We start from the raw sequence: 57,671 nt of genomic DNA, 5'->3' as shown, positions 1-57,671 counted from the left end.
CTTTTCCTGGGTAAAGCGAACAGTCGGCAAGGCAGCCAAATCTTCCATGACCAACTCCTTCTTCTGAGTCAGAGGATGATCTTCCCGCAGGTAAATATGGGTCTGAAAAGGAATCAGCTCAATTACTTCCAAGCCTAGCTTTTCCACCCGCTGCATAATGCCCTTGGTATTCTGATTATTAAGGTAGATAATGCCGATTTCACTGTGGCCTTGCGCTACTTCATCCAGAATCTGCACAGTTGTTGACTCAAAAATCCGGAAGTTCTTGTACTCAGGGTAGGTCTGAGAAAATTGAGTAATCAAAGGCGGCAAAAAATCATAGTGCTGACTGGCAATTGAGAACTCATCACGCTCCTCCTCGGGATTGGCATATTGATTTTGAAAGACATCAAAACCCTTGACCAAGTCTTGAGCCTTTTCATAAAACTCCATTCCTCGGCGAGTCAGAAAAGTCCCGCTGCTGGTCCGTCGAAAAATCTTGAAACCCAGCTCTTTTTCCAGATCACGGACAGAGATAGACAGACTAGGCTGGCTGACATACATTTTTTCCGCAGCTTCTCGAAAAGTCCCACTATTAGCAATGGCGACCACATAACGCAATTGTTGAATATTCATAACATTTTCCTTCTTTACATATCGTCTCATTATACCATAAACAAAGGCAGAACAAAAGAAACCAGCTGTAAGAAGCCAGTTTCTCTTTTTAAGTTAATGAGCAATCTGAGACAAATTTGCTATTTTTCTTTTAGATAAACAACCTCTGTCATCTCTTTGAAGCCTAGCTTTTTATAGAGTTTCGAAGCTCGGGTGTTCTGCTTTTCTACTACAATCTGAAACTCCTGTCCATTGCGCTCATTTAAATCCTGCATACTTGCAAGCAAGAGATAGCTTCCTAGCCCCTGACCTTGAAAATCTTGATTAACCGCCAAACCGAATAAATAATTAGTCCCAAAATCCGTATCAACCGACACAGAAGCTACAACTCTACCATCTTTCTTCAAGATATAAAGCAGACTGGAACCACTGCTAACGGCTTCTCTGGCGTATTTCAAGGCAACATCTAGCGGTGTCTCAAAGACTTGGGACTGAAAGGCTGCAATCTCTTCAGCCAAGTCCAAACTCCCCTGCAAAACCTCAATCCCTTCTCTTTCTTCTAGAGGAAAAGCTTGAGCAGGCTGTGCCAGCCAGATTTCCGCTTCATCCTCTTGGTAATCAAATCTCCTAGCAAAGTCAGGTTGATCGTTCAAAAAAGCCAGCTCCGCTACATACTCAATCTCGGTCAAATCATACTGATCAGCTACCTTGGCAAAATCAGCTAGGAGTTGATTAGCCACACCCTGACGGCGATACGCCGGCAGAACATAGAGAGAAACCTCTGCTTGGCCAGGTTCATCCGCGTAGACAGATAAAAAGCCGACGGTTCGGCCATCCATCTCAGCCAAAAAGAAGGCTGGCATTTCAGGATCTGCATTATAATTATTATCCAGATAGGGCAGTCTATAGCCTCCATCTACCTTATTACACTCTTGAACTAATTCAAATAATACCTGCTTTTCTTTCTCAGGTAATGCACTATAAATTCTTACTTTCATCTCTTTCACTTCCTTCCAGTATTTCTTTCTATTTTACTACAAAAACCTTAGTCAAGTCATTCAAAAAGAGGCTGGAAAAATCCAGCCCCAATGTCGCTAAGTTAACCGTTTTTTATTTTTCAACGTGGTCAGCAAGTTCTTCCTGGGCTTTTTTATTTGCCGCAGTAGCTTCTTCTTTCCATTTTTTCTTAGCAGCTTCATATTCTTTGGTCGTTACAACATCCTTCTGAAGCTGAGTCAGCTTGAAGTTGTAAGCTGAACCTTTGACACCAACTGGTGAGTAGGCCTTTGTAAATGGCACTGATTTAGTAACAGACGGTGTTGCTCCTTGTGAAACAGTCGGAATAATCAAGCCGCTATCTAGCAACCAAGCTTCCGCTTCTGCATACTTTTCATAACGCAGCTGCACATCGTTGGTTTCAGCATTGGCTTCTTCCAGCATCTTAGTATATGTATCCAAGCCAAGCTCTTTAATCTTATCATTGTCTTGACCTGGTTCAAAACCAAAGTTTTGCAAGCTTCCGCCGTTCTTGATATTGAGAGTATCTAAGTAGGTAGATGGGTCTTGGTAGTCACCGGTCCAACCACCAGTAGACATATCATAGTCTTTTTGAGCAGCAGAGTTAGCAAAATAGGTGATGTTATTAAGATCGTCTGTGCTCATCTTTTGCAGATCAATGACGACATTTTCTGCTCCAAGAGCCGATTCGATAGACTGCTTGGTTGAGCTAGCCCATTGAACTCCAATAGTGCTAGACTGATCCACAGGCATATCTAAGTGAATTGGGAATTCAACTCCCTTAGCCTGCAAGGCCTGCTTCGCTTCTGCAAATTTCGCCTTAGCTTTTTCAGGATTGTAGTAAGGATCTTGAGCGTCAGAGAGGTCAATTCCTTGCCATTGGCTGCCATAGTTGACTAATTTTTCCCCAACAACGGTTCCAAAGTCCTTGTCGCCAATTTGGACAAAAGTAGGCGGCACTAAGGTATTTCTCAAGACCTTAGTCGCTCCGTCTTCACCATTTCCTTGCGCACCATAAGATGTACGGTCAAAGGCAAAGTTGATAGCCTGACGGAAGTCTTTGTTCATGATTGCTTCGTTAGTAGCAGATTTTTGAGCGTCTGTTGTTTTAGAAGTATGATTGTAAGACTGACGGTTATAGTTGAAATTATAGTAATAAGAAGTAGAATCCTGCGGGCTGTACACGATATTGTCAGCATATTTCTTCTTGACTGAAGCAAAGCCAGAGCTATTCGGATAGAGACGAGCAGTACTGTAGACGCCATCGCTAAAGTTACGAATCAGCGCTTCCTGATCATTTCCATCGTAATAAGTCAGCTTGATGCTATCCAGAGTCACATTGTCTTTGTCATAGTAGTTTTGGTTCTTGACAAATTCCATCACAGACTTGGAAGTCAGAGACTTGAGCAAGTAAGGACCATTATAGAGGATGCTAGATGGCTTGACAGAGCCAAAATTGCTTCCTTCTGCTTTCAGAAACTCTTCATTGACTGGGAAAAGAATCGTACTGGTCGTTTTAGAGTTCCAGTAAGGCTCCGGACGGGCCAAAGTGTATTGCAGGGTATGGTCATCAATAGCTTTGACACCAACATTGTCAAAATTCTTATCTTCACCCTTGATATAAGCATCCAAGCCCTTCACAGAGTCCTGAACTAGATAAATAGCTTCAGAATTTTCATCCGCTGCATACTTCAAGCCAGTCACAAAGTCCTGAGCTTTTACTTCTGCATATTCTTCACCATCGGATGTGTACCATTTAGCATCATCACGCAGCTTATAAGTATAGGTCAGACCGTCCTTAGAAACTGTCCATGACTTCGCGATAGAGGGAACCAGATTTCCGTACTCGTCATTTTCAAAAAGTCCATCGACCAGGTTGGAAATGACATCATTTGTCGTTGCACGGTTTGTAGCAAGATAGTTCAAGCTGTCAGGGTCTGAACTATAAACGTAAGTATAATTATTTGTGCTAGATGAAGACTGGCTACAAGCCGTTAGCAATAGCCCGGCACTCAGTGCAACTCCAGTCGCAATCAGCCACTTTGATGCTTTCATGGATAGAACCTCCTTTGATGTTACATTTTATAACATGAACTATTATACCAAAAAACGTATAAAAAGTAAATAGTAAACCGATGACAGTTGAGTAAAATATTCAAGCCTACGTATTTTTAGAAAACTCGCAAAGCTCTCTGCTGCAGCATTCCTACAAAATTCCAAGTAAAAAAGAAGAATCCGCTTTTACTGCAAACTTGCTTTGGATTCTTCCTTTTTGTTATTTTATCAAGAATGATTAGAACTGTGAGCTCTTCAACACTGCTCGCTCATTCTTTTATTGATTATAGTCTGCGAGAAGACAAGTCATATAGATAGACAGCTCCAAACAAGAACAAAGCACCCAGCAAGACTAAGAACAAACTGCTGCTGTCTCCTGTTTTGGGAAGCTGGCTTACCTGTGCAGCCTGCTGACTTAGTTGCTGACGAGAACTTACAGGTTCAACAGAACGCAAACTCAACTGAGGAGGAGTTTGTTGGCCTGGAATCGTGTTCTGCCCAGCTGCAGCAATCTGAACAAGCTCCTTGTAATAACCTTCTCCCATGCTGAATTCTCTATCTTGACTGTCAATCAAGGTCAGAGAAAGTACCGGACTGAACTGACCCTCTACTAAACCTTTCAAGCTGATCTCAACCGGATTGGAATCATTGGCTTTTTTAGAAATCAGAACAGTATCGCCAGAGATGGTATAGTCAGGACTTGGCAGGATGTTGAAATGCTGACTATCAATCTTAAGGGCAAGACGGTAGTCATTTTTCTCTAGACCGTTTAATTCACTCAGGGTAACCGTAGCTGTAAAAGGCTGATCTAGCTGAGCAGATGCAGGGATATTGACTTTGATATCCTTAACCGGATCTGTATAAAAGAGACCATGCCCGATAGGATAGGCTACCTCTGTCTCGGACATGATACCATCCTTGATACTCGGCACATTTACTGGTAACTTCCCAACATGATTTTGACCATTGAAAATGACTTCCACACCAGCTGGGATATTAGGGCCGAAGGCATTGTCCGGCTTCAAAGACTCAGTTGGATCCATACCCTTGTTTCCATAAACTGCTACAATAGCCTTGGCATTAGGATAATTCGCTACATCATAAGGTTTAGAAATGCTCATGATAGCTGCTTGTTTTCCAGTTTCATTTGCATAGCCCACAACTTCTGTCGGAACTCTTGTCAGCCAGAAATCGCTGGCTAGTTGAGATTGACGCCCAATTTCAGAAATCAAGACTAGGTGAGTTGCTTGGTCAATCTTCCCTTTCAAATCTTCTAACTTGGTTGTTTTGCTGTAGTTTAGCGCTTCATATGTGACACCTGCTGGAATCACTCCGTCCGCTATCAGACGCTTGACACCCAGCTCTAGTCCAGGCACTTCATCGTCATAAGCAGCTAACAGCAAAATCCTGTCACCAGATTTGACCTTAAAAGGCAGAACAGTATCATCGTTTTTAACTACGGTCACTGCACTAGCAGCGATTTTTCGTTCAGTATCTCTGTTTAACTCTGAGCCAACAGTTACTTCAGCCTTAGCTTGGGTACGTTCAGATGGGTCAAAGTCTAAAATACCTCGTTTTTCTTTTAGATTCAAGATGCGAGTCACTGACTCATCCAATCTGCTGACTGGAATATCGCCTCTCTGAACTGCCTGTTCAATATCGTTGATAATCTTATCGATTTTAGCTAAATCACTCTTGCTGCGTAAGACGGTTGGCATCAGCACCACATCTACACCTGATTTGATAGCCATGATAGCCGCTTCAGATTCTCCGAAGTTTTTGGCAATTGCATCCATGCCCATAGCATCAGATACCACCACTCCCTTGTAGCCAAATTTCTTGCGAACAATGCCGGTAATAATGTCATCAGACAAGGTAGCAGGGATATAGATGGTTTCCCCAGTTTGTTTAGATATAACCGTGTCTTTTTCAATCTGAGGATACTGAATATGGGCTGTCATCAGCATATCAGCGTTTTTGTCAATGGCAGCCTTGAAAGGAAGCAACTCCAGTGCTTCTAACTCTGCATAGGACTTATCTACCAGAGGCAGACCAGTATGAGAATCTACCGCCGTATCACCATGCCCAGGGAAATGCTTAGCCGCTACTGCAACATTGTATTTCTGAATCCCCTCCATCATAGCCGTTCCCAAACGGGCAACCACCTTAGGATCAGAAGAGAAGGACCGCAAACCAATAACGGGATTCTGCGGATTATTATTTGTATCAAATACTGGGGCAAAGTTGACATTCAAACCTAGAGCCGATAGTTCCCGTCCGATGATTTGACCTGCTTGATTGGCTAATTCTGGATCTCGCGTCGCGCCAACTGCCATGTTGCCAGGAAGAGCAGTCCCACTGCCCAAGCGATAGACAATACCACCTTCTTGGTCAATAGCGAGCAAGAGCGGCAACTTGCCATTATTAGCTTGGTTACTGATAGCAGCTTGCTGCAGGGCCTGCGTCAAGGCTAAGGTTTGAGCAGTTCCTTTCACATTCTCAGCAAAAAGAATAACTCCGCCAAAGTCGTATTTATCAACCGCTTCTGCCACTTCTTTATTAAGCTCCGTCATATCGGACTGGGCGGCTTGACCCTCTTGCTGCCATTTTCTGAAGTCTGGCATCAGCATCTGGGTAATCTTCTGACGAAGCGTCATATCCGCCACAAGCTCCCGCACTCTCTTAGAAGCAGACGGTGCATCAGTCGCCGCTTGACCTTGCGCCTGATTGGCATCTGAGGAAACTTCTGCAGACTGAGCGGTCGCTGGTTTGGCAGAATCTTCTGCCAAATTACCAGTATTGGCTTCTTGGGTTGAAGCAACCGTCTCAGTACCTGCAACTTCCGAAGCATCAGAGACTGGCAAGGCTTTTGCGGCAATTTGACTATCCTGACTTGTCGTGCCACTAGCCCCTGCAACACTATCAGAAGAGTCCGTTACAACTGCTGCACTTGCTTGTTCAGACTGGTTAGCAGATTCTGGCGGCTGATTAACCGAATCTGCTTTTATGGCTCCCAATGGCCAAAAAACTAGTAATGATAAGGCAAGCGCCAATAGCAATTTATACCTTTTCATCATAGGCATTCTCCTTTCATCCCTATAATAATAGCACAAAAAACGATGTTTGTAAACGTTTACATATTATCTAATGATTGTTTGTTTTTATCACCAATTAGTAATACAATCTCTATAAAAATGAAATAGTATTACAATATTATAGAAATGTTACAGAGGTATAATTTTATAGAAATAACATAACCTAACTGTTAAAAACAAGATTCTTTTATCTTGTGCTAACAGTTGCATAGAAAGGATTTGCTATGAGACAAGAAAAGAAGACTAAAGTAATGCTCAACCGCCGCTACTGGCTGGGGCTTTCCCTGGCTTCTGCTGCGACTTTAGCCGCTGCTTTGATTTCCACTGGAACAGTTCGAGCGGAGAACAAGTCAATCCCTGACTGGGTTTCTAGACGTGAAGTTGGTATTTACGATCCTAGTGTACCAGATATTGAGGACGACCCTACTATCTTTGATGATCCAGGACCTATCAAGGTTCCGGAAGCTCCTAAGCGTGACCTTCCTAGCTCTATTGATGAAGAAACTGGTGAAAGGATTAGAAATAGAATCGTTCTTTACAAGGGTAAATACTATGCACTTGATCCTATTAGATCTATATACGAAGTTCGGGATGATCCAGGAGAACAAATTCCGACGAATCTAAAAAACTCTTTCTATACTAGCCCAACAGGTAAGGTCTATTATTTTGACGAAAAAGGACGAAGGGTCATCAATCTTTACAGTGTAGACGGCAAGCAATACTTCTTTGATTCTTACGGAGAAATGGTTAAAAACAGATTTGTTAGTTACTCTGAATACACTTATTACTTTGGAGAAGATGGAACACCTTATAAAAACGGACTTTATAAGATTGGCAAGTACTATTATTACTTTGGTGAGTACGGTGAACTTTATAGGCAATCTATTGTCAACTACAACGGAAAGACCTATTATGCAAATTGGTATGGCGTTGTTAATATAAAAGATGAAGAAGTTACACCATAACGAAAAATACCAGAAATGAGGACGTATGTCTTCGTTTCTGGTATTTATTTTATTCAAAATCACTCAAATAGAAAATTCATTTTTTATAAGCAGATGGTTATTGTTCTTTTGATTTTCTTACACTAATACCTAGTCCCAATCCAGCCAGAAGCAAACCAAGCCCCACAACACTATAGACTGCCTTTTCGCTACTTCCTGTTTTAGGAAGAGACTGTTCTGATTTAGCCAAAAGTGTTGGTGCCTGAACATGGTAGACGGTAGATGTAGGCATTGTAGTACGACGCTCAAGATAGAATTGATAACTATCTTTTATGATCTTATAGTAACGAGCTTCATTGACACTTTCAACAATCCATGAAGTGGTTCCCTTTGTCAGAGCATCAGCTAAGTTATTTTCGATATCAAGCACTCTGCCTTCTGTTGCAAAATTTTTGTAAATTCCCTCAATCGCTTTTACCGTCGCTACAGTTCTTTCTATACCAGCAGCTTTTAGAGCCGCAAGTGTATCAGCAACTGTCGGAATTGAAGGATCTTCTTTCATTTCAGCATCTGTCAATAAAACGACGAATTTCTTATTTTTAGATGACTTAGACCAATCATAGGTTGAAATAATCTGGTTCAGGGCAGGAGTTGGTGTTTCTGGAGTATCTCCTCCACTCGCTATACGAATTGCAGCCAACGCTTTTTCGAGCTCAGCCGGATCAGTTGTAAAATAAGATGACCCAAAACGTGTTAGAACCGTATCTTCATCTTTGCTGCCAGAATTACGGCCGTAGACTTCATCACTAAATGTTGCCAAGCCAAAACGTGCTGTAATCCCCTCTTTAGTAATATTTCGCACAAATTCATTAATATTTGCACGAACAATATCAATTGTGCCACCCATGGATCCTGAACGGTCGACAACAAAGACAATATCAGCTGAACCTGCTTTTGTCACAGTTGGTGGCGTTGAGGTGTAGGCGATGGTTGTAGTCTTATCTACTCGCTCATACTGCGTATAGGGATTCCCATTTTCATCTGTGCCAGATAAAGTATTTTCAGTACGTCTAGTTATTGGCTCTGGCGCCTTATCAACCTTTTCCGGAGCCACTTCTGTCTTTGTAACATCAACGGTTGCCGTTTCTACACGGACTGTTTGATTGCCTTCTTGACTTTCTTTGACATCAACAGGTGAAACATTTTTTGAGACATCGATCAAATCTCATGGTTTCGCTGTAGATTCTTCAACAACAGGTTTCGTCGTATCAGCAGCAATTTCAGCACCAGCAGCTTCAATCGGAGAGCTTACTGCTTCAGTTTTTGCTATACCGCTTGAAGGTGGTGTCCCAACCTGGTCTGCAAAAACATGCGAAGCTTGTGAAAAGGCAAATAGAAGAGTTGCTGATGCTAATCCAACTTTCAATTTGTACAATGAAAAGCCTGGAAGTTTAAATGATTCTTTTTCCATAATTTCTCCTTATCTTTTTAGATTTAGAAACATGATTGCATCTATTTTATATAGAATAACATAAAAAAATAGGAACTGCAAGCGATTTCAGATATTTATTAGTCTAAAAATTAAAATTTTAGAATATTATCAGAGTTTGTATGCTAAAATTGATGAGCATCATCATGAATCATTAAACAAATGCTTTATCATGCTGTCTCTAATAAGAAATCCCCATGCTCAATACCCGAGCATGGGGATTTCTTATTAATTATTTAGCGATTGGGTAAACAGAAACTTGTTTCTTATCGCGTCCTTTGCGTTCAAAGCGTACTACGCCTTCAACCTTTGCAAACAAAGTATCGTCTCCACCGCGTCCAACGTTGACACCTGCATGGATGTGAGTGCCGCGTTGACGGTAAAGAATAGAACCACCAGTTACGGTTTGACCGTCAGCTGCTTTAGCTCCCAGACGTTTCGCTTGTGAATCACGTCCGTTAGATGTGGAACCTCCACCTTTTTTGTGGGCGAATAGTTGCAAGTTAGCAAGATTCATTTTCAACATAATGTTTTTCCTCCGTGTTAGTTTTCTGTGATAACTCTGGTTTGGACGAACTCAGATGAGTTCTCCGATAAGTTTGCCATTCCTAGGAAAAATGATTCAAAGAAAAGCTGAGTCATTTCTCTTTGGTGCGACGGTATATCCTGAGGAATTTCAACCTTCAGATAACCGCCTTCTATTTCGTTTAATTCTAAGTTTGGTTCGTAGCCTGCGAATTTCTCAACTGAATTGACAAAATTAATGGCGAGCGTCGAAACGGACGCACACACGACATCAAAGCCGTATTCACCACTCGCGGCGTGACCTGTGATTTCTGCACGCCTCAGTTCGCCATCTTCGGCTCTTTCAAAGACTGCTTGTATCATTTAATCTCCTTAAAATTAAGCGTTGATAGCGTTGATGACAACTTTTGTATATGGTTGACGGTGACCTTGTTTACGATGGCTGCCTTTTTTAGGTTTGTACTTGAAAGTAACAACCTTCTTTTGCTTGCCTTGTTTTTCAACAGTTCCGACAACAGAAGCTCCAGCAACAAGCGGAGTTCCTACAACAGTGTTTTCACCACCAACAAGAACAACTTCGTCAAAAGTAACGTCTTGACCAGCTTCAGCGTTCAACTTTTCAACGTAGATTGCTTGACCAACTTCAACTTTAACTTGTTTTCCGCCAGTTTTAATGATTGCGTATGTGCTCATTATGCACCTCCTATGATTTTTTGGGGTTTCCCCGGATTTTGTGAAGACTCGCCTAGCATCGTGGGACGAACCACTTAAGAGAAGAGCTCTAAGTATAACAAAGAATAAACTAGGAATTGAGCCGAAGGCATAACTTGTGTTAGGCAAGGCGATAATGACGAAGTTTAAATTTGTTATACGACGAGCAACGATGTTCGTGCGGTTGCACAGGAATGTGCATAGTCAACTCTATAAGTATAGCACTTCTACCGCTCTTTAGCAAGCTTTTTCATCTCATGAAAACGGATTTTCAAGGATTATCTTTAGATTTTGTCTGCTAATGAACAAAGACAATCTCAGTTATCCGCTAACCTCCTTGTTAAATAATGATTAGATAAAAAATTTCTAAATATAACGCCGCACCCTATCTTGATAGTCTTGGTAAGACTTTCCGAATTTTTCAAGACACCAGCGCTCCTCGGAGAGGATAATCCAGTGGGCCGAAGTCTGAAAAATGAATAAAACCAGAAAGAAAATCATTGACTTAGTCAAAAAAGCTATTCCTAAAAAACAAACAAAGTAAGCTACATACATGGGATTACGGGAATAGCGATAAAGACCCTTTGTATTCATGCCGTTTGCATCTGGTCTAGCGAAATCTCTCATACTGATAGCACACAAAGCCAAACCAAGCAGGTAGATAGTCATACCAACATAAAAGAAAACAGACCAATCAAACTTAATTTCAAGCAAAAAAGGAGTTATGAACACGGCTAGATTGCTCAATTGATAAATTATATAAGCTATCTTTTCCTTTCCTTGGACTGGTGCAAAATAAGCTGCGCGTGACAAAGCATTTTTGCCAAAATGACTTAATAAAGGAAAACGAATCAGCAGAAAAGGAATTAAGAGAAAAACAGCAAGCATAAACGTCACCTTCTCTAGCTTTTACAAGAGCTCCTCAATCAGCTCATCAACTTCGTCGGTCTCAGCTTCTGGTGTGATTTCTGTAATCATAATGCCTGCAACAGCGCGCTCAACCAAGCCTTCAACATCTAGGTAAGTTTCGTACTTCTCAGCATTCTTGATTTTTGGATTGGTTTTAGGTCGATCTGGTGCAAAAATAGTACAACAATCTTCAAATGGCTGGATAGAGATTTGGAAAGTATCAATTTTTTCTGCAATCTCAATAATTTCTAGCTTGTCCATCGTCACAACAGGACGGATAACCGGTGTATTGGTCACTGCGTTGATAGCCTGCATACTCTCGATCGTTTGACTTGCCACCTGACCTAGACTTTCTCCGTTGATAATGACTTGACCGCCTCGATCCTCTCGAATCCGGTCTGTAATGCGCATCATAAAGCGACGTGTCAGTGTCATGAGGTAGGCTTCTGGAGCCTTGGCCTTGATTTCCTCTTGAATTTCTGTAAAAGGCACTTCGATAAACTGGATATTGCCGCCAAACTTGGTCAGTTTTCGAGTCAAATCCTGAGCTTTTTTCAACGCACCTGGACTGGTGTAAGGCGGACTGGCAAAGTGAACCGCCTCTATATCTACACCTCGCTTGAGAGCCAGATAGCCAGCCACCGGTGAGTCAATCCCACCTGACAACATAAGCATTCCTTTTCCTGAAGTCCCGACTGGCAGGCCTCCAGCACCACGAATCGTCTCGTAAGAGATATAGGCCGCTTCTTCACGGATCTCGACACGAAGCTCAATATCAGGCGCTTTCATCTTGACCTGAACGTTTGGAATAGCCTCAAAAACAGCATCACCAAGTGTCTGGTTAAGCTCGCGGCTATCCAATTCAAAGCTGTGGTCACTGCGCTTGCTGGAAATCTTAAAGGTCATGCCCTCTTGATAGACTTCCTTCATGATGGTTTGGACAGCTTCGATTAGGGCTGGTACAGATTTTTCGATTTTATAAGATGGCGAGAAATTCTGAATCCCGAAGATCTGCTTGAGTGACTCAGCGACTGGCTGATAGTCTGTACCGTGCAGATAAACATGGGTCCGGTCACGGTCAGCCTTGACATGGACCTGCGGATAGACTGACAAGACAGCCTGAATATTGCGTTTAAGTTTGTTGATAAAGCGCATGCGGTTCTTCCCTTTGGTTGAGAGCTCGCCGTAGCGCACCATAATTTCTGAATATTGCATTGTTTACCTTACTTTTCTGGTTTTTTCGTAAATAATTTTAAAAGTCGTCAAAAACTGCTCCATCTGGCTCATATCGTTGTCAAGATCCAAACTGATGCGAACAGCAGTTTGAGCGAGAGACTTTTCGACGCCCATAGCGATTAGCGTTCCCGCCGGCTTTCCAGCCTTGGAAGAGCAAGCACTGGTAGTCGAGATATAGATCTCGTAGTCTTCAAACGCATGGACGACAACTTCACCCCGCACTCCCTTAATACCAAAGGTCAGTATATGAGGCGCAAAGTCTTCCAGCCCTGAGAAAATCATCACATCTGGATACTTCTGCAGTTCTTCAAGAAGAATCTTCTTCATTTGAGTCGTCCGCTGGGCAAATGATTCTTGCTTTTCCATGGACAAACGCAGTGCCTTGGCCGTCGCTGCAATGCCAGCTAAATTCTCCGTCGTTGAGCGCTTATCCGACTCCTGGCCGCCACCAGTCAAGAGGGGACTGATTTTCTTGCCAGACTTGATATAGACAAAGCCTACCCCCCGAAGACCGTGAAATTTATGACTGGAAAATGTCGCAAAATCCACACGCTCTGTCAGATAAGCCCCTGTTGGAATTTTCGTAATAGCCTGTACAGCGTCCACATGAAAGGAAATGGTCGGCTTATCTGCTAGCAGTTCGGATATTTTCTGAATGGGCTGAATACTGCCGATTTCATTATTGACAGCCATGATGGAGACCAGAGTAGTGTCTGGTCGAATCATCTCCGCTAGCTTGTCTACATCAACAAAACCTGCCTTGTCCACTGGCGCAAAATCTATTTCAAAGCCTTGACTCTGCAACCAGAGGGCTGATTCTTTAACCGCTGGATGTTCAATGTTGGATACGATGATATGTTTGCCAAAAGGAACTTTTTCAAAAGCAACTCCCTTAAGCACCCAATTGTCCCCTTCTGTCCCTCCAGACGTAAAAAAAATCTCCGAAGAAGACTTGCCTAAAAGCTCTGCTATTTGCCGGCGAGAAGCTTCTAAAAGACGGGTTGCCTGACTGCCTAAACTGTGCAGACTGGATGGATTTCCCCAGATTTTAGAAGCTACTTCTGTGTAAGCAGCCAAAGCCTCAGGATAAGGCTTGGTCGTCGCTGAATTATCTAAATAAATCATGTTCTTTCCTCTAAATTTCAATACTCCTATTGTAACATGAAAGAGAAACTGGAACAAGAAAGAAAAAGCCCTAAATTCTGTTAGAACTTAGGGCTAAACATCACCGGTCATAAAACTCATGCAGCAAGCCAAAGAGTTCCTGTTGTTGAGCTAACAAACTCTGACCAATGGTAGTAGATTTGATGAGGGTTCGTTCCTCTACATTTTCAATCACCTTTTTCAGGGAGGTTTGAGCAAAGGGTGATTCCACAACCTTTTGAGCGTTTTGGAAAGGCTGATGCGTCACTAGCTGGAAGCCATAGGAATTATTGAGCAGTGAATAGCCAGCCGTTCCAGTCTTCTTCTGATAGGCCTTGCAGAGGCCACCATCAATGACAAAGAGCAGACCGCCCCCACGGATAGGTGACTCTCCCTTGCCTGTCTTAACCGGAGTATGACCATTGACCATTCTAGACTCTTGAGAAAAGAGGCCAAATTCTTCCAAAATCAGCTGGCAGACTTTCTCAGAATTACGATAAGAAAAATAAGAATTTTCCACTTCCTTGTGGGTCTCCTTATCTTCAATGAAATAGCGCTCCAAGGTAGTCATCTTTTCTTTGCCAAACAGAGGAGAAAGCTTACCTTTCCAGCAATACCAAATCAAATCAGTCGACAAATCATCGCCCACTTCCTTGTCCTTGGCCGCCTGCCGAATATGATACTCAAAGAAATCCAGCAATTCCTTGCCCGCATAATGGGCTTGATTGAGAATGAAAGGCTGGAATTCTCCTGACGGCTCCAGAGGAATGCAGCCGTGAAAAAGCAAGTGCTGGTTGTAAATCTTATACATAGAGCCCTTGTTCATCAGAAGGCTCATATGCTCAGCCATCTTAAGCGAACTTTGGAATGAGGCCAGCATACTCTCTACTGCTTGATTTTCTTCAGGTGTCAAGGCTGACGGATTTTCAGGATTGATAGTTTGGAAGCAGGTATTAACCAGGGCATGCTTGGTATCGTCAATCGTAACACTTTCTTCCCAATAATCAATCTTGTCCAGCATCACATGGTCCTGCATCTGGAATTCAGGCCGTCGTTTGATGAGTTGATTTTCCAGCTTGAACTGGATAATCGCTAAAGCTTGGTGAACCTTTTCCAGCTGCAGAATTTCCTCATCTGAAAACTCCTGCTCTCTACCGCCTAGAATAGGCCTAAACTTAGGATTAGACTGGTAAGTCTTGTCCGCAAAAAGTGTCAAGGAGCGCAGGTTTAAACCATAATCTTTCTCGATATCCCAGAGATAGCCATAGCGAGCTGCGATACGCAGCACATTGAGCAAGCAGGCCTTGGAGCCAAAAAAGGCTCCCATCCAGATAATGTCGTGATTGCCCCACTGAATATCGAGCGAGTGAAAATGCTGCAGTTCATCCATGACCTGAGCACTGCCAGCTCCTCTGTCAAAAATATCTCCAACCACATGAAGATGGTCAATCAGCAACTGCCGAATACTTCGGGCCAAGCCTAGAATAAAAGGCACAGCTTCCCGCAATTCAATCACATAAGTCAGGATATTCTCAAAATAGGACTTTTTATCAGCCAAAGCCCTGTCACTATAGAGCAACTCCTCGATAATATAGGCATACTGGGGCGGCAAAGCCTTTCTGACCTTGGAACGACTGTATTTTGCACCTGCAAAAGCCAGCAAATTCAATAGCTGAGGAATGGTTTCCTGATACCAGTCTTGGCCTTTAGTTTCTTCCCCCAGCACTAGCTCAGGATAGGAAACCAGCGCTGACAGCCGATCCTTATGAGCTTCTGACAAGCTATCCCCAAAACAATCATTAATCTTCTCATTGAGGATACCTGCACAGCTTCTCAAAATATAGTCAAAAGCAGCAAACTCCCCGTGAATGTCACTGATATACAGCTCCGTTCCTTTGGGTAAGTTCAAAATTGCCTCTAGGTTGGTCAGCTCTGTAATGACCTTCTGCCGACTGTCAAATTCTTTCAGTAAAATACGCTTATATTGCTCCATCTTCAGCCCTCACTCTATAACCGCTTTTTGCAATCTTCTCTCTTATCTCAATTTCTTCAAATGGTCTTCAATCAAGAAAGCCGTCTCCTCAATTGATTTATCCGTGATATTGATGACATGAGCCCGATACTTTTTAAAGACTTCTTTTGAGTAGTCTAGTTCTTCGTATATCTTTTCCAGATCTGTATAGCTGGTTGACTGGGTCAATCCCAGAGAATTCAAGCGATTACTGCGTATCTTAGACAGTTTTTCCGGCTCACATAAAAGGCCGATAATCCGCTCCGGATCAACCTTATCCAATACCTGAGGCAGAGGGACTTCTGGAATCAAAGGCAAGTTGGAAACCTTGTAGCCTTTATTAGCCAGATAAATACTGAGGGGTGTTTTAGAAGTACGTGAGACGCCCAGGAGGACCAAGTCTGAATCTAAAAATCCTTGCGGCGCCTTGCCGTCGTCGTATTTGACAGCAAACTCAATAGCGGAAATTTTATTAAAATACTCAGTGTCCAGCCGGTGCAGAGTACCCGGCACCTCTATAGGACTGGTGCCTGTCTTTTCTCTGATAATCTCAAAAAATGGATGCATCAAATCCAGATAAGCAAGGCCATTGGCCTGACTGAACTCCCTAGCAGCTGCTGCCAAGCTGCCATCAACCAGTGTACTGATGACAAGGGCATCATCCTTGATGGCATCACGCAGAATTTCCAGCAATTCTTCTTCCTTGTTGATAAATGGGAAACGATAGCTGTTATTAAAAATAATATCTGGGTACTGGGCTGTCACTGCAGACAACAGCTTCTGCGAAGTCCCCCCCAAAGAATCCGAAATGCTGTAAACAATAATTTCTTTCTTCATGTTCATTCCTCTTATCTATTAACCTCAGCACTTCTGGCCTCTTGAATAATATAATCCAGCAGGGCTGACTTGGTCACAGTTCCTAAAATTTTACGCTCATTATCCTTATCCACTACCGGCAGTGAATCAATCGCAAAATCCTGCAAAACTGCTGCCGCTTCCAAAATATTCATATCCTTGTAGCAAGTTTTGATATGGGGCATTCGGGTCATGCAGACCGCTACAGGCGTGCTGTCAATGTTAGTATTGAGCGAAGCCCGCAGCAAGTCCTTACGCGACAAAATCCCCAAGAGCAGCTTATGCTCATCAATGACATAGAGAACATCCGAATCATACATAAATAGGGTAATAATGGCATCTTGAATAAAGGAATCATGCGATACCAAAACAGGAGATGTCATAATCTCTGCCACTTCCTTTCGAAAGGTATCGAAAAAGAAAAGCGTCTCTAAATCTGAGCCCGAATATGTGTAACCAACTTTAGGCGTAGCCTTCAAAATACCAACCAAGGTCAGAAAAGACAGATCCGAGCGCAGGGTCGCCCGAGAAATATCGAGTAATTCAGAGATTTTCTCACCGCTGAGTGGCTGGTGTTCTTTTACAATTTCTACAATTTTCTTTTGCCGTTCACTTAATTTCAAATAGGTCTGACTCCTTCGTTCTTTATAATAGATGATTAGCCTGAATTCGCTTAAAATTTAGGAATTATAACTCATATTTTATTTTTAAACGTTTAAATAATCATCATTTTGTAACACATTATAACAAAAAAAGAAAAATTGTCAATAAAATAGGATGATTTTTTCTGTTGACAAATATATGTGATGTATATTACAATGTATTTGTCCTACAATATGACACATATTTCATAATTTTGGAGGTAAATATGGCGAAATGGATTTACTCCTTCGAGGAAGGATGTGCAGATGACAAGGCCCTGCTTGGCGGAAAAGGTGCCAACCTAGCTGAAATGACCAATTTGGGACTGCCTGTCCCTCCAGGTTTTACTATTACTACAGAAAGCTGTATCGAATATTTAGAAAGCCCTTATTTCTTTGAATCTTCTTTAAAAGAAGATGTTTTGAAAGCGGTTACTAATTTAGAAGAGAAAACAGGTAAATATTTCAGCGGCAACGACTCTGCCTTGCTCTTAGTGTCTGTTCGGAGCGGAGCCAAATTTTCCATGCCGGGCATGATGGACACTATTCTCAATCTAGGTCTGAACGATTTAAGAACCCAGACTCTGGCTGAGCAGACCAATGCTGACTTTGCCTACAACTGCTACCGCCGTCTGCTGCAAATGTTTGCTGATGTGGTTTATGGAATTTCCAAGGATGAGTTCGATGACCTATTGGGCTATTTTGAAAAGAATGCTGGAAAACAAGCCAAGGATTTCACATTGGAAGAACATCAAGCATTAATCGACCAGTACAAGCAGCTTTATCGTGAGCATCATCAAACATTCCCCCAAAGCTCTAAAGAACAACTCTATGCTGCTATCAAGGCTGTCTTCAAGTCTTGGAATAATCCCCGAGCTGAGGTTTACCGCAACTTGAATGATATTCCTCATGATTTGGGAACAGCGGTGAATGTCCAAGCCATGGTTTTCGGAAATAGCGACCAAGCCAGTGGTACAGGAGTTGTCTTCACGAGAAACCCTGCCAGCGGTGAGCATCAGTTATTTGGCGAATTTTTGCTCAATGCACAAGGAGAGGATGTCGTAGCCGGCATTCGAACCCCTGAGCCTATTGCTGCACTTGAGACAGCTCTCCCTAAGGCCTATGCAGCCTTCCAAGATTATGCTAAGATTCTCGAAAACCACTACAAGGACATGCAAGATATTGAATTTACCATCGAAAAGGGTAAACTCTATATTCTCCAAACTAGAAACGGTAAACGGACTGCCAAGGCATCTTTGAAAATCGCCTTAGATTTGGTAGACGAGGGCATTATCAGCAAAAAAGAAGCTCTCCAGCGTGTATCTCCTGCTACGATTAGCCAGCTCATCCATCCTGTATTTGAAGAAAAAGCTCTGCAAGATGCTCCTTTCTTGGCTCAAGGACTGCCTGCCAGCCCTGGTGCTGCAACTGGCGAGATTGTCTTTACAGCTGAGCGTGCCAAAGACTACCACTCCTTGGGTAAAAAGGTCATTTTAGTACGGCAGGAAACTTCCCCTGAAGACATTGAAGGTATGGTCGTCAGCCAGGCTATCGTGACCAGTCAGGGAGGTATGACCTCTCACGCAGCTGTCGTAGCCCGAGGAATGGGAACCTGCTGTGTGGCTGGCTGTGGAGAGCTGAACATCAGCGAGGAAAGCAAAACTGTTTCCTGCGGGAATCTTGTCTTGACCGAAGGTGACGTCATTTCAGTTGATGGCAGCTCGGGACGCATTTATAGCGGTGAGATTCCGACCGTCCTAGTCGAAAATGACCAAGAACTTCATCGCTTGCTTTCATGGGCAGACGAGTTCGCACAACTCAAAGTCCGTGCCAACGCAGAGACCATTCAAGATCTAAAAACAGCTATTAAGTTTGGGGCAAAAGGCATAGGTCTTGCTCGTACCGAACACATGTTCTTTGGTCAGGAACGAATTCTGGAAATGCGACGCCTGATTCTGGCTGACAATGAATTGGAAACTAGGTCCGCCCTCAAAAAACTGCTGGAGTTCCAAGAAAAAGACTTTTATCAAATGTTCCAAACAGTTCAGGACAAACCTATGATTATCCGTCTTTTGGATCCACCGATGCATGAATTTCTACCTAAAGATTCACAGGAAATCAATGCTTTGGCTGACAAACTGCACAAGTCGCCAGAGAAGCTGACTCGCCGCATTGAACAACTGCAAGAAAGCAATCCTATGCTGGGCCACCGCGGCTGCCGTCTGGGGATTACGCAACCAGAGATTTACAAGATGCAGGTCGAAGCCGTCTTCAATAGTGCTATCAAGCTGAGTCAAGAAGGATTGACTGTCAAGCCAGAAATCATGATTCCGCTGATTGCTGACAAGGCTGAGTTGGACTCTGTCAAAGCCTTTCTCATCCAACATATCAACAAGCTCTTTAGACATCAAGGTCTAGAGCCTTTCCCTTATGAAATCGGCACTATGATTGAACTTCCGCGTGCCTGTCTGGTTGCAGACCAGCTGGCTCAGGAAGCAGACTTCTTTAGCTTTGGTACTAACGACCTGACCCAGATGACCTACGGCTTCTCACGGGACGATATTGGAAAATTCATCGGCCATTATAAGGAGAAAGAAATCCTTCCTTTTGATCCTTTCCAAACTGTCGACCAAGCGGGTGTTGGTGAATTGATTCGGATAGCCATCAGTAAGGGCCGTCAAGTCAAGCCTGACCTTCCTATCGGCATCTGTGGTGAGGTCGGTGGCGATCCGGCTTCCATCCCCTTCTTCCAAGAAATTGGTGTCACCTACGTTTCCTGCTCTCCTTATCGGGTTCCAGCAGCTAGGCTTGCTGTTGCTCAAGCTGCACTCAAAGATGAAAAGTCGTGATTACTTTGCTATTCTAGCCCAAGAAGCTGCTCAATCCAAATTTGGGCAGCTTCTTTTCTTAAGAGCAATCTTCTGTGTGCGTTTTCATAAATAAAAATTTGATTTTTTTAAGACATTTTCAGATAAAAAACGTATAATGAGAGATAAGAAATCATTGAAATTTTAAAAGGAGATTCTTGAAAGCATGGAAAACTATTCTCGTAGTAATAAAAATAAGACAAAATCATCTAAAAAACCTACTAAACAGCATATTAAAACCGGCCTTTCAGCCTTCCAAAAGACTATTGCAACGGTTGCCAGTATCTTGTCTATCATCATTGCCAGCATCACGATCATGAATCTGACTGGCCAAAAGGATGAAAAATCAAAAACTGATACCAGTAGCTCTACTGCAACGACTACTATTATCAAGGAAATCGAAAAAGAAACAAGCAGCCCTGCTTCAACAACTGCAACTGATACAGCTGCTTCCAGCAGTGATGCAACAGCAGTTGAGACTAGTGCGTCTAGCTCTACGGCTGATACAGCAGCAGGCGACACTACTGCCTCTAGCTCTGCTGCAGATACAGCAACCAACACTCAGACTGAAGCTTCAAACTAAGCAAGCAGCAAACGCCCAGCTCATTGAGCCAGGCGTTTTTTTTGTATTCATCAAGCAACCTTACTTGACTATCACTTCCGATACATCTTGACTTGAAGATAGAGGTCATTGTAGGTTCCCAACCATTTAGGACCCAACTGCTCATAAACTTCCAGATGTTTCATCGTTTCCTCAGTCGGATAAAAAGCCTCATCTTCCTGAGTTTCCTTAGGCAACATGGCCTTGGCAGGAAGATTTGGTGTCGCATAACCAACATAAAGGGCATTTTTATAAGCATTTTCCGGTCTCAGCATAAAGTTAATAAACTGATAGGCTGCTTTTTTATTTTTGACCGTTTTAGGAATGACAATATTGTCAAACCAAAGGTTGCTGGCTTCTGTAGGCACGACATAGCGTAGGTCTTCATTAGCCTCCAGCATCTGACGAGCCTCGCCAGAAAAGGTCACACCGATAGCTGCATTGTTCTGAATCATGTATCCCTTCATCTCATCAGCTACAATAGCCTTGATATTTGGCGTCAGAGTATAGAGCTTGTCGACAGCTTCCTGCAGCTGATTAGCATCTTTGGAGTTGAGACTATGACCGTCTGAGTTCAGACCAATTCCCATGACTTCACGAGCTCCATCAATTATCATGATGGAGTTTTTGTATTCAGGACGCCAGAGGTCATTCCAATGCTCCGGAGCTTTATCAACCATTTTTTCATTGTAGACAATACCCAGCGTTCCCCAAAAATAAGGAATCGAGTACTGATTTCCTGGATCGAAAGGCTGGTCTAAAAAGTCAGATCCGATATTTTCCAAACCTTTAATCTGGCTATGATCTAGCTTCTCCACCAAGCCTTCCTTCATCATCTTGGCAATCATATATTCACTAGGAATGGCAATGTCGTAGGTTGTGCCGCCCTGCTTCACTTTTGTATACATAGCTTCATTGGAGTCAAAGGTATCGTACTGGATTTGGACACCAGTTTCTTTAGTAAACTCAGTCAGCAGCTCAGGATCGATATAGTCACCCCAGTTGTAAATGACCAGCTTATCGCTTTCCTTACTCTGCGTCCGACTTTCAATCTGGTAGCTGACACCCCACAAGACTAAGATAATCAGCAGAATTCCCGCTAAAAATGAATAGAGTTTTCTCATACAGTCTCCTCCTTCTCACGGGTGATAAAGTAATACCCAATTACCAAAGCAATGCTGAAGAGAAAGACCAAGGCTGACAGGGCATTGATTTCCAGAGAAATTCCCTGACGAGCGCGGGAGTATATCTCAACAGACAGAGTTGAGAAGCCATTGCCTGTAACGAAGAAGGTCACTGCAAAGTCATCTAGTGAATAGGTAAAGGCCATGAAGTAGCCAGCGATGATGGCTGGAGTCAGATAAGGCAGCATGATTTCTTTTAGCATTTGCAATTGGCTGGCGCCTAAGTCATAAGCAGCCTTAATCATATCATCATTCATTTCCTTCAGACGCGGAAGAATCATCAACACCACAATCGGAATGGAAAAGGCCACATGACTAGCCAGCACAGAAAGGAAGCCCAGCTGGAATTTAGCAGTAGTAAAGAGAATCAGAAAACTGGCTCCAATCATGACATCCGGAGCTACCATGAGGATATTGTTGATAGACAGAAAGGCATCCTGATATTTCTTGCGGGCTTGATAAATATAGATGGCTCCAAAAGTCCCAATCAGAGTCGCAATCAATGAAGACAGGAAAGCCAGAAAGAAGGTCTGAACCAAAATCAGAATCAGACGTGAATCCTCAAAGAGATTCTGGAAATGGCTGAGACTGAATCCTGTAAAACGATTCATGTCTTCCCCAGCATTAAAGGCATAAGCAATCAGATAGAAAATTGGAATGTAGAGCACCAAAAAGACAAAGGCCAAATAGAGATTCGCAATTTTTTTCATCGCCCTCTCCTTTCCTTGGTTGCCCACATGGTAAAGAGCATAGCAACAATCAGCACCACTCCGATAGTAGAGCCCATGCCCCAGTTTTGAGTAGTCAGGAAGTGCTGCTCAATAGCAGTTCCCAGAGTAATCACTCGATTACCGCCGATTAAGCGGGTCAGCATGAAGAGACTGAGACTAGGGATAAAGACTGACTGCACCCCACTTCTGACACCATTCAAGGACAAAGGGAAAACAACCCGACGGAAAGTCTCCCAGCGATTAGCTCCCAAGTCATAGCTGGCATTGATAAGATTTGGATCCAAATCATCCAGAACATTGAAAATGGGCAGAATCATAAAAGGCAGCTCGATGTAGCTGGCTACAAAGATAAATGAAAAGTCCGTAAAGAGAATCTGCTGCGGTCCTACTCCGATAAAAGTCAAAAATTGGTTAATTGAGCCATTCTGACCAAAAATACCGATGAAAGCATAAGCTTTGAGCAGAAGATTGATCCAGGTCGGCAGGACAATCAGCATGAGCCAGAGCTGCTTGTGCTTGAGCTGAGTCAAAAAGAATGCGGTCGGATAGGAAATCAGCAGGGTTACGACAGTAATAATTCCTGCATAAAGAACCGAATTCAGACTCATCTTGAGATAGGTCCAGTTCTGCGATGTGAAGTAGGTCTGGTAATTTTCCAGCGTAAACTGGCCCTCAATGTTGAAGAAGGACTTCCAGATAATCATGACAACAGGTGCCAAGACAAAGAGGAAAATCCAGAGCAGGTAGGGCAAGAGAAAAAGATTAGAGGTTGTTTTCTTCATCGCGTTCCTCCTCAATAGCATTGATCAGCCCCGCTTCCTGCTCTTCTACTTCTACATATTCTTCGATACGGGCATCGAATTCTTCTTCAGTTTCATTGAGACGCATGATATGGATATCTTCAGGCTCGAAATGTAGACCAATTTCTTCACCAACAATGGCCTTGCGAGTCGAGTGAATCATCCATTCATTGCCCAGTTCATCATAAGCGATAATCTCATAGTGAACGCCACGGAAAAGCTGGGTATCAACTTTAACCTGCAGCTTGCCTTCTTCTGGCAGAGTAATCCGCAAGTCCTCCGGCCGAATCACCACTTCAACAGATTCATTTGGGCGCATCCCACCATCCACTGCTTCAAAGCGCTTGCCGTTAAACTCAACCAGATAGTCCTCAATCATCTTACCTGGCAGAATATTGGACTCGCCAATGAAGGTTGCAACAAAGTGGTTGATGGGCTCGTCATAAATATCAACAGGCGTCCCCGACTGAACAATCTCGCCGTCATTCATAACGAAAATCCAGTCGCTCATAGCCAGAGCTTCCTCTTGGTCGTGCGTGACAAAGACAAAGGTAATGCCGAGACGCTGCTGCAATTCCCGCAACTCATACTGCATATCTGTACGCAGCTTCAAATCCAGAGCAGACAGCGGCTCATCCAGTAAAACAACCCGCGGCTGATTAATGATTGCCCGCGCGATGGCTACACGCTGGCGCTGACCGCCCGACAGTTTGCGAATAGAACGGCGCTCAAAACCTTCTAGCTGAACCATTTTCAGCACTTCAGCAACCCGCTCTTGAATTTCTTTTTTATCAACCTTGCGCAGACGCAGCGGAAAGGCAACATTTTCAAAAACATTCATATGCGGAAACAGTGCATAGGACTGAAAAACCGTGTGGACGTCTCTTTTATTAGTGGGAATATCATTGATGCGGACGCCATCAAGAAAAATATCCCCGTCTGTCGCGTCTAAAAGACCAGCAATGATGTTCAGAATCGTTGATTTACCAGAGCCGGAAGAGCCTAGCAAAGTATAGAACTTTCCTTCTTCCAGCTCGAAATTAATATCTTTCAGAACGACAGTATTATTATCTTCAAAAACTTTTGAAACGTTTTTAAACTCGATGATTGGTTTTTTCAATTGTCATAAATTCCTTCTTTCTCGTATTAACAGATTAAGGGTTCTGTCAGACCGCTGCTACCTCGTGAGGGCTGTAAAGGCCCTTTATAAATTCCGTGTCGATAGGCTTTCACCCCCTTACTAAGTTGCAGCCAGCTGCAGTTCCTTATCCAGCATACTTCTACTGGAAATCATATCTGTCTTACAGAGATTCACCAATGATGCGGACTTCGCGCTCCAGAGTAATACCTGAATTTTCCCGCACCCTTTCAATCACATGAGCGATAAGATTTTCGTAATCTTGAGCCGTTCCTTTATCGACGTTAATCATAAAGCCGGCATGCTTCTCAGATACCTCTACACCACCAATCCGATGACCTTTGAGTCCTGCTTCACTAATGAGCTGACCAGCAAAGTGACCCAAAGGACGCTTGAAAACAGAGCCACAGGATGGATATTCCAAAGGCTGCTTGAGCTCCCGCAGATGGGTTAAGCGCTCCATTTCCTGACGAATCGTTCTGTGAACACCAGGCGAAAGAGCAAACTTAGCAGAAATAACAATGTCGCCTGTTTCCTGAACAAGTGAGTGACGATAGCCGAACTTCATATCCCGAACGTCCAACGTTTTGACTTGGCCCTGAGGAGTCAGTACCTTGCAAGATACTAAGACATGAGCAATCTCGCCGCCATAAGCCCCGGCGTTCATAAAGACAGCTCCGCCAACGCTGCCTGGAATACCACAAGCGAACTCAAAGCCAGTCAGACTATTCTGCAGAGCGATATGGGTTGTCTGAATCAGATTAGCTCCGGCCTCTGCCTCAATCATATAGCCATCCACCGCTACATTGTTGAGCTTGTCAAACATAATCACGAAACCTCGGATACCGCCGTCTCGCACAATGATATTACTGGCATTTCCCAGCACCATCCAAGGAATGTCTTCTTGATTGGCAAAATTAACAATACGAGCCAGCTCATAACGATTGCGGGGAAAAACTAAGAAATCGGCTGCGCCCCCGACCTTTGTGTAGGTGTATTGACTCAAAGGCTCATTGAAGCAAATGTCGATTCCTTCTAATTCGGTTTTTAATTTCTCTAGTTTTTGCATGATTTTCTCTCTTTTATGTAAACAAAATACACTCTATTATATCAAAAATCTATGGCATTTACGATAGATTACAAAGAAAAAGCTGAGAAAGGTCAGCTTTTTAACGCTTATAATTGTCTAGTAGTAAAACGCTGTGTTTGAGTAGAAAGAGCATTCCTGATGGCACCGAAAGCTAACTCACTCGCCAGAGCCTGTAATTCTAAATGATCCATAAAGTGAATTATCCTCCTTTAAGCTAGACCCATTATAGCACAGTTAGGTATAAAAAGATAGGGATATCAACTCCATAGCTTAGAAATGAAAAAAGAGGCTCATAGAAAACCTCTTGATGATTTATTTTTCTACTCGCACACCCTCAGTATCCACCTGAAGCTGGAAGATTTGTCCCTTGAAATTCTGTTTTTGCAGAAGCTGATAAATCTTCTCTGTCTTGTGCTTAGGCGATAAGACCATGACAGTTGGGCCCGCTCCTGAAATATAGGTTGCATAAGAGCCATTTTTTCTGGCTAAGAACTTAATATCTGAAAATTCCTTGATCAAAGGTTGACGGTATTTTTCGTGGAACAAATCAGACTCGATTGCCCGACCAGCGATTTTCATATCACCTTTTAAAAGAGCAGCAATCGCAACATTGGCAATGGAGCTAGCCGCAACAGCTTCCTTGTAAGAAAGCCGATTTGGTAAGACTTGGCGGCTCTCTACTGTCCGAAGCTCATAGTCCGGGATATAGGCGATGAAGTCTGCGTCCGGAAAGTCCGCCACCACAGCAGACACCTGATTTCTAGATGAGCTAGATACGACCAAATTACCATAAATCGCCGGCGCAACATTGTCAGGATGTCCTTCAATCTTGGTAGCGATTTTCAGTTTCTGATAATCCGACAAATTAAGGTGAGCCAGCTCGTTAGCCAATTCAATGCCAGCCACAATGACCGAGCTAGAAGACCCAAGCCCGCGAGCCAATGGAATATCACTGGTCATTTTCAAACGGCGCGGCTGAATATCTGGAGCCAACTGCAGCGCAATCTTAACCAGTAAATTGCGTCGGTCCTTAGGAATTCTCGGATTGAGGTCATGTTCAATCACCCACTCCTGACTTTCTTCCAAGACTTCAATTTCCAAATATTTTGACAGAGCTACCCCAACGGAGTCAAAGCCAGGACCGATATTGGCACTGGTCGCCGGTACAATAATTTTCATCTTAATCTCCTAATACTTTGAAGGTATTGAGCAAGTCAAACTCAGCAACTTCTTTGAGCTTAGCAGTGACATTTTCCAGCTGTGTCTTGCTGACAGCATGGGTAATAATCACCACGCGAGCCTTCTCACCATCTGTACCTTCCTGCAGAATCTGCTTAAAGGAAATATCCTCAGCATTGAAAATCTCAGCCAAATGCAGAACTTGACCTTTAGAATCAGGTGCCAAGATAGAGAAGTAATAGCTGCTCTTCACATCTTCTGGCTTAGCCAACACAAGCTCACGGCTGAATTCATTAAAGGCCTTGCCAACTGTTCCTTCATTCAAACGGCGGCTAATACGGACAATATCTGCCACAACACTAGTTGCAGTTGGTTTTTGACCTGCTCCTGGTCCGTAGTACATGGATTCTCCGATGCCGATGGATTCGACAAAGACGGCGTTCATTACCCCATTGACACTAGCCAAAGGATGCGCTTTAGGCAGAAATGTTGGAGCTACTTCTGCTGCAATACCCGATGCCGTTTCTTCGATAGAACCAACCAGCTTGACTACATAGCCCAGATCTTGAGCAACAGCCACATCCTCTGGTGTGATATTTCGAATTCCCTGATGGCCCACATCTTCAAATTTAACATTCATACCAAAGGCGAACTGGCTAAGAATCACCATCTTGTAAGCCGCATCAATGCCATCTACGTCATTGGTTGGGTCGCTTTCAGCAAAGCCAAGGCGTTGTGCTTCAGCAAGAGCGTCTTCATAAGACCACCCCTCTTCCACCATCTTGGTCATCATAAAGTTAGAGGTTCCATTGACCACACCCAAGATACGAGTGATTTTGTCAGAAGCCAGTGAATTAACCAAGGTACGCAGGATCGGAATCCCACCGGCAACAGCTGCTTCATAATAGAGAGCTACATTTTGCTTTTGAGCAATTTCCAGCAACTCTGCTCCATGAACAGCTAGCAAGTCCTTATTGGCCGTTACCACATGTTTGCCAGCTTCAAGAGCACGAGTGATGAACGTTTTCGCTGGCTCAATCCGTCCCATCAATTCTACAACAATGGTAATCTCAGGATCGTTCAGAATTTCTTCAACATTTGTGACAAAATTAAAGTCATTTCCAGCTGCTAAAAGACGATCTTTTTCGGCATCGTCTTTGACCAAGACTTTAGCAACCTCAATCTCTGAATGAGCCGCTTGAACGATTTTTTCTCTGTTTTCTTTCAGCAAAAAAGGCACACCGCTTGCCACTGTTCCAAAACCAAGTAAAGCTATTTTAATAGACATGAAGCACTCCTTGAAAATTTCTTGTATAAAAAATATTATAACAAAATTATATAAAAATGCCTACAAAACTACTTCTTTATTTGTTATAATAGATGTAAATTTCCGCAAGGAATTGTAATTTTTTTAAAAAAGGAGATATTATGACAGGAAAACACAGAGGAAATCGCATGCAGCAACGCAAAGCTAGGAAAAGAGCTATTTTGCTTTCTTTAACAAGTTTATTACTTTTTCTTGTCCTGATTGTAGGTGGCTTTTCTTTACTAGCCAAGCTGCAGAACTCACACAACCAAAAAGAAGCTAATAATGTGTCAACGAACCAAGTCAATACTTCATCTAAAACTTCGTCAGCACCGACTCGGGAAAAAAAGACGACTTCGGATGACAGCAACAAAGACAAGGTAAAATGGGTCAAACAAGACCAACCAGTTCAAGTACCTATCTTGATGTATCATGCTATTCACGTCATGGATCCTTCAGAAGCAGCTAACGCCGGTTTGATTGTGGACCCAGCCACATTTGAAAGTCATCTGAAAGCCTTGAAAGACGCAGGCTACTATCCACTAACACCAGCAGAAGCATACAAGGTACTGACGGAGAACGTCCTGCCAGAAAACAAAAAAGTCGTCTGGCTGACCTTCGATGACAGTTTAAAGGATTTCTATACTAATGCCTTTCCGCTTCTCCAGAAATATGACATGAAAGCAACCAATAATGTCATTACCGGATTTGTTCAAGCAGGGCGTGAAGATATGCTGACGCTAGATGAGATAAAGGAAATGAAGGAAAAAGGCATGTCCTTTGAAGACCATACCGTCAACCATCCTGACCTCTCAGCGACTGCAGAAGACCAACAAAAAATTGAGTTAAAAGACTCCAAGTCTTACTTAGACAAGGAACTGTCTCAAACCACAACAACTGTTGCCTATCCATCTGGACGATACAGTGATGCAACCTTGCAGATTGCTGAAAGCCTTGGCTACAAGATGGGACTGACAACCAATAACGGACTAGCTTCCCTATCAAATGGCTTGCTCTCACTCAACCGCGTACGCGTTAATCCAACCACCACTGCAGAAGACCTGCTAAATGAAATCGCAACAAACTAATCTTATTAAAAAGCCTGCTTCACCTGAAGCAGGCTTTTTCTATTCCTATGATTATAGCTTCTTTCAAACACCAAAAACACCAGCTCCAAAGAACTGGTGTAAAGGTTTATTTAGACTTGATATAGTTGATACCATCCGCTTTCGGAGCAACAGCTTTACCAAAGAATGCCGCAAGGACTACAATCGTCAAGACGTATGGCGCAATCTGCAGATAAACCGTTGGAACGCTTGAAAGCAAAGGCAACTGGTTCCCGATAACCGCCAAACTTTGGGAAGCTCCAAAGAAGAGACTCGCCAACATGGCACCAATAGGACTCCATTTACCAAAAATCATAGCTGCCAAGGCGATAAATCCTGGACCTACGATAGTTGTCACAGCAAAGTTAACAGAGATAGACTGAGCATAAATAGCTCCTCCAATACCACCGAGCAGACCAGAGATCATGACACCGTAATAACGCATGAGGTAAACATTGATTCCCAAGGTATCTGCCGCCTGCGGATGCTCTCCGACTGAGCGAAGACGCAGTCCGAATTTGGTCTTAAACATGACAAACCAAGCAAGGAAAGAGAAAGCAATGGCAAGATAACCAACCAAGCTTGTATGTTTGAAGAAAATATCTCCCAAGACTGGAATATCAGACAGGACAGGGAAATTAAACTTGCCGAATGAACGCTGAATATTATCCGTTTGTCCCTTGTTATAAATAGCTTTAACAAGAAAAATTGCCAAGGCAGGAGCCAGCAAGTTCAGCACTGTACCACTCACAACGTGGTCCGCGCGGAAAGTAATAGTTGCTACAGCATGGATAAGAGAGAAGACAACTCCGACCAAACCAGCAGCAATCAAAGAAAGCCACGGAGTCGCACTACCAAAACTCTTCTCGAAAGTCAGGTTAAAGAGAACGCCTGTAAAAGCCCCCATAACCATGATTCCTTCCAAGCCGACATTAACCACACCAGCGTGTTCAGAGTAAGCCCCGCCAATACTTGTGAAAATCAAGGGAGCCGCATAAATCAGCATAGATGATACTAATAAACTTAATACCGTTACAATATTCATCCTAGTTTCCCTCCTTCACTTTTTTAGCTTCTTGGCGACGATTTTTAAGGAAATCAAAGATAGTCATACCTGTCATACGCTCAATCAGATAGTGGGCGCTGACAAAGAAGATAATAGAAGCTGTTACGATGTTTACAAGTTCTGTTGGAATCTGAGCTACGTTCATACCTGGAGCACCAACACTCAGAACCGCAAAGAGGAAGGCTGCAAAGAGGATTCCAATTGGAGAATTGGCTGCCAAAAGACTTACCGCCATACCATTGAAACCAACACTCAAGGAACTTCCTTGAACAAAGACATTCTGATAAGTTCCAAGTCCTTCTACTACTCCTCCAAGTCCTGCAAGAGCACCTGAAATAATCATAGATACGATAATAGTACGCTTAGATGACATCCCTGCATATTCAGATGCATTTGGATTAAGCCCTACAGCACGAATTTCAAAACCAAGTGTTGTTTTCTTAAGCAAATACCAAATAACCACTACTGCAATCAAGGCAAAGAAGATACCGATATTCATCCGAGAGTTAGACGTAAGACTTCTCAACCACTCTGTTTGATAAATCGCATTGGCACTGACACGCTTACTAGAGTCAACACTCTGCATCACAGATTCTGGGAAACTATGAATAAGAGCATTTCCAACAAAAAGAACAATATAGTTCATCATAATGGTTACGATAACTTCACTCGTTCCCAGATAAGCGCGTAGAATTCCTGGAATAGCACCAACAATACCACCAGCCACTGCTGCAATGACTACAGTCGCCAATAACATCAGAGGACGAGGTAAATTAGGGAAGGAAAGTGCAAACCAACCAGCCAAAATCCAGCCAGCTAAAGCTTGACCAGGAAGTCCAACATTAAAGAATCCAGCACGGCTAGCTACAGCAAAGCCTAAACCGATGAGAATCAGAGGTCCCATTGCGCGAGAAATCTCACCCAAACTTCTCAAAGAACCAAAAGCTGTTTTAAAGAGGGACTCATACCCCCAGATAGCATCATAACCAAAGATGGCCATGACAACCGCTCCCAATAAAATCCCTAGAAGAACTGAGATTAAAGGAACCGCAATCTGTTGTGTTTTTTTAGACATTTGAAGCTCCCTTCTGAATCTTACCACCAGCCATGAGAATACCAAGCTCTTGCTTATTAGTTTCCTCTGGAGTTACAATTCCCTGAATCTTACCATCGTGGATAACGGCGATTCTATCAGAAACATTGAGGATTTCGTCTAGCTCAAAGCTAACAACTAGGACAGCCTTGCCTTGAGTCCGTGCTTCAATCAAGCGTTTATGAATGTATTCAATCGCCCCCACATCAAGTCCGCGAGTTGGCTGACTGACAATCAGAAGGTCTGGATCACGGTCCACTTCCCGAGCAATGATAGCTTTCTGCTGGTTTCCTCCTGAAAGAGCAGAAGCAGGTACATATTCGCTGGCCGCCCGAACATCAAATTCATCCATCAACTTGCGTGCGTAAGAATAAATGTTACCGTAATTCAGGATTCCATTTTTACTGAGCGGTTCTTTATAGTAAGTCTGTAGAGCAATATTTTCAGATATGGACATTGCTAGGACTAAACCATCACGGTGGCGGTCTTCAGGAACGTGGCTGACTTTCATTTCAGTTATCTGCCGCGGCTGCTTACCAATAATAGACTGGTTCTTAATTCTAATCTCGCCAGAGCTAGCTTTTCTAAGTCCTGTAATAGCCTGAATCAGCTCAGTTTGACCATTGCCGTCAATACCGGCAATCCCGACAATCTCACCAGCACGGACATCAAGAGAAAGTCCCTTAACAGCTGGAACACCACGGTTTTCTTCAACAACAAGATTTTTTATTGACAAGACAGTTTCTTGAGGATTAGCAGGCTCTTTCGCAGTCTTGAAGGAAACAGCCCGGCCCACCATCATTTCAGCCAAATCTTGGTTAGTTGCACCAGCAATTTCGACTGTTTCAATGGATTTTCCGCGACGAATAACCGTTACTCGGTCAGAAACTGCCCGAATCTCATCCAACTTGTGAGTGATAAGAATAATAGATTTTCCTTCTTTGACGAGATTCTTCATGATTTTCATCAATTCATCGATCTCAGCTGGCGTCAGAACGGCTGTCGGCTCGTCAAAGATGAGAATGTCCGCCCCACGATAAAGAGTTTTCAGAATCTCAACCCGCTGCTGGGCACCGACAGAAATATCTTCAATCTTAGCAGATGGATCAACTGTCAAGCCGTATTTCTCAGAAAGTTCCTTAATTTCTTTAGTGGCACCTTTCAAGTCCAACACACCATTTTTTGTGATTTCACTTCCAAGGATGATATTTTCAGCGACAGTAAATGCTTCAACAAGCATAAAGTGCTGGTGCACCATCCCGATACCAAGTGAGGCCGCCTTTGATGGAGAGTCCAGTTTAACTGACTTTCCATTCACTACAATCTCACCGCTGGTCGGCTCAAGCAGGCCAGCCAGCATATTCATCAAGGTTGACTTGCCGGCACCATTTTCTCCCAAAAGAGCGTGAATTTCACCTTTTCTGAGTTCCAAATTGATTTTATCATTGGCCACAAATTCACCAAAAATCTTGGTAATTTCTCGCATTTCAATGACATTTTCATGTGTCATGGCTCTTTCCTTTCCAGAATTTCATTTTATTTCAATAAAATTTACTAGCACAGCCAGTGCTAATAAATTCTATTGACACAAAGGCGTCTCAATTTCAAAAAGAAGCGACCCTACACGGTCGGATCGCTCTTAAATTGTTTTATTTGTCAGGAACAGTGATGCTGCCGTCAAGGATTTTTGCTTTCGCTTCTTCAACGGCTTTTTTCGCATCTTCTGACAGGTTTGTAGTTGTCAAGTCAACTCCACCGTCTTTCAGACCGAAGGTTGTAGTTTTACCGCCTGGGAATTTACCTTTAGCAGTTTGGTTAGCAATGTCTTGGACAGTCTTACCAACTTGTTTCAAGCTTGATGCCAAAACAAAGTTAGATTCTTTACCATCTTTAGACTTGTATTTACCTTCTTCAGTTTGATCACGGTCAACACCGAGTACCCAAACTTTTTCATCTTCATTTCTTGTTTCGTTGATTGACTTAGCTTCGTTAAATACTCCAGCACCAGTTCCACCAGCAACTTGGTAAACCACGTCTGCACCTGCAGCATATTGAGCAGCAGCAATTGTTTTACCTTTAGCAGCATCACCAAATGAGCCAGCATAGTCTACTTGAATCTTGATAGACGGGTCAACTGATTTCACGCCAGCTTCGAAACCTTTTTCAAAACGTGTGATAACTGCGCCTTCTATACCACCTATGAAACCAACTTGTTTTGTCTTAGTAGTTTTTGCAGCAGCAACACCAGCAAGGTAAGCAGCTTCATTGTCAGCAAAAATAGCTGAAGCAACATTCTCTTTTCCTTCGATAACATCATCAACAATAACATAATTGATGTCTGTGTTATCTTGGGCAGCAGATTCAACCGCATCACGAAGAGCAAATCCGATACCATATACTAAATTATAACCATCCGTAGCAGCTTGGTTCAGGTTATTCGCATATTGAGACTCGTCATTAGACTGATAGTAAGTAAAGCCGTTATCTTTAGAAAGACCGTTTTCTTTACCCCAAGCTTGCAGACCTTCCCATGCAGACTGGTTAAATGACTTATCATCAACACCGCCAGTATCAGTTACGATAGCAGCCTTCAAATCCGTTTTCGCGTTTGAAGAATCTGAGCGAGAAGCACGGTTTCCACATGCAGCAAGTCCGAATGCTGCGACAGTTACTAGACCAAGACCTAGCCATTGTTTTTTGTTCATTTCTGAACCTCCTAAATAAGATGTGCAACACAGTTGCAAGTTTGAGTTTGGTCAGATGACCGATAACAGACTTATGTTAAATCTGTAAAAGAATATGGAAGTAATTCCTTGACCGTCATCACGACCGTCGATTTATCTTTAGCGACCAAGGTCACTTTTAGATCCTCAGCAAAAAATTCTGCCATTACTTGGCGGCAGGCACCACAGGGCGATATGGGTTTTTCCGTCTCACCATAGACAATCAGCTCCTCGAAGTCTAAAGCTCCTTCTGAAACCGCCTTAAATATAGCTGTCCGCTCTCCGCAGTTGGTCAGACCAAAACTGGCATTTTCAACATTAACGCCGGTAAATACCCGACCGTCTTTAGCAACTAAAACTGCTCCGATAGGGAAATGAGAATAGGGTACATAAGCATTTTTGCTGGCTTGGACAGCCAAGTCAATCAACTCAGTAGTCGCCACTAGCTTCTTCTCCCTTCATAATCGCCACTCCGGCCGAAGTTCCGATACGAGTCGCACCTGCTTCAATAAAGGCCAGCGCATCTTCATAAGAACGAGCACCGCCAGAAGCCTTGACCCCCATATCAGGACCAACTGTTTTTCTCATAAGGGCAACATCTTCGACTGTTGCACCACCAGTTGAAAATCCCGTAGAAGTCTTAACAAAATCAGCTCCAGCTTTCTGAGCCAGTTGGCAGGCCTTAACCTTTTCCTCATCTGTCAGCAGGCAAGTTTCCAGAATTACCTTGACCAAGGTACCGTTAGCAGCTTCTACAACCGCACGGATGTCTCGCTCTACCAAATCATAATCTTTAGATTTCAGAGCGCCGACATTGATGACCATATCCACTTCGCCCGCACCCTTTTGGATTGCGTCCTTCGTTTCAAAAGCTTTCACATCGGAAGTATTGGCTCCTAAAGGAAAACCAATTGGCACACAAACCTTGACATCTGAGCCTTTCAGCTGCTCCGCAGCAAACTCTATCCAGATTGGATTGACACAGATACTGGCAAAATCATAAACTTTTGCTTCTTCAATTAACTTCAGAATCTGCTCTTCTGACGCTTCTGGTTTTAAAAGCGTATGGTCTATGTATTTGTTTAATTTCATGTTGGCTTCTCCTAGAATTAAGCAATAATCTCGATAATCTCGCTTACTGCAACGCTTTCATCACCTATTTTAACATTTTTTTGAAAATCTGTAACTAGTTCTTGAGAAATTTTTTCATTTGAATAAATTTTTGCGAAAACTTCTCCAATTTCGACCTTGTCTCCGACTTTCTTTTCGAAAACAATTCCTGTTTCATAATTTAAGTCGTCAGATTTGACCGCGCGTCCTGCTCCAAGTCTCATGGCAAAGAGTCCGAACTCCATAGCAGGCAGTTCAGTGATATAACCTGCCTGTTCTGCTTTCACTTCTATAATATGAGCTGCACTTGATGGACGATAGAGATCTTCCAAGTCACCACCTTGAGCTACAACCATAGCTTCAAATTTCTTCAAAGCAGCACCGTTGGTCAACTGTTCTCTTACTTCTTCCACCGTTTTCTCAACGTCTGCCAGTCCGAGCATAATCTGAGCCAACTCACAAATGAAAGTTGTGATGTCTTCACGGCCCTTGCCCTGCAAGATTTCCAAGGCTTCTATGATTTCAAGACGATTGCCAATGCTGGTTCCCAAAGGCTGACTCATATCTGTCAGAACAGCTACTGTTTTTCTGCCGACAGCCTTGCCCAAATCTACCATAGTACGTGCTAGTACACGAGCGTCATCAATATTTTTCATAAAGGCGCCTTCACCGACCGTTACATCCAGAAGGATACTATCGGCACCAGCCGCAATCTTCTTACTCATAACAGAGCTCGCTATCAGCGGAATCGTATCAACAGTTGCTGTTACATCTCGCAAGGCATAGAGTAGCTTATCCGCTAGCACCAACTGATCAGACTGACCAATTACTGACAAGCCGATTTCCTGCACCTGCTTGATAAAGTCTTCCTGACTGCGCTCTACCTGAAATCCTTTAATGGATTCCAATTTATCAATGGTTCCCCCAGTATGACCTAACCCGCGGCCGCTCATTTTAGCAACAGGCACACCAAAGCTAGCCACCAAAGGAACCAAGACCAGAGTTACCTTATCACCAACACCTCCAGTAGAATGTTTATCTACTTTTATTCCCGCGATTTCTGACAAGTCAAACTGCTCTCCAGTTCCAACCATGGTCATGGTTAAATCCGAAATTTCCCGAGTCGTCATGCTCTTAAAATAGACAGCCATCGCAAAGGCTGCCATCTGATATTCTGGCACAGTCCCATCCACATAGCCCTCAATCAACCACTGGATTTCCTGACCGGTCAGCTCAAGACCATCTCTTTTCTTTTGGATAATATCTACAGCACGCATCCTATTTTTCGCTCCTTAGTATATAATAGCCTTTGTCCTTCTTAACAATCTCACAATTACCGAAGACAGCTTCCATCTTTGACTTGGCACTGGGCGCTCCTTGCTTCTTCTGAATCACAAGGGTCAAATCACCGCCTTCTGTCAAATGCCCATAGCTTCCGCTGATAACTTCATGTACAACTTGCTTACCAGCACGGATAGGCGGATTACTGATAATATGGTCGAAAACGCCACTGACCTTTTCATAAACATTTGACTGGAAGATATGAGCAGATACCTGGTTTCTCTCAGCATTCTTCTGAGCTAAGTCCAAGGCCCGCTGGTTGATATCCACCATGGTCGCAGTTACTCCGTACGCTTTGGCTAAGCTCAAACCTAAAGGCCCATAGCCGCAACCAACATCAAGCACTCTTTCTCCAGCTTCAAAGTCCAAGACAGACAAAAGAACCCGACTGCCATAATCAATCATTTTTTTACTGAAAACACCAGCATCTGTCAAAAAAGTTAGCCGCTGTCCTAACAGTTCTACATTTAATTCATGAATATCGTGTTTGGCATCAGGATTTTCTGCAAAATACATTTTAGTCATGCAACCATTTTATCATAATTTTCCTAGATTTGTAAATCGTTTTCATTTCTCCAAAAAGTATGTTATACTAAAGTCCATCATACAGGAGTAACTTATGACTAACGAATTTCTTCACTTTGAAAAAATCAGCCGCCATACTTGGCAAAACCTGCACCGCAAAACAACTCCGCCTCTGACCCAGGCCGAACTTAACTCTATCAAGAGTTTCAATGACAAGATTAGCCTGCAGGACGTGACGGACATTTATTTACCCTTGACCAATCTCATTCAGATTTATAAACGTTCTAAGGAAGACTTGGCTTTTTCCAAGGGGATTTTTCTACAAAAAGAGAGCCGGAAACAGCCCTTTATCATCGGAGTTTCTGGCAGTGTGGCCGTTGGGAAATCCACCACCAGCCGGTTGCTGCAGATTCTGCTTTCTCGGACTTTTTCAAATGCGACAGTCGAGCTAGTTACCACAGATGGTTTTTTGTTTCCTAATCAAATTTTAGAAGCTAACGGCATTTTAAACCGCAAGGGTTTCCCAGAAAGCTATAATATGGAGTTGCTTCTTTCCTTTCTGGACAGCATAAAAAACGGTCAGGATTTCCAAATTCCTGTCTACTCACATGAAACTTATGATATCGTCCCTCAAGAAATGCAAGAGGTAAAGGCCGCTGACTTTGTTATCGTCGAAGGCATCAATGTTTTCCAAAATCCACAGAACGAGCGCCTATATATGACAGACTTTTTTGACTTTTCTATCTATGTTGATGCTGAAGTCGAAAATATTGAAAATTGGTATCTGGATCGCTTTAAAAAAATGCTGACGCTGGCTGAAAATGACCCCAAAAACTACTACCACCGCTTCACCACTCAATCAGAAGAGGAAGTAGTAACCTTCGCCCATAATGTTTGGAAAAGCATTAACCTTGTCAACCTGCTAGACTACATTGAGCCAACTCGCAATCGGGCAGAAATTATCCTGCACAAAGCTGGAAATCATGAAATTGATGAAATTTACTTAAAAAAATAAAAAAGCTTGTCAAATCCTAACTTTTCATATATAATTAGATAGTTAGTATTTTCAATGGAGGTGAAACAACTTGGCAAACATTAAATCAGCTATCAAACGCGCTGAATTGAACGTGAAACATAACGAAAAAAACTCAGCTCAAAAGTCAGCTATGCGTACTGCAATCAAAGCATTTGAAGCAAACCCATCTGAAGAACTTTTCCGTGCTGCTAGCTCAGCTATCGATAAAGCAGAAACAAAAGGTTTGATCCACAAAAACAAAGCAAGCCGCGATAAAGCACGCCTTTCAGCTAAACTTGCTAAATAATGCATACAAAGGGAGCTCTCAGGAGCTTTTTTTGTTTCTAACATAAAAGAGATAGGGATGAAAAAAGCAATTATTGGTTATTCCGGTTCTGGCAAATCCACTTTAGTAGCACAACTGTTCAACCACTACCCCATTCCCAAACTTCACATGGATAGATTGCTATTTTTTACTCAATGAAAATCAAAGAGCAAACTAGGCAGCTAGCCGTAGGCAGTACTGGCGTACGGCAAGGCGACGCTGACGTAGTTTGAATTTGATTTTCGAAGAGTATCAACCTGGCTGGAAGGATAGTGACCATGATTGGATGCGAGAACAGATGGACAATTTTTTGTCAAAAAATACCGACTGGATCATTGACGGCAGCTATTCTTGGTGTTTTTATGAACGGCGGATGGCAGAAGCCGACCAAATTATCTTTCTGAACTTCTCTCGCTGGAACTGCCTCTATCGAGCTTTCAAACGCTATCTAAAATACCGCAACCGGACCAGAGAAAGCATGACTCCAGGCTGTCCAGAAAAGTTTGACTGGGAGTTTATCTGCTGGGTTCTTTGGAAAGGACGACGTCAAACAGCACTGGCAAGATATAAGAGAATCCGTCAAACCTTTCCTCAGAAATTCTACGAATTAAGGAACCAAAAAGAACTGACTAGCTTCTTACAGAAGCTAAAAACAAGTGAGCCGTTGTGACTCACTTGTTTTATTTAATTTTCTTTTTCTGTGGGAAAAGAGGCAGGCCTAGAGAAGCTATTTTTTCAGCTGGAACCTTCATCCCGTCCTTAATCCACTTGGAAAGAACGGAAACAACTGCCGAACTCCAGAAGGAATTCATGTAAGAGTTAGTCGTTTTCTTAGCATTGCGATTGCGCTTTTCCAAAAAGTCAAACACGGCCTGGGTCAGCAGCTTTTCAAAATTATAGTCAATGGCTAGACTGATAACCCGAGCTTCTTTCTTGGCTTCCTTAAAAAGAAAAAGCCAAATTTGGTACATCTCAGTTTTAAAGTTAAACTCTTCCAATTTATCCGTAATACCTTGAACAGTGTTTTTAAAAATCTCTTCCAGAATCTGCTCTTTAGAGCTATAATTGCGGTAAAAAGCAGCGCGGGAAACCCCTGCTCGCTCAACCAGCTCTGAAATCGTAATTTTTTTGAGTTCTTTCTTCTCCAGCAGCTGCATGAGAGAAATTTCCAGAGACTCTCTCGTGATTTGATTGGATTCCTGATTGTATTTCTTTAAATTCGCGAGTGATTTTTCCGATATTTTCTTTTCCGACATAACAATTTCTTCCCTCTTGTCTCAGCTGACAGTTTCCGCTTTCTAGTAAGCATTCTTCATGTTATAATTTTAAAAAAAGACAGGTTTTTTGTCAATTTTTTTATTGTACATACTTGACAAAAAAGGAGAAAAATATGACTTGGAAAATTATAGCTGACTCTGGCTGTGACTTTCGTGAAATGGCAAACTTAGCTAAAGACACCCAGTTTGAAAGTGTTCCCTTAACCATTCAAGTGGAAAATGAGATTTTTGTAGATGACAAGCAGCTTGATATTGACCTGATGATGGAGAAGATGTATGCTTCTTCTGCTGCTTCAAAGTCTGCCTGCCCTAGTCCAGATGACTATCTCAAAAGCTTTGAGGGAGCCGACACGATCTTTGTGGTGACTATCACTGGAACTCTATCTGGCAGCAATAATAGTGCACAGGTTGCTAAGAAAATCTTTTTGGAAGAACATCCTGATGCCCATATTCATGTCATTGATAGTCTTTCTGCTGGCGGCGAGGTGGACTTACTTGTGACTAAACTCAATGAACTCATTCAGCAAGATCTCAGCTTTGATGAAGTCGTTCAAGTCATTAGTCGCTATCAAGAGAAAACCAAGCTTCTCTTCGTTCTGGCAAAGGTAGATAACTTGGTCAAAAACGGCCGGCTTAGCAAACTTCTGAGAACCGTTGTCGGCTTGCTCAATATCCGTATGGTCGGTGAAGCTAGCCAGACTGGCACGCTAGAGCTTCTGCAAAAGGCACGCGGCTCGAAAAAGGCTCTTGCTTCTGCAATCGAAGAGCTACTCAAAGCTGGTTACAAGGGTGGCCGACTCATCATCGCTCACCGCAATAACGAGAAGTTCTGCCAGCAATTTAGTCAGCTGATACAAGAAAAGTATCCCCAAGCTCAAATCGAAACGGTTCCAACTTCAGGACTCTGCAGCTTCTACGCTGAGGAAGGCGGAATTTTAATGGGCTACGAAATTTAATACAAGTATCTAAAAAAGTAAAGGATTAGGCTAAGATAATTGACCTAATCCTTTACTTTTTCGATTTAATTCGCTATAATTGAAACAAGTAAAGGAGTTGATATTATGGCCAGAGGAAGAGGCGCCGCAAGCCCCCAAGATAAAGAAGCAAGTCTTCTCATTTCTAAAAAGCTCAAAGAACTTCTCAAGGAAACAGGTAAAAAACAAGTCGAGCTATCTCGTGAAACAGGCATTCCTGCTAGTACGCTGACTGGCTATATCAAAGGGACATCTCTGCCTATCGCAGCCAATCTAGAAAAGATTGCAAGATTTTTTGAGGTAGAGGTCGAAGAAATCGACCCTCGTTACCGACTAATTGCAGATATCCCTCAACAATTTCCCGATTTAAATCGTATTTATCAGCAACTTGACCAAGACAGACAGGAGAAAGGATTAAAGCTACTAGAAGCTAGCCTGACTGAGCAAGAAACACAAGCCAGCTTAAAGGATGACTACTTCCCCTACTTGGTCTATGAGAATTACTATCTCTCTCAGCATAAGCCTGAACAAGCTGATTTAGTCTGGCTGGACAGAGAAATTGACTACGATATTGCCCTTTGGGTACGAACTGACTCGTTAGAGCCCAAGTATCCGAGAGATTCCGTAGCGCTAATCAAGCAGACTCATTTCGAGCTTGCCGGCGCTATCTATGCTATCGATTATGACGGCCAAACCATTATAAAAAGGGTCTTCAACGATCCATCCGGTATCCGTCTGATTTCCCTTAATAAAAAATACAGTGATAAGTTTATCCCGCATGAGGAAGAACCTAAACTCATCGGTCGAGTCATGGCGACTTTCATGCCACTGGATGTAGAAAAAATAAAGAAAAACAAATAACAGTTCTGCAAATGTACAGAGCTGTTATTTTTATGATTATCAGTCAAAAAATCAGAAAGTCTTTCGACTTCCTGATGCTCTTTTAATAAAATACTGCTAACTCTTCATTCAGCTTTTTTATGTAGTGTTTGTGGACTATGTAAGACAACACCGCTAAACCTACTAGAACTAGAGCTACTATTGTATAAATTACCAGAGGCGCAAGAACATTGGATATAAAGAAGAGAAGAGTAATGACAATCAACATTCCTAAAATCAGGGCGATAGCTAGAAGAGTTTTCACCATATTATTATCTCGGCTCATCAATTCTGTGACATTGGACCAGTTAGTCACGAGATGCTTATAGTCTCGGTAGTAACCCCAAGAACTCCACATTAGACTAATCAAGGCCCAAACAATCACCATGCCCAAGAAAGTCACTGGATGCATACCGGAAACAAGGCTGGTTATCAAGAGCAAGGTCAAAGGCAGGATAGACTGGACGGCAAAGAGTTGCCAAAACTTCAGATGAATATACTGCTTCAAATCAAAGGGGAGAACCTTGAGATAATCAAAATTTTCCCTTTCCAGAGAAATCCCAATAGCAGTAAGGTTGCTGCCGCCTGAGTTTAGCGTTGCAATCAAAACAGCCAGAGCCATCATTGGCAAGAGGAAACGTGGTCCCAGATAAGAAGTCAAAGACAGGCCACCTTGTATCATGCCCATTCCCATACTGAAAATGACAATGTAAGGGAGAAAGGCCGACATAAAGATAGCTTGCATAATGACAGAACCCTCGCTCAAGAGCCTGATATTGTAATGCCAGACAAACTTTTTGAGATTTTTTGCTTCCGCAATATTGATGTCATGCACGCGCTCCCGCTTTCCTACTGAAGAGCCCGTCATGAGAGCTGCCTCATAAAACTCTGGAATCACCTTGGTCTTTACGATGAAAAATAGAAGAGCCGCAACTGCAACCCATCCCAAAAATCCCAGCAAGGAAGCTGCATGAAAAGGATGAAGGATAAAATCATAAAAGGCTTGAACTGGCGGGAAGAAAGCTTTAACCTCTGTACGATTTACAACGCTTCTGCTGTTCATTTGATTAATCATAAAATAGAGGAAAAAGGATCCGACGGAAACAAGAGCCAAAATGACATTGGACAGGATGGTCTTGTACTTTCTGAAAAATGCTGTCTTGGTAATAAAGTGGACGGCAATCAAAATCAGAAAGGTGATGACCGAACTTAAAATCAGAATAGCGAGCAGAGCCAAGGGCAGGCCCAAGAAAGGATTGCCACCTTGAAAAGCCAGAACCAAGAAATAACTGAACATAGGCAGAATGGCAATCAGCAAGGTCAGAATAACCGAAATGCTTTTGCCGACGATGATTTCTGCTTCGCTAAAAGCATAGGGACGGTAAGATTGCAAGTCCTTGCTTTCATAAAAGACATTGTAAAAAACCAGAAAGCCCTGAGACATAGAAAAGAGAGCAAAAGCGGAAACCAAATTGGCAAAGAGCCCCGGATTGCCAACCAGTTGGTTCAGGGAGCCCATCAAGCCGAAAAGAAAGAGATAGACCAGTCCTAAAATCAGATACATGCGGATGGCCTTCAGCGATACATTGACCTTGCGCTCAGGATTCTTAGCTTGCATCTTACGGTACTGCTGCAGCTGAGATGGCTGAATGGCATAGAGGATGTTGATATCAACGAGTTTTTTTATAGCTTTAATGCGCATCAGGACTCACCTCTTCTCTGCGGCCTGCTAGACCAAGATAAATGGTTTCAAGAGACTGTTCTGGATGTTGGCCTTTTAGTTCTTCAATGGTTCCATAGAAAATCAATTTCCCTTTTTTGAGAATAGCCACCTTATCACAGAGCTGCTCTGCAACTTCCAAGACGTGGGTTGAAAAGAGAACTGTATTTCCTTTATCTGCATGCTGGCGCATCATCTGCTTGAGGTCAAAAGCTGCCTGCGGATCAAGACCCGTCAGCGGCTCATCCAGCACCCAAATATCTGGATCAGACAAAAGAGCTGCAATAACGAAGACTTTTTGCCTCATCCCATGAGAGAATGAATCAATAACCTCATACCGATGAGAGCCAAAGTCGAAAAGATGGAGCAGATTTCCCAATCGCTCTTCTACTTCAGCATTTGTCATATCGTAAGAAGTCGCTACCAGTTCCCAGAACTCATTGGCAGTTAGGCGCAAAAATAGATCTGGCGAATCGGCTACATAGCCGATTTTTTTCTTGATTTCCAAGCGATTAGCGGATAATTCTTTCCCATCCACAAAAATCTGTCCACTGCTTGGATTGATAACGCTAACCAATGACTTAATGGTTGTAGATTTCCCGGCGCCATTGTGACCAATCAGACCGACGATTTCTCCGCTCTGCAAGGTCAGATTCAGCTGATTGAGAGCTACCGTTCCTTCATAAACTTTAGTGACATCTTTAAATTCAATCATAAGAGAGCTCCTTTACCGATTTCTATACAGATTAGTATACTCTTTTTGCGGCTTTTTGTCTCGTCTCTGCCTAAGGTCGGATACAAGATAAAGCTAAAAGCAGCTAGAACTTCATCTAACTATGAAGTTCTAGCTGCTTTTTGAACAGAACCACTAACGTTGTGAGTATTTCTTTGCTAAACTAGATAAGCCTAGTGTGCTGACCAGCAGAGTCAGGCCAAGATGTAGGATTCCCTTATCTGAATTGCTGCCAGTTTCAGGTAAGGCAGCTGGAGCTTGCTGCTTGCTTATCTTCTGAACTTTTCCTACTGCCTGATCATAATGTTCTGCATAATGAACCGCTAACTGAACTGACGGAACTTCTCCGCCTTCCTCGCTATCTAAGATATACTCAGGAACTTCTAAAATTGCTGGTGCGACTAATTTCGCACCAATAATCTCTGGTAGAGCTGCATAAGCTGTATCAAGAGCATTCGGTATATAGTTTGCCTTTTGCAGGCGACTAGCTTCCAAAGTAGGTATTAGCGCACTGATAGAGTCCGTCTTGAAAGTCACTTCATATTGACGATCAATCGTGAGGTCGCTTGGGTCGTACGTGTTGAAAACCAGAGCCAGCTTATGGCCTTTTTTCACCGTATAGAGATTAGGCTGCAAATAGACTGTATAGTCGTGGAATTGACCAATTTGAGGATCAATATTATTTTGCGAGCTAGATGGCACATAGCCCGATTCTGGATTAGCCAGATTGACCCATCCTTTGGCAATGACTTTGTATTTGGTTTTGACAGTCGCAAAATTTTTGATATCCATATTGCTGAGATTGCTGCCCATCCAGAAGCCATCTTTCTGACTTTCATCACTGGCTGCGCCGTTTCCAACCACATCAAACTCTTGGTCTGATACATCTACTAAGAGAGCATTGACCTGCAGATTACTTCCACCACCCTTTGCCAGAGCCGCCTTGAAATGGACTGGGATATGTCCTTTAATGGTCATATCCTCTTTGACATCTGTCATAAAGGTCAAATTAGCTTTAGAAGAAGCTTTGCTAACCGCTTCATCACGCTTGCTGGTATCAATCCCCGCTCCTGCGTAGTCACTAGAAATCGTTTCTTCTAAGCGCTTGGACTGAGCTGTCAGAATCAAACGATTACTGCTTTTCCAATCATCATAACTGGTCCATTTATTGGGATCATAGTTATTTTGTGCTAAAACAGCAGGAAGTTTGCTGACATCATTTTCTACATCATAAAGGTAATGAGAGAACCAGGTATTGAGCAGGTCATAAAAATCTTGCTTGTTAGCTGTAATACCAAAGCCTCTAGATACGGCAGCTGGGTTGATATGATTCCCTTGGTGAAGATAAAGTTTCACATCTTGACCGGCTTTTTTTAGCGCATCATACATGAGCTCAAAGTGTTTGGTTTTGACATTGTCATCATTCAAACCATGAACTAGCAGGGCACTGGTCTTTATCTTTTCTGGATGTAGCGTGTAATCCCGCTCCTGCCAGACCGGACTGTAATTGCGGCCGTGGGCATTCTGGTCCTTATTTAACTGATTAATGTAGTCAGCATACTTGTTACTGATAGCAGCCCAATCCTTTTGATCCAGCACCCGTGTAGCGACATAGAGCGACAGCCAAGATAAATCACTGTAGGGCGGATTGGTGTAAGCCGACCCTTGACTATTGAAATAATCATACCAGCTGGCAATTCCAGCTGCTGGAACAATGGTTTTCAAGCCTTCAACGCCAGTCGTTGCCACACCGAAAGTTGTCGTACCAGCCCAAGACAGACCAGTCATGCCGACCTTGCCATTAGCCCAGTCGGCCTTGATTTCGATATTGTTAGTTCTGTCTGTGTAGGCCGTTCGTTTACCATTGATCCATTCGACAATATTTTTAAATGCTTCAATTTCTAAATCAGAGCCAGTAGTATTAAAACCTTCAGAACCTTTGGTTCCTAGACCAGCGCTAGAAACAAAGGCATAACCTCGGACGAGGAAATAATCATACCAGTTCAAGTTTTCATAGTCATAAATCCCCTCATATGGACTGTAATAATACCAATCCGATGACATTGCTCTTTTTGCTGCATCAATACTGCTCATGCTAGAAACTGGCTGGCGCTTAGCTGGCTGATTGCGCAGGCTCTTCATGTCATAAGAACCGTTTGTCGGCAGATTGAGACTTTCTAGCGTCACATGGTCTTCGTCCAAGGTTCCAGCGACATAGGGACGAGCTTCCAAGATTGTCGCAGCCTTATAATCACCCTTAGCAACTGCTTTAGGAAGCTGCACAATAGCCTTAACTAAATCTCGCTTACCGTCGCCATCCGAATCGTAGTCAGTCTCTACATAGACTGGGAAACGAACAATCTCACTGCCTTCATAAGTATACTCCTCATATCTGTCTTCACCACTACTATATGGAAAAATTGGCTGTGAACGACCATTTAAAAAGAGGGGCTCTTTCTTTTCGGAGCGATAAGCATCATGCAGTCGCTTGGCAACCGAATACATAGATTGCAGATTAGCACCCTGGACACTGGCTGTCAAATCAGCCTCTTTTTCAATCATCCCCAGACTCTTTGCAAGATTTGCTCTATCCTCGGCACTGCTCCCCAACTGAGAATCACTGACTGCTGCCCACTTGAGTAACTCATCCACAGCCTCTTGCAGGGTTATTTCCTTATCTGAGAGGGAAGGATTTGAAAGAACGCCAGTATAGGCAGATAAATCTTGGCCTTTCACAGCAGTTGAGGCAGCGGAGGGTGCTGAGCTGACATCTTTAGCCAAAGCAAGAAGCTCCTGCTCCTGCGCTGGGCTAAGGCTAGGTACCGTTCCCTCAGCCGCAAGCGGTGCCTTGTCTTGCTTTTCCTGCACCGAATCTTCTGAAGAAGTCTGATTTGAAGTTTCTACTGCCGTTGACTCTTGGTCCTTGGAGCCAGTTTCAGAAGCCTTTGCAACTGTTTCTGTCTTGAGATTGTCCGTGCGCTCGCTGCTAGCTTGAGTCGCCTCATCCGCCTGAACAGCTTGCGCCAATACCAAAGGTGCAAGTAACAAACTTGGTAGGAGTAATGTAACTAGTCTTTTCTTTCTCATAAAGACACCTTTCTTTAGATAAAATCTTTTATAATAAGTCCATTATACTATGTAAGCGCTTTTATTTCAATCTATTCTATCTTTTATCTATGAAAGATGTCAAAATATCTATAGAAGCAGAAAGACGCAAACGATTGCGCCTTTCTGCTTCTTTTGGTACAATAAAGCCAATCAGTGAGAATGAAGAGGAAAATTTATATGGAAAACCAAACTTTAATGCAGTATTTTGAATGGTATCTGCCAGATGACGGTCAGCATTGGAACCGCTTGGCGGAAGATGCACCAAACTTGGCATCGAAAGGAATTCGCAAGGTCTGGATGCCGCCAGCCTTCAAAGGAACAGGCTCTAATGACGTCGGCTATGGTGTATACGACCTTTTTGATTTGGGAGAATTCGACCAAAAAGGGACCGTCCGCACCAAGTATGGATTGAAGGAAGAATACCTTCGAGCGATTGAGGCGCTTGGGCAGAACGGCATCGAAGCTATTGCTGATGTGGTTCTCAATCACAAGGCCGCAGCTGACTATAAAGAGCGTTTTACCGTTGTTGAAGTTGATCCTAACGACCGCACAAAGGTCTTGTCAGAACCTTTCGAGATTAAAGGCTGGACTAAGTTTGTCTTCCCGGGCCGCAAAAAAGCCTATAATGACTTTGAATGGCACTGGTACCACTTCACCGGCACTGACTATGATGCCAAAAACAACAAGTCAGGCATTTTTCTCATCCAAGGGGACAATAAAGGTTGGGCAGATGATGAGCTAGTAGACAATGAGAACGGCAACTATGACTATCTCATGTATGCGGATATTGATTTCAAGCACCCTGAAGTCATCCAAAATCTCTACGACTGGGCCCATTGGTTCATTGAAAGCACTGGTGTACATGGATTTCGCTTAGATGCTGTTAAGCACATCGATTCCTTCTTTATGAAGAATTTCATCCGTGATATTACTGAGAAATACGGCGATGATTTCTATGTCTTTGGAGAATTTTGGAATAGCGACGAAAAGGCCAATAATGATTATCTAGAAAATATTGACTACCGCTTTGACCTAGTTGATGTTAAACTTCATCATAATTTATTTGATGCCAGCAAATCTGGAGCAGACTATGACCTGCGAACTATTTTTGACCAAACACTTGCAAAAAATCACCCCGAATCAGCTGTAACCTTTGTGGACAACCACGATACTCAGAGAGGGCAGGCCCTGGAGTCTACCGTCGAAGAATGGTTCAAGCCTGCGGCCTATGCTCTCATACTTCTAAGAGAAGCTGGATTGCCCTGCGTCTTTTACGGAGACTACTATGGCATTAGAGGAGAATTTGCACAAGAGAGCTTTCAAGAGGTACTGGATAAACTCCTAGACATCCGCCTCAATCTAGCCTATGGCGAGCAGACCGACTACTTCGACGAAGCCAACTGTATCGGATGGACCCGCCAAGGCAAGGACAACGGTCAGCCAATCGCTGTCCTTATCAGTAATGACCAAGCAACCAGCAAATCTATGTTTGTCGGTCCAGAATGGGCTGGCAGAGAATTCAGCGACTATCTGGGTAACAGCTCTCAAATCGTAACTATTGACGACCAAGGCTGGGGAGAATTCCCTGTGGAGGAAGGCTCTGTCAGTGTATGGAGTGTTAGGTAATCAATTTACTTACATATAGCAAACTAAAAACCGATTAGCAGTGCACTGACGAATCGGTTTTTAAGTTTCTAGCCTTTGAGATAGTTAAGAAAGAGCTCCTGTTTTCTATAGAACTGACGTTACATGGAAATCCCAGCCAATAAGATAGAATGAAGTTCACTTACTCCACCAAGCCACTTCTTAGATAAGCATCCACCATACGCTCTGTCGCAACAACTGAATTAATATGGGTACGTTCATAAGAGTGGCTGGATTCGATGCCGGCACCTAGCAGAGCATGCTTGACTTCTGCTCCTGCGCTCATAGCTGCAGAGGCGTCTGATCCGTAAAATGGATAGATGTCCAGTTTGTAAGGAATGTCCTGCTCCTTAGCCAAATTTACCAAATGCTGGCGGAAGCCGTAGTGATAAGGCCCCGAAGCATCCTTGACACAGATGGAAACCGTATACTCATCTGTCTGCTGATCGTCACCCATAGCCCCCATATCAACCGCCAAATACTCTACCGCTTGAGCCGGCAGGCTGGAATTAGCCCCATGACCAACCTCTTCAAAGACACTGAAAGCAAAATGAGTCGTCACCGGCAGTTGAATATTTTCCTTTTTATAAACGCGCAAAAGATTTAGCAAAATAGCTGCGCTGACCTTGTCATCCAAAAAGCGAGACTTGATAAAGCCTGACTCGGTAACTGTGGTACGAGGATCAAAGGAAATAAAATCACCGACTTCGATTCCTAAATCCCGCGTTTCTTTCTCATTTCTCACCTTTTCATCCAAACGAACTTCCATATTGTCCTGAGTACGTTCAACCGTCCCAGCATCCTTATAGACATGGCAAGATGTCTGGTGAACTAAGATAGTCCCACTGATAGTCTTACCATTGCTAGCCACATGGACTAGACAGTTTTCTCCTTCAATCATGTTCCAAGGGAAACCACCAATCCGATCCAGCTTGAGACGACCGTCAGACTTAATAGCCCGAACAATAGCCCCCAGTGTATCCACATGGGCAGTCACTACCCGATGCTGGGCATCATTTTCACCCTTAACCACAACATGAACGCCGCCTTTATTGGTCCGGACAGGCTCATAGCCCAATCTTTCCAGCGTCTTTATCAAATAGTCTGCCACCTCAGCCGTAAAGCCTGTTGGGGAAGGAATAGCCGTTAATTCTTGTAAATATTGAACAGTTTGATTCATGAATGTCTCCTCATCGTTTTTCTTTATTATAGCACAAAGAAAGCCTGAACAAATAGATTTTCAGCAGGTATTAATGATTTTGAGAAATGATGATACCTCTACTTCTAGTATTTCATTTCTATTCTTCCTCATAGAAAAGCTAAAATCATCTAGGTACAAAGACAAGAAAAAATCATCTCAGCTAGCTGAGATGATTTGTCTGGCTAAAATTAATTAGCTTTTTTGAAACGATAGACAAGAGCTGATAAAAGAATCAGTGCAAATCCTGCTGCTATCGCAAAGATAGATGTTTCACTGCCAGTTTTCGGCAAAACTTTTTTGCCAGTTGCTGATCCAGTAACATCTTTTCCATCTTTATCTGATGAATTACCTGGGGTTCCATTTTTCGAACCGCCTGGTTTATCACCAGATGATGACGGTGGTGGTGTCGAATCTGAAGAAGATGGTGGTGGTGTTGGTCCTTGTGGACGTCTAGCTTCAAATGTCCATGTGCCTGTAAATTTGACATCTGAGCCTGCAATAGTTTTACTATCCGCGTCATATTTAAGGAATTTCCAAGTACCTCCAGTTACTTCAATAGAATCCTTGGCTGGCTGAACCGCTTGAACTGCAGTACCATCTGTGTATTCATTGGCATCGGTCGGCAGCAATTCTGTTACCTCTGCAGGTAAGGCGCGATTCGGATCTTCGCTTACAAATTCATAAGTCACCTTATATTTCGGCGCTGGAGTGAAATTCCATTTACCAGTAAATTTAAGGTCCTTATCCGCAACAGTCTGTGCATTCGTTTCTGCATAGCCTTCGAAAGTCCATGTGCCTTCAGTAACTGTAACACTTGTTTTAGCAGGCTGCTTAGCGTCTACATTAGTACCACTAGTGTAGCGATTAGTATCTGCTGGAAGCAAATCAGTTACTTCTTTTGGCAGGTTTGGATAGGCTGGGTTAGAGCTGAGAAACTCATAGCTGACACCATAGTCTTTATATCTGTTGGTGAATGTTGGATTGTTGTCTGTTACAGCAGCTTCCAACTTGGCATTGTTTTCAGTCACTGTGACAGTCACAGTATGTTCTGCACTGTCATAAGTAACTCCCGCTTCATTTCCAGCTACTTCTGTCAGCTTGTAGGTATAAGTCCCTTCTTTATCATAGTTGATTTCAGGAAACTTGATATCACCATTAGCATCATTTGTTGCTTGAAGTTCCACGTTATTTCCGCCAACCTCAGTCAGCTTGAAAGTGTACTTACCAGCTTCAAGTGCTTTACCATCCAGAACTTTCTTAGCGGTAATCGCTGCATTTGCTGGCTCTAACTTGTATGTATTGGTGAAAGCCTCACGGTCATAATTAACCGCTGCTGTCTTAACGCCGTTGTTGTCTGTTACAGTAACAGTGACATTGATGTCTGAATTGGCATCGTTTGTCACACCTGGCAGATTGCTTGCTCGTTCACGAATGACATAGTTAAAGGTTCCCTCATTTTTGAAACGAAGTTTCTTAAAGGTTACGGCACCGTCTTTGTTTGTTACCGTTTGAACAACTTTGTCGTTGTCATCCTTATTGATCAAATCAAAAGTAAATTCACCATCTGCCAAATTGCGGCCAGTCAATTCCTTTTTGACTTTGAAGATAACTTCATCAGAACGGGTACCTTCCCCGACACCATCAAGTGTTGTCAAAGGCGCGAATGGACGTGCTAACAAATCAGGCATCTTTTGCCCATTAGATGTAACGGTTACATCGTTAAAGGCTTTTTTGGTTACCTTATCTACTGGCTCAGTCAAACGAGTCCGGTAGATAACATAAATACCTCTTCCACTCAAATCCCCAGCATTAACTGTGAAATGATTGGAGTCTGTAATTGAAACGACATCGCTTGGGTTAAAGGATTTACGTGTGCCAGAAGCACCTTCCCACTCAGTAAAGTAGTAACCTGTAATCCCTGAATCTTCATCCAGCTCTTGACCTTCTGGAATAGCGTCCTCAATGACAACTTGACCAAGATTTTGGACATCACGATTGACACGGATACGCCAGTTGACGTAGTTTGGATCCTTAGAATCCTGAACACCCCACTTGGAATACCCCTGAGGTTCTTCATCAACCTTGATACGCTTCAGCCTATAGGTTCTAGCACCTGGGAAATTAACTTCTTGCTCTTGATCATAAGGCATATTATCAGCCCAAACCACTGTGAAAGAAGATTGAATACGCTTGGTATCTGGCATTTTCGCAAAATACTCAGCATTTGTGACAGTAATGGTCGCTGTATTGGTAACAGGATCTGTCACCAACTTGGCAACAACAGTACCATCCGGTGCACTTATGTTTTCCTCCAAAGTTCGCTCAATTTTGAACTGTGATGGAACACGATAAACCATGGTATCACCATTATTTAATACTTTGCTATCTGCAAATGTATAGGTCGGAGCAATGTAAAATTTACCTTCACCGTAGCCTGTATCCTTTAAAGGATTAGTATTAATAGTGACATCTGTAGTTAGCTGATAATCACTTTCACCTAACTCTGCAGCAGAAACCCTAGGACTTGAGCTTAACAAGGGAAGAAAGGTTGATACCAAAAGCAGCAAAGTCATCAGAGCATGAGACACTTTATGATAAGTTTGTTTCACCTTGAATGCGGTCCTCCTTCTTTTTATATTTTATTTTAGACAAATGCTGGCAGGCACACCATCACCTGTCTACCCCCTCATTTTCAGCCGATTTTAAATCAAGATTTATTACCAAACTAAAAATGATAGTACTCGTATATGATAAGCAAATATGACATATACATATCAATTATAACATAAAAATTATAATTTACGCCTTGTAAACTGCAATTTTTATTATCATTTTTCTATTCTTTGTCTACTTTCGTTACAAAAAAGTCACAAAAAATGGATTTATTCAGACTTGGATGGATTATTATTGATATATTAGAAATAAATGGCAGAAAAAATACCTAGACTTTTTTAGTCTAGATATTTTTAAATGTATTTCTGAAAAACATTTTGCCGCTTACTTATTAAAGATTGACTGTCTGAAGTCGTCTGTCTCACGAATATAAGCATTATAAATCTTCTTCTTGAGCAGGTTGACCCAGCTAGCATCAACACGGCTGGTTGCATTAGTAATGTTGCGTACATCCTCTGCTACTGCTTCGTCCATCAGCTTCTGCATCTCTTCATAAGAGCGAATGGTTACTTTCTTAGTACTGCTTGGATTTCTAAGCTCGTACTCAATGGTGATTGGTTTAAGCTTGGTCAGCTGATCAATCCGCTCCTTATACATAGCTTTCTTGAAGGCTACCCAGGAGTCATATTCACCCTTGAATACATTTTCCAAGACTTTCTGGTCAGTTACGAGACCAACATCTCTTCCGGACCATCCATCCCACGTTTTCTTACCTTCATCAAAGGCTTCCTTAGAGTACTTACCAGAAACATAAGGGATAAATCCTTCATGGTAACCCTTGGCTGCTAGTAACTCGTAGGCTGTGCGGCGGAACATGACATCACCCGGCGCTCCATTTGGATTGCTTAAAGCTGAGTAGATTGGTGAGAAGAGGCTGAGACTGAGATAGCCATTTCGGCCATATTTCCCACTATCCTTGTTCTCCCGACGAGTGATCACATCATTTTCAATCAGAGAGTCAAAAGTCTTCAGCTGCTTGATTTCCTCAGCAGTAAAGCTTCGCGTCTGGTTACCGGCATGGGTTTCCTTACCATACTTATCAGTAACATAGTAATTCTCCATCTTCCTGAACCACTGAAGCTTAGCGTCATCGCTCTGCTTCAGCATAGAGGTACCTTCTAGGTAATCTAGGGTGTAGATCATGTCAAACATACCATGGACATAGTGCTGCAGGTCTTCTGCATTTTGAACGCGTTCCTTGAAATTATATGTGTGTAGACGCGTCTTAGAATCCTTGTCCACCTTGAAAAGGGTATTGAGCGTAATAGTTGCCTCATCTGCACTTGGAGTGGACTGCAGGAGTCCGCGAGCATAAAGCTCAGCTCCCAGACCTTCGCGGCGGCTATTGCCCTCAAAGTAGATGCCACCGTCAGAATTATGGGTCATTTCATGCGTGTAGACAGAGTTACCATAGTCTTCTAACAATTTAGCTGCATCAAAGTGGGTTACACTTCCTGTAGCATAGGCATTGTAGCCCTTGCTTGGATACCACTTGCCAGCTGGTCCAAAGAACTCCTGCATAGCCAGTGATTTTTTGTCATTAGCTGGAGCCCAATATCTTTGACCAGTCTTGTCAACCAATGAGAATCCATCGTAAACCAGAACAGAACGGAAGAGCTTGTCCTTGCTTTCATCGCTTAGAATCTTATACCAGAAGTCATAGTGATCGCGCTGGTATTCAGCAGTTTTTCTCACTCTGTCTTCGACAAATTCAGCTAGCTCTGCATCTGTCCGAACCCTGCCATTGGCATCAAGGCGATAGCGATCATAAGCTCCCATAGAGATGGTAGACATATTGGAAATAGCATAGACACCCTTCTCAGTCATGGTCAAGAGTGGTAGAAGCATGCCCTTGTGTTCCCAATTATCAGCAGTAATCTTATCATAAACGCCGACAGAATACTTGCTCTTGCCCTCGGCTGCATCCTGAAGCTGTCTCGCTTCTGGCACATCCGACTTGGCCTCAACGATGTAGGCTTTTGTATTGGTCTTGAGCCATTCATTATTGCTCTTGTCCGGCAGGAAGAGCTGACGATAGCCTTCCAGATAGTTAAAGAGCCCTCGTTTACCAGTCGCTTCAGAAAGCGAGGCATCATAAGCCATATAGTTGTTCTTAGCTTTAAGATTGTTCATGCCTGACTTACCAAGTGAAATGATGGTATCTAAGGTTGAAGCATTATGATTTCCAAAGAAGTCAAATTTATAGGCTGACAAATCCTTGACATTGATATTGTCATAGTTGATATTATACCAACGGTTGAGATAGGTTAGACCAAGTAAGAAGGCTTCTTTATTGTCTTTAATTTGCTGAGCTATATAGTCTGCTACAACATTGCCTTCCGTATTGATAGACTTGTCCATAGCCAGTACCTTGCGTAACTCTTCTGACAGCTTGGTCTTGACTTGGTCAAAAGCCGTATCCAGATAGAGATCATCCAGAGAAGTGTCAGCATTCACGCCTAAAACAGTTCGCATAGCCGGTGAGTCCAGGACAACCTTGTTCAACTCCGGCAGCACTTGATTGAGAACCCTGCTATAGTCTGATAGGAAAGCCTCTGGAGTATAAAGGAGATCTAAGCCATTTACACTGTACTCTGCAATTGCCTTATATTTGAAATCTCCCTTATAGGTCAGATCCAGATAGTCAACCGTATTATCCTCAAAGTGCAGCATCAGACGGTTAATCCCAGTCTTGTTGTTATTGATATCAGTGATAATCTGGTCGCCCTTCATCGGAACAACATCCAGCAAATACTCTGTATTGAGCTTGTGATGATCTGGAAGTTTATTTCCATAGGCAACGATGGTCTCCTTATTGTAGAACGGAAGGAGTTTTTCCATGTTAGCATAAGCTATTAAACGGTCTTCTCGAGCATTCTTTTCCTGGGCATAGTTGACAGAATAAAGGTTGAGATTCGTATCTTCCAGCGTGGTCGTAATGTCTAAGCTAGCTAGCTTCTCTTCTGCCTCGTTCAGAGTCAGTGTTGAAGTGACAAACTTGTCATTTTCCAGCGTTTTATTTCCTTCAACGGCATAAGCTTCTGTGATACGGTTATTCTCATATCCCTGATCGCCAGAAATACTGTAAACATTTGTACCGCTGACATTGCTGATGACATTATCAATTAAGCCATTGAAGTAATTGGAACCAACTACGCCACCAATCTGACCGTTTTTAGTAGAGTTTTGAATCTTACCAGCTACATAAGAGCGGCTGATGCGGGCATTGTTTTCTAAACGGCCAACCAGACCGCCAAAGCGTTGGTTGTTGGCTCTAGCGCCTGCTAGAATAGTCACATCTGCCCTGCTTTGGCTAATCAAGGAGTTTCCTCCCTTGAGATTGGCAACCAAACCACCTACATTGTATTCTTTACCCTGTTTATCATTTGACACGATAGTTCCAGTAAAGGAGCTATTGGAAATTTGGGTATTGTTAGCAATAACGACCAAACCTGCTACCTGTGAAGCATTTTCTTTTACTTCTACTCTACCTTGGACTGAAACATCTGTGATTCGAGCATTTTCTGCATTGCGAGCCAGGGCTGCTGAGTCATAAGTACCAACAATGTTGACCTCTTTCAGGTCCAGATTAGAAATAGAGGAATCACTCTTGAGGTTTTCAAATAAAGGCTTGGCCAGATTATAAATCGCGTACTGCTTGCCATCATGGTTACCTGTCAGACTGCCTGTGAAGTTCCCTTTGAGGTATACATAATCTGCAGGAGCCAGACTAACCTCACTAGCATCCAAATCTGCTCCCAGAACATAGTTGCCAGCCATATTTTGCTTCATAGCGTCTACCAATCCAGCAAAGCTAGTGTAGACATTTTGCTGGCTAGGGACTGCCTTACTGATATAGAAGTCATAACCAGCCTTATAGCCTGTCTCAGCTTCTTGGACCAGCTCAGGCAGAGAAACGGTCACCTTATAGACATCTCTGCCATCCTTATGACTTTCCGCTATGCTGTGAACCGGCAGGAGCATTTCCTTAGATTCACTTGATTTGACTTTGACAAAGTAGGTAGACAGATCCGTAGGCATAGAGCTCATGGACACGACGCGCTTAAACTGGTCGTTTTCTTTTCTGTAAAACTCGGCCGAATCAATATCTCGGAAGGCAATCTTCTTGTATTCCAATTCAAAATTGCGGCTGTCCGTTTCAAGTTCTGTGAAGCTGCCATTATCCAGTTCATAAGTCAGCTTGATTTTCAGGGTATAGCCTGTGTAGTAGTCTAAGTCGTCAATCTTCAGACTTCCTGCGAAATTGGTAATCGGAAGAGTGCGGACAAGCTGATCTCCCTGGTATAATTCTGCAGTCGCTGAACGGAAGGACTGGGTCTGGTCTTCCAGTCTATATTGGACTGTAACCGACTTATCATCAGGATTTTCTGTCAGACTTAGAATGGAAACTGCCGGCTTGACTTTAGGCACTCCATTTAGAGCTTCTTTGGCTGCTGTCAGGCTAGCAAATGCTTGGTTGACCTGCACTTGTGTAGCAGTTTGATTATTCAGAACTCCTTCTGCCTTTGTCAATTCGTCAGTATAAGCTGTCTGCTTATCTGAATCCGCATTTTTATATTTAGCAGTTGTTTTAACAGTTGGATTTAAATCGTACTCGTTTTGAAGAGCCGTTTTGACAACCTCAAGACCGCTTAACTGAGCCTTGGCTTGATTGATTTGTCCCACCAGTTGGTTGACTTCTGCTTGGCTAGCATGTGATTGGTTCAGGAGTGCTTGACCTGCTGTCAAAGCAGTATCATAGCTAGATTGATGACTCAGACTATCATTGAAATAACGTGCCTGAGCTTTAATTTGATCCGCTTCCGCTAATAGATTGTACAGTGGAATTAAATCGAACTCTTCTAAAGCATCTGCTTTTGGCGCATCGTTTGGAACCAAATGCGGCTTAGCTGTACCAACTTTAACAACTTGCGTTACTGGAGCCAAGGTTTCTTCATTAGATAGTTCTTGACGATCAATTTCTTGACCATTGGAGCTGTAGACGCGAGTCTTGATGGTTCGCTCACCTTGAACACC

Annotated in this window: 44 protein-coding genes, 2 pseudogenes and 1 other annotated feature (1 of these 47 running past the window's edge); of the genes and pseudogenes, 10 read left to right on the top strand and 36 right to left on the bottom strand. The window is 42.9% G+C overall.

Annotated features, from left to right (window positions below; all coding sequences use genetic code 11):
• From O3627_RS09850 to O3627_RS09835, 4 genes are all read right to left on the bottom strand, one after another.
• Positions 1-615 carry the 5' portion of a LysR family transcriptional regulator gene (locus tag O3627_RS09850; protein WP_032908183.1) on the bottom strand. 288 nt of this gene lie to the left of the window's left edge, so 615 of the gene's 903 nt are visible here — the first part of the coding sequence; it begins with the start codon at positions 613-615; the stop codon falls past the left edge of the window.
• Between the two features lie 119 nt (positions 616-734).
• Positions 735-1,592, bottom strand: a complete 858-nt coding sequence (locus O3627_RS09845) for a GNAT family N-acetyltransferase (RefSeq protein WP_185756168.1) — start codon at positions 1,590-1,592, stop codon at positions 735-737.
• Between the two features lie 112 nt (positions 1,593-1,704).
• Complete coding sequence (locus O3627_RS09840; RefSeq protein ID WP_101771300.1) at positions 1,705-3,666, bottom strand: peptide ABC transporter substrate-binding protein; 1,962 nt, start codon at positions 3,664-3,666, stop codon at positions 1,705-1,707.
• 284 nt (positions 3,667-3,950) lie between these two features.
• Positions 3,951-6,749 (bottom strand): glycoside hydrolase family 3 N-terminal domain-containing protein, encoded by a 2,799-nt coding sequence (locus tag O3627_RS09835; protein WP_185756167.1) that lies wholly within the window; start codon positions 6,747-6,749, stop codon positions 3,951-3,953.
• A gap of 236 nt (positions 6,750-6,985) precedes the next feature.
• Between O3627_RS09835 and O3627_RS09830 the strand changes: the two genes are divergently transcribed.
• The gene (locus tag O3627_RS09830) at positions 6,986-7,726 is read left to right on the top strand and encodes a hypothetical protein (protein ID WP_125383193.1); all 741 of its coding nucleotides are present in this window, start codon (positions 6,986-6,988) and stop codon (positions 7,724-7,726) included.
• 97 nt (positions 7,727-7,823) lie between these two features.
• Here the strand turns inward: O3627_RS09830 and O3627_RS09825 are convergent.
• The 10 genes and pseudogenes from O3627_RS09825 to O3627_RS09780 all read right to left on the bottom strand — a co-directional run bounded on the left by O3627_RS09825 (position 7,824) and on the right by O3627_RS09780 (position 17,207).
• Positions 7,824-9,176, bottom strand: a pseudogene (locus O3627_RS09825) (VWA domain-containing protein).
• Between the two features lie 250 nt (positions 9,177-9,426).
• On the bottom strand, positions 9,427-9,720 hold the full coding sequence (rpmA, locus tag O3627_RS09820; protein WP_002895619.1) for a 50S ribosomal protein L27: 294 nt from the start codon (positions 9,718-9,720) through the stop codon (positions 9,427-9,429).
• 17 nt (positions 9,721-9,737) lie between these two features.
• Entirely contained in the window at positions 9,738-10,082 is a 345-nt protein-coding gene (locus O3627_RS09815; protein ID WP_125383192.1) for a ribosomal-processing cysteine protease Prp, read from the bottom strand.
• 15 nt (positions 10,083-10,097) lie between these two features.
• The gene (gene rplU, locus O3627_RS09810) at positions 10,098-10,412 is read right to left on the bottom strand and encodes a 50S ribosomal protein L21 (protein ID WP_002912338.1); all 315 of its coding nucleotides are present in this window, start codon (positions 10,410-10,412) and stop codon (positions 10,098-10,100) included.
• Between the two features lie 34 nt (positions 10,413-10,446).
• Positions 10,447-10,626: a sequence feature (ribosomal protein L21 leader region), on the bottom strand.
• A 170-nt stretch (positions 10,627-10,796) separates the two neighbouring features.
• Positions 10,797-11,318 (bottom strand): isoprenylcysteine carboxylmethyltransferase family protein, encoded by a 522-nt coding sequence (locus O3627_RS09805; protein ID WP_125378155.1) that lies wholly within the window; start codon positions 11,316-11,318, stop codon positions 10,797-10,799.
• Positions 11,319-11,339: 21 nt separating this feature from the next.
• Entirely contained in the window at positions 11,340-12,554 is a 1,215-nt protein-coding gene (gene thiI, locus O3627_RS09800; protein WP_125378156.1) for a tRNA uracil 4-sulfurtransferase ThiI, read from the bottom strand.
• 3 nt (positions 12,555-12,557) lie between these two features.
• Positions 12,558-13,700 carry a cysteine desulfurase family protein gene (locus O3627_RS09795; RefSeq protein WP_002909860.1) on the bottom strand — a complete coding sequence of 381 codons (1,143 nt, stop codon included), beginning with the start codon at positions 13,698-13,700 and terminating at the stop codon, positions 12,558-12,560.
• 100 nt (positions 13,701-13,800) lie between these two features.
• On the bottom strand, positions 13,801-15,711 hold the full coding sequence (locus O3627_RS09790; RefSeq protein WP_125383190.1) for a fructose-1,6-bisphosphatase: 1,911 nt from the start codon (positions 15,709-15,711) through the stop codon (positions 13,801-13,803).
• A 42-nt stretch (positions 15,712-15,753) separates the two neighbouring features.
• On the bottom strand, positions 15,754-16,572 hold the full coding sequence (locus O3627_RS09785; RefSeq protein WP_125383189.1) for a pyruvate, water dikinase regulatory protein: 819 nt from the start codon (positions 16,570-16,572) through the stop codon (positions 15,754-15,756).
• A 5-nt stretch (positions 16,573-16,577) separates the two neighbouring features.
• On the bottom strand, positions 16,578-17,207 hold the full coding sequence (locus O3627_RS09780) for a CBS domain-containing protein (RefSeq protein WP_125383188.1): 630 nt from the start codon (positions 17,205-17,207) through the stop codon (positions 16,578-16,580).
• A 245-nt stretch (positions 17,208-17,452) separates the two neighbouring features.
• Between O3627_RS09780 and ppdK the strand changes: the two genes are divergently transcribed.
• Positions 17,453-20,074, top strand: coding sequence for a pyruvate, phosphate dikinase (gene ppdK, locus O3627_RS09775; RefSeq protein WP_371621367.1), 2,622 nt, complete (start codon positions 17,453-17,455; stop codon positions 20,072-20,074).
• A 184-nt stretch (positions 20,075-20,258) separates the two neighbouring features.
• Positions 20,259-20,675: a DUF6556 family protein gene (locus O3627_RS09770; RefSeq protein ID WP_125383186.1), complete on the top strand. Its 417-nt coding sequence runs from the start codon at positions 20,259-20,261 to the stop codon at positions 20,673-20,675.
• Positions 20,676-20,746: 71 nt separating this feature from the next.
• Here the strand turns inward: O3627_RS09770 and O3627_RS09765 are convergent, their stop codons facing one another.
• From O3627_RS09765 to O3627_RS09735, 7 genes are all read right to left on the bottom strand, one after another.
• Positions 20,747-21,817: an ABC transporter substrate-binding protein gene (locus tag O3627_RS09765; RefSeq protein WP_002906674.1), complete on the bottom strand. Its 1,071-nt coding sequence runs from the start codon at positions 21,815-21,817 to the stop codon at positions 20,747-20,749.
• Positions 21,814-22,587 carry an ABC transporter permease gene (locus tag O3627_RS09760; RefSeq protein ID WP_002900472.1) on the bottom strand — a complete coding sequence of 258 codons (774 nt, stop codon included), beginning with the start codon at positions 22,585-22,587 and terminating at the stop codon, positions 21,814-21,816. Before O3627_RS09760 ends, O3627_RS09765 begins: the two co-directional genes overlap by 4 nt.
• Positions 22,584-23,390, bottom strand: a complete 807-nt coding sequence (locus tag O3627_RS09755; RefSeq protein ID WP_002895634.1) for an ABC transporter permease — start codon at positions 23,388-23,390, stop codon at positions 22,584-22,586. Before O3627_RS09755 ends, O3627_RS09760 begins: the two co-directional genes overlap by 4 nt.
• Positions 23,371-24,528, bottom strand: coding sequence for an ABC transporter ATP-binding protein (locus tag O3627_RS09750; protein WP_002904388.1), 1,158 nt, complete (start codon positions 24,526-24,528; stop codon positions 23,371-23,373). Before O3627_RS09750 ends, O3627_RS09755 begins: the two co-directional genes overlap by 20 nt.
• A 181-nt stretch (positions 24,529-24,709) precedes the next feature.
• Entirely contained in the window at positions 24,710-25,615 is a 906-nt protein-coding gene (gene murB / locus O3627_RS09745) for a UDP-N-acetylmuramate dehydrogenase (RefSeq protein WP_125383184.1), read from the bottom strand.
• A gap of 333 nt (positions 25,616-25,948) precedes the next feature.
• Positions 25,949-26,815, bottom strand: coding sequence for a homoserine kinase (thrB, locus tag O3627_RS09740; RefSeq protein ID WP_111675891.1), 867 nt, complete (start codon positions 26,813-26,815; stop codon positions 25,949-25,951).
• 1 nt (position 26,816) lies between these two features.
• Entirely contained in the window at positions 26,817-28,103 is a 1,287-nt protein-coding gene (locus tag O3627_RS09735; protein ID WP_125383183.1) for a homoserine dehydrogenase, read from the bottom strand.
• A 140-nt stretch (positions 28,104-28,243) separates the two neighbouring features.
• On the opposite strand from O3627_RS09735, the gene O3627_RS09730 reads away from it, so the two are divergent.
• A complete protein-coding gene (locus O3627_RS09730) occupies positions 28,244-29,209 on the top strand; it encodes a polysaccharide deacetylase family protein (RefSeq protein WP_125383181.1) in 966 nt (321 codons plus the stop codon).
• A gap of 106 nt (positions 29,210-29,315) precedes the next feature.
• On the opposite strand, the gene O3627_RS09725 is transcribed toward O3627_RS09730, so the two are convergent.
• The 8 genes from O3627_RS09725 to O3627_RS09690 form a co-directional block, all read right to left on the bottom strand.
• The gene (locus O3627_RS09725; protein WP_125383179.1) at positions 29,316-30,272 is read right to left on the bottom strand and encodes an ABC transporter permease; all 957 of its coding nucleotides are present in this window, start codon (positions 30,270-30,272) and stop codon (positions 29,316-29,318) included.
• Position 30,273: 1 nt separating this feature from the next.
• Positions 30,274-31,368, bottom strand: coding sequence for an ABC transporter permease (locus O3627_RS09720; RefSeq protein WP_111675894.1), 1,095 nt, complete (start codon positions 31,366-31,368; stop codon positions 30,274-30,276).
• Positions 31,361-32,896 carry an ABC transporter ATP-binding protein gene (locus O3627_RS09715; RefSeq protein ID WP_125383178.1) on the bottom strand — a complete coding sequence of 512 codons (1,536 nt, stop codon included), beginning with the start codon at positions 32,894-32,896 and terminating at the stop codon, positions 31,361-31,363. Before O3627_RS09715 ends, O3627_RS09720 begins: the two co-directional genes overlap by 8 nt.
• A 139-nt stretch (positions 32,897-33,035) precedes the next feature.
• The gene (locus O3627_RS09710) at positions 33,036-34,091 is read right to left on the bottom strand and encodes a BMP family protein (protein ID WP_002897688.1); all 1,056 of its coding nucleotides are present in this window, start codon (positions 34,089-34,091) and stop codon (positions 33,036-33,038) included.
• Between the two features lie 71 nt (positions 34,092-34,162).
• On the bottom strand, positions 34,163-34,552 hold the full coding sequence (locus O3627_RS09705; RefSeq protein WP_002906685.1) for a cytidine deaminase: 390 nt from the start codon (positions 34,550-34,552) through the stop codon (positions 34,163-34,165).
• Positions 34,539-35,201 carry a deoxyribose-phosphate aldolase gene (gene deoC / locus O3627_RS09700; RefSeq protein WP_343091888.1) on the bottom strand — a complete coding sequence of 221 codons (663 nt, stop codon included), beginning with the start codon at positions 35,199-35,201 and terminating at the stop codon, positions 34,539-34,541. Before deoC ends, O3627_RS09705 begins: the two co-directional genes overlap by 14 nt.
• Before the next feature lie 17 nt (positions 35,202-35,218).
• Complete coding sequence (locus O3627_RS09695; protein WP_371621366.1) at positions 35,219-36,496, bottom strand: pyrimidine-nucleoside phosphorylase; 1,278 nt, start codon at positions 36,494-36,496, stop codon at positions 35,219-35,221.
• A gap of 1 nt (position 36,497) precedes the next feature.
• Entirely contained in the window at positions 36,498-37,085 is a 588-nt protein-coding gene (locus tag O3627_RS09690; RefSeq protein ID WP_343091886.1) for a class I SAM-dependent methyltransferase, read from the bottom strand.
• A gap of 94 nt (positions 37,086-37,179) precedes the next feature.
• Here O3627_RS09690 and coaA point away from each other — a divergent pair, with 94 nt between their 5' ends.
• From coaA to O3627_RS09675, 3 genes and pseudogenes are all read left to right on the top strand, one after another.
• Positions 37,180-38,100, top strand: coding sequence for a type I pantothenate kinase (gene coaA, locus O3627_RS09685; RefSeq protein ID WP_002900487.1), 921 nt, complete (start codon positions 37,180-37,182; stop codon positions 38,098-38,100).
• Between the two features lie 70 nt (positions 38,101-38,170).
• Complete coding sequence (gene rpsT, locus O3627_RS09680; RefSeq protein WP_002895661.1) at positions 38,171-38,407, top strand: 30S ribosomal protein S20; 237 nt, start codon at positions 38,171-38,173, stop codon at positions 38,405-38,407.
• 57 nt (positions 38,408-38,464) lie between these two features.
• Positions 38,465-39,095: pseudogene (locus tag O3627_RS09675) on the top strand (topology modulation protein).
• Between the two features lie 10 nt (positions 39,096-39,105).
• Here the strand turns inward: O3627_RS09675 and O3627_RS09670 are convergent.
• Positions 39,106-39,681 (bottom strand): TetR/AcrR family transcriptional regulator, encoded by a 576-nt coding sequence (locus O3627_RS09670; RefSeq protein ID WP_002895666.1) that lies wholly within the window; start codon positions 39,679-39,681, stop codon positions 39,106-39,108.
• 134 nt (positions 39,682-39,815) lie between these two features.
• Here O3627_RS09670 and O3627_RS09665 point away from each other — a divergent pair, with 134 nt between their 5' ends.
• Positions 39,816-40,658: a DegV family protein gene (locus O3627_RS09665; protein WP_343091885.1), complete on the top strand. Its 843-nt coding sequence runs from the start codon at positions 39,816-39,818 to the stop codon at positions 40,656-40,658.
• A gap of 105 nt (positions 40,659-40,763) precedes the next feature.
• Positions 40,764-41,537 (top strand): XRE family transcriptional regulator, encoded by a 774-nt coding sequence (locus O3627_RS09660; RefSeq protein ID WP_002909887.1) that lies wholly within the window; start codon positions 40,764-40,766, stop codon positions 41,535-41,537.
• 82 nt (positions 41,538-41,619) lie between these two features.
• On the opposite strand, the gene O3627_RS09655 is transcribed toward O3627_RS09660, so the two are convergent.
• The 3 genes from O3627_RS09655 to O3627_RS09645 all read right to left on the bottom strand — a co-directional run bounded on the left by O3627_RS09655 (position 41,620) and on the right by O3627_RS09645 (position 47,095).
• Positions 41,620-43,257, bottom strand: coding sequence for a hypothetical protein (locus tag O3627_RS09655; RefSeq protein WP_343091884.1), 1,638 nt, complete (start codon positions 43,255-43,257; stop codon positions 41,620-41,622).
• Entirely contained in the window at positions 43,247-43,990 is a 744-nt protein-coding gene (locus O3627_RS09650) for an ABC transporter ATP-binding protein (protein WP_060976712.1), read from the bottom strand. Before O3627_RS09650 ends, O3627_RS09655 begins: the two co-directional genes overlap by 11 nt.
• Before the next feature lie 153 nt (positions 43,991-44,143).
• A complete protein-coding gene (locus O3627_RS09645) occupies positions 44,144-47,095 on the bottom strand; it encodes a CocE/NonD family hydrolase (protein WP_343091883.1) in 2,952 nt (983 codons plus the stop codon).
• Positions 47,096-47,275: 180 nt separating this feature from the next.
• Here O3627_RS09645 and O3627_RS09640 point away from each other — a divergent pair, with 180 nt between their 5' ends.
• Complete coding sequence (locus O3627_RS09640) at positions 47,276-48,742, top strand: alpha-amylase (protein WP_125383161.1); 1,467 nt, start codon at positions 47,276-47,278, stop codon at positions 48,740-48,742.
• Between the two features lie 160 nt (positions 48,743-48,902).
• On the opposite strand, the gene O3627_RS09635 is transcribed toward O3627_RS09640, so the two are convergent.
• The 3 genes from O3627_RS09635 to O3627_RS09625 all read right to left on the bottom strand — a co-directional run.
• The gene (locus tag O3627_RS09635; RefSeq protein WP_125383159.1) at positions 48,903-49,940 is read right to left on the bottom strand and encodes a M42 family metallopeptidase; all 1,038 of its coding nucleotides are present in this window, start codon (positions 49,938-49,940) and stop codon (positions 48,903-48,905) included.
• A gap of 209 nt (positions 49,941-50,149) precedes the next feature.
• Positions 50,150-52,570: an SHIRT domain-containing protein gene (locus O3627_RS09630; RefSeq protein WP_125383158.1), complete on the bottom strand. Its 2,421-nt coding sequence runs from the start codon at positions 52,568-52,570 to the stop codon at positions 50,150-50,152.
• Positions 52,571-52,958: 388 nt separating this feature from the next.
• On the bottom strand, positions 52,959-57,671 hold a 4,713-nt coding region (locus tag O3627_RS09625), incomplete at its 5' end, for a ZmpA/ZmpB/ZmpC family metallo-endopeptidase (protein ID WP_371621365.1).

The sequence above is a fragment of the Streptococcus sp. 27098_8_82 genome (assembly GCF_041431615.1).
Taxonomy (GTDB): Bacteria; Bacillota; Bacilli; order Lactobacillales; family Streptococcaceae; genus Streptococcus; species Streptococcus sanguinis_K.
This window is presented reverse-complemented; position numbering and strand designations above follow the sequence as displayed.

Bases quoted from the DNA above. Each gene is read 5' to 3' on its own strand.
- O3627_RS09710 (WP_002897688.1), bottom strand. From the start codon at position 34,091: ATGAACAAAAAACAATGGCTAGGTCTTGGTCTAGTAACTGTCGCAGCA.
- O3627_RS09845 (WP_185756168.1), bottom strand. From the start codon at position 1,592: ATGAAAGTAAGAATTTATAGTGCATTACCTGAGAAAGAAAAGCAGGTA.
- rplU (WP_002912338.1), bottom strand. From the start codon at position 10,412: ATGAGCACATACGCAATCATTAAAACTGGCGGAAAACAAGTTAAAGTT.
- O3627_RS09830 (WP_125383193.1), top strand. From the start codon at position 6,986: ATGAGACAAGAAAAGAAGACTAAAGTAATGCTCAACCGCCGCTACTGG.
- rpmA (WP_002895619.1), bottom strand. From the start codon at position 9,720: ATGTTGAAAATGAATCTTGCTAACTTGCAACTATTCGCCCACAAAAAA.
- O3627_RS09770 (WP_125383186.1), top strand. From the start codon at position 20,259: ATGGAAAACTATTCTCGTAGTAATAAAAATAAGACAAAATCATCTAAA.
- ppdK (WP_371621367.1), top strand. From the start codon at position 17,453: ATGGCGAAATGGATTTACTCCTTCGAGGAAGGATGTGCAGATGACAAG.
- O3627_RS09815 (WP_125383192.1), bottom strand. From the start codon at position 10,082: ATGATACAAGCAGTCTTTGAAAGAGCCGAAGATGGCGAACTGAGGCGT.
- O3627_RS09655 (WP_343091884.1), bottom strand. From the start codon at position 43,257: ATGCGCATTAAAGCTATAAAAAAACTCGTTGATATCAACATCCTCTAT.
- O3627_RS09835 (WP_185756167.1), bottom strand. From the start codon at position 6,749: ATGCCTATGATGAAAAGGTATAAATTGCTATTGGCGCTTGCCTTATCA.
- O3627_RS09670 (WP_002895666.1), bottom strand. From the start codon at position 39,681: ATGTCGGAAAAGAAAATATCGGAAAAATCACTCGCGAATTTAAAGAAA.
- O3627_RS09715 (WP_125383178.1), bottom strand. From the start codon at position 32,896: ATGACACATGAAAATGTCATTGAAATGCGAGAAATTACCAAGATTTTT.
- deoC (WP_343091888.1), bottom strand. From the start codon at position 35,201: ATGAAATTAAACAAATACATAGACCATACGCTTTTAAAACCAGAAGCG.
- coaA (WP_002900487.1), top strand. From the start codon at position 37,180: ATGACTAACGAATTTCTTCACTTTGAAAAAATCAGCCGCCATACTTGG.
- O3627_RS09785 (WP_125383189.1), bottom strand. From the start codon at position 16,572: ATGAACATGAAGAAAGAAATTATTGTTTACAGCATTTCGGATTCTTTG.
- O3627_RS09695 (WP_371621366.1), bottom strand. From the start codon at position 36,496: ATGCGTGCTGTAGATATTATCCAAAAGAAAAGAGATGGTCTTGAGCTG.
- thrB (WP_111675891.1), bottom strand. From the start codon at position 26,815: ATGAAAATTATTGTACCGGCGACCAGTGCCAATATCGGTCCTGGCTTT.
- O3627_RS09640 (WP_125383161.1), top strand. From the start codon at position 47,276: ATGAAGAGGAAAATTTATATGGAAAACCAAACTTTAATGCAGTATTTT.
- O3627_RS09840 (WP_101771300.1), bottom strand. From the start codon at position 3,666: ATGAAAGCATCAAAGTGGCTGATTGCGACTGGAGTTGCACTGAGTGCC.
- O3627_RS09725 (WP_125383179.1), bottom strand. From the start codon at position 30,272: ATGAATATTGTAACGGTATTAAGTTTATTAGTATCATCTATGCTGATT.
- O3627_RS09795 (WP_002909860.1), bottom strand. From the start codon at position 13,700: ATGATTTATTTAGATAATTCAGCGACGACCAAGCCTTATCCTGAGGCT.
- O3627_RS09790 (WP_125383190.1), bottom strand. From the start codon at position 15,711: ATGGAGCAATATAAGCGTATTTTACTGAAAGAATTTGACAGTCGGCAG.
- O3627_RS09660 (WP_002909887.1), top strand. From the start codon at position 40,764: ATGGCCAGAGGAAGAGGCGCCGCAAGCCCCCAAGATAAAGAAGCAAGT.
- O3627_RS09805 (WP_125378155.1), bottom strand. From the start codon at position 11,318: ATGCTTGCTGTTTTTCTCTTAATTCCTTTTCTGCTGATTCGTTTTCCT.
- O3627_RS09665 (WP_343091885.1), top strand. From the start codon at position 39,816: ATGACTTGGAAAATTATAGCTGACTCTGGCTGTGACTTTCGTGAAATG.
- O3627_RS09735 (WP_125383183.1), bottom strand. From the start codon at position 28,103: ATGTCTATTAAAATAGCTTTACTTGGTTTTGGAACAGTGGCAAGCGGT.
- O3627_RS09765 (WP_002906674.1), bottom strand. From the start codon at position 21,817: ATGAGAAAACTCTATTCATTTTTAGCGGGAATTCTGCTGATTATCTTA.
- O3627_RS09650 (WP_060976712.1), bottom strand. From the start codon at position 43,990: ATGATTGAATTTAAAGATGTCACTAAAGTTTATGAAGGAACGGTAGCT.
- thiI (WP_125378156.1), bottom strand. From the start codon at position 12,554: ATGCAATATTCAGAAATTATGGTGCGCTACGGCGAGCTCTCAACCAAA.
- O3627_RS09730 (WP_125383181.1), top strand. From the start codon at position 28,244: ATGACAGGAAAACACAGAGGAAATCGCATGCAGCAACGCAAAGCTAGG.
- O3627_RS09690 (WP_343091886.1), bottom strand. From the start codon at position 37,085: ATGACTAAAATGTATTTTGCAGAAAATCCTGATGCCAAACACGATATT.
- O3627_RS09645 (WP_343091883.1), bottom strand. From the start codon at position 47,095: ATGAGAAAGAAAAGACTAGTTACATTACTCCTACCAAGTTTGTTACTT.
- O3627_RS09755 (WP_002895634.1), bottom strand. From the start codon at position 23,390: ATGAAGAAAACAACCTCTAATCTTTTTCTCTTGCCCTACCTGCTCTGG.
- O3627_RS09635 (WP_125383159.1), bottom strand. From the start codon at position 49,940: ATGAATCAAACTGTTCAATATTTACAAGAATTAACGGCTATTCCTTCC.
- O3627_RS09760 (WP_002900472.1), bottom strand. From the start codon at position 22,587: ATGAAAAAAATTGCGAATCTCTATTTGGCCTTTGTCTTTTTGGTGCTC.
- murB (WP_125383184.1), bottom strand. From the start codon at position 25,615: ATGCAAAAACTAGAGAAATTAAAAACCGAATTAGAAGGAATCGACATT.
- O3627_RS09720 (WP_111675894.1), bottom strand. From the start codon at position 31,368: ATGTCTAAAAAAACACAACAGATTGCGGTTCCTTTAATCTCAGTTCTT.